This window comes from Promicromonospora xylanilytica (genome assembly GCF_054782895.1).
In genome coordinates this window covers 55,581-111,798 of sequence record NZ_BAAGRP010000012.1, presented here as the reverse complement: position 1 = coordinate 111,798, position 56,218 = coordinate 55,581, and the positions used below count along the sequence as shown (strand labels likewise).

General features: G+C 72.3%; 54 protein-coding genes (2 of these 54 only partly in view). 32 read left to right on the top strand and 22 right to left on the bottom strand.

The features are described from left to right. The 4 genes in view from ACYVK7_RS14075 to ACYVK7_RS14060 are tightly spaced (each overlapping or abutting the next) and all read right to left on the bottom strand, a layout consistent with a single transcriptional unit that may run on beyond the window. A protein-coding gene (locus ACYVK7_RS14075; protein ID WP_460888343.1) for an AAA family ATPase crosses the window boundary here: on the bottom strand, positions 1-859 show its 5' portion. Its footprint begins 128 nt before the window's first position; 859 of the gene's 987 nt are visible here — the first part of the coding sequence; the start codon lies at positions 857-859; the stop codon falls past the left edge of the window. Continuing rightward, entirely contained in the window at positions 852-1,358 is a 507-nt protein-coding gene (locus tag ACYVK7_RS14070) for a hypothetical protein (RefSeq protein ID WP_460888342.1), read from the bottom strand. The genes ACYVK7_RS14075 and ACYVK7_RS14070 overlap by 8 nt, the downstream gene beginning before the upstream one ends. Then, positions 1,355-2,107 (bottom strand): DUF4129 domain-containing protein, encoded by a 753-nt coding sequence (locus tag ACYVK7_RS14065; RefSeq protein ID WP_460888341.1) that lies wholly within the window; start codon positions 2,105-2,107, stop codon positions 1,355-1,357. Before ACYVK7_RS14065 ends, ACYVK7_RS14070 begins: the two co-directional genes overlap by 4 nt. Then, a complete protein-coding gene (locus ACYVK7_RS14060) occupies positions 2,104-3,348 on the bottom strand; it encodes a DUF3866 family protein (RefSeq protein ID WP_460888340.1) in 1,245 nt (414 codons plus the stop codon). The genes ACYVK7_RS14065 and ACYVK7_RS14060 overlap by 4 nt, the downstream gene beginning before the upstream one ends. A gap of 34 nt (positions 3,349-3,382) precedes the next feature. Between ACYVK7_RS14060 and ACYVK7_RS14055 the strand changes: the two genes are divergently transcribed. The 8 genes from ACYVK7_RS14055 to lnt all read left to right on the top strand — a co-directional run bounded on the left by ACYVK7_RS14055 (position 3,383) and on the right by lnt (position 13,775). Beyond that, entirely contained in the window at positions 3,383-4,456 is a 1,074-nt protein-coding gene (locus ACYVK7_RS14055; RefSeq protein WP_460888339.1) for a helix-turn-helix transcriptional regulator, read from the top strand. Then, entirely contained in the window at positions 4,449-5,459 is a 1,011-nt protein-coding gene (locus ACYVK7_RS14050; protein ID WP_460888338.1) for a helix-turn-helix transcriptional regulator, read from the top strand. Before ACYVK7_RS14055 ends, ACYVK7_RS14050 begins: the two co-directional genes overlap by 8 nt. 11 nt (positions 5,460-5,470) lie before the next feature. Beyond that, positions 5,471-5,803, top strand: coding sequence for a hypothetical protein (locus tag ACYVK7_RS14045; protein ID WP_460888337.1), 333 nt, complete (start codon positions 5,471-5,473; stop codon positions 5,801-5,803). A gap of 199 nt (positions 5,804-6,002) precedes the next feature. Next, positions 6,003-6,341, top strand: coding sequence for a Sec-independent protein translocase subunit TatA (gene tatA, locus ACYVK7_RS14040; protein ID WP_460888336.1), 339 nt, complete (start codon positions 6,003-6,005; stop codon positions 6,339-6,341). Positions 6,342-6,378: 37 nt separating this feature from the next. Continuing rightward, positions 6,379-7,119 (top strand): twin-arginine translocase subunit TatC, encoded by a 741-nt coding sequence (gene tatC, locus ACYVK7_RS14035; RefSeq protein ID WP_460888373.1) that lies wholly within the window; start codon positions 6,379-6,381, stop codon positions 7,117-7,119. A 63-nt stretch (positions 7,120-7,182) separates the two neighbouring features. Continuing rightward, positions 7,183-10,125, top strand: coding sequence for a DEAD/DEAH box helicase (locus ACYVK7_RS14030; protein ID WP_460888335.1), 2,943 nt, complete (start codon positions 7,183-7,185; stop codon positions 10,123-10,125). A gap of 49 nt (positions 10,126-10,174) precedes the next feature. Then, a complete protein-coding gene (locus ACYVK7_RS14025) occupies positions 10,175-11,986 on the top strand; it encodes an amidohydrolase (protein ID WP_460888334.1) in 1,812 nt (603 codons plus the stop codon). Between the two features lie 49 nt (positions 11,987-12,035). Further along, positions 12,036-13,775 (top strand): apolipoprotein N-acyltransferase, encoded by a 1,740-nt coding sequence (gene lnt / locus ACYVK7_RS14020; protein ID WP_460888333.1) that lies wholly within the window; start codon positions 12,036-12,038, stop codon positions 13,773-13,775. A gap of 117 nt (positions 13,776-13,892) precedes the next feature. Here lnt and ACYVK7_RS14015 read toward each other — a convergent pair whose 3' ends face one another. Beyond that, complete coding sequence (locus ACYVK7_RS14015) at positions 13,893-14,237, bottom strand: RNA polymerase-binding protein RbpA (RefSeq protein WP_026365682.1); 345 nt, start codon at positions 14,235-14,237, stop codon at positions 13,893-13,895. Positions 14,238-14,555: 318 nt separating this feature from the next. On the opposite strand from ACYVK7_RS14015, the gene ACYVK7_RS14010 reads away from it, so the two are divergent. The 6 genes from ACYVK7_RS14010 (at position 14,556) to ACYVK7_RS13985 (ending at position 20,270) form a co-directional block, all read left to right on the top strand. Then, entirely contained in the window at positions 14,556-15,713 is a 1,158-nt protein-coding gene (locus ACYVK7_RS14010; protein ID WP_460888332.1) for an LLM class flavin-dependent oxidoreductase, read from the top strand. Continuing rightward, positions 15,710-16,411, top strand: a complete 702-nt coding sequence (locus ACYVK7_RS14005; RefSeq protein ID WP_460888331.1) for an FMN reductase — start codon at positions 15,710-15,712, stop codon at positions 16,409-16,411. Before ACYVK7_RS14010 ends, ACYVK7_RS14005 begins: the two co-directional genes overlap by 4 nt. A 106-nt stretch (positions 16,412-16,517) precedes the next feature. Beyond that, the gene (locus ACYVK7_RS14000) at positions 16,518-17,144 is read left to right on the top strand and encodes a hypothetical protein (protein ID WP_460888330.1); all 627 of its coding nucleotides are present in this window, start codon (positions 16,518-16,520) and stop codon (positions 17,142-17,144) included. 238 nt (positions 17,145-17,382) lie between these two features. Further along, entirely contained in the window at positions 17,383-17,940 is a 558-nt protein-coding gene (locus ACYVK7_RS13995; protein ID WP_460888329.1) for a hypothetical protein, read from the top strand. Between the two features lie 54 nt (positions 17,941-17,994). Continuing rightward, on the top strand, positions 17,995-18,792 hold the full coding sequence (locus tag ACYVK7_RS13990) for a ChbG/HpnK family deacetylase (protein ID WP_460888328.1): 798 nt from the start codon (positions 17,995-17,997) through the stop codon (positions 18,790-18,792). A 14-nt stretch (positions 18,793-18,806) separates the two neighbouring features. After that, entirely contained in the window at positions 18,807-20,270 is a 1,464-nt protein-coding gene (locus tag ACYVK7_RS13985) for an MFS transporter (protein WP_460888327.1), read from the top strand. Here the strand turns inward: ACYVK7_RS13985 and ACYVK7_RS13980 are convergent. Both ACYVK7_RS13980 and ACYVK7_RS13975 read right to left on the bottom strand, forming a co-directional pair. Beyond that, the gene (locus ACYVK7_RS13980; RefSeq protein ID WP_460888326.1) at positions 20,260-21,501 is read right to left on the bottom strand and encodes a CehA/McbA family metallohydrolase; all 1,242 of its coding nucleotides are present in this window, start codon (positions 21,499-21,501) and stop codon (positions 20,260-20,262) included. The genes ACYVK7_RS13985 and ACYVK7_RS13980 overlap by 11 nt on opposite strands. Next, positions 21,498-22,442, bottom strand: a complete 945-nt coding sequence (locus ACYVK7_RS13975; RefSeq protein WP_460888325.1) for a DNA-binding protein — start codon at positions 22,440-22,442, stop codon at positions 21,498-21,500. The genes ACYVK7_RS13980 and ACYVK7_RS13975 overlap by 4 nt, the downstream gene beginning before the upstream one ends. A 426-nt stretch (positions 22,443-22,868) precedes the next feature. Here ACYVK7_RS13975 and ACYVK7_RS13970 point away from each other — a divergent pair, with 426 nt between their 5' ends. Further along, a complete protein-coding gene (locus ACYVK7_RS13970) occupies positions 22,869-23,792 on the top strand; it encodes a tyrosine-type recombinase/integrase (RefSeq protein ID WP_460888324.1) in 924 nt (307 codons plus the stop codon). A 110-nt stretch (positions 23,793-23,902) separates the two neighbouring features. Here the strand turns inward: ACYVK7_RS13970 and ACYVK7_RS13965 are convergent, their stop codons facing one another. Together ACYVK7_RS13965 and ACYVK7_RS13960 are read right to left on the bottom strand one after the other, a co-directional pair. Further along, entirely contained in the window at positions 23,903-24,586 is a 684-nt protein-coding gene (locus ACYVK7_RS13965; RefSeq protein ID WP_460888323.1) for a hypothetical protein, read from the bottom strand. Between the two features lie 61 nt (positions 24,587-24,647). Beyond that, complete coding sequence (locus ACYVK7_RS13960) at positions 24,648-26,969, bottom strand: Tn3 family transposase (protein WP_460888372.1); 2,322 nt, start codon at positions 26,967-26,969, stop codon at positions 24,648-24,650. A gap of 4 nt (positions 26,970-26,973) precedes the next feature. Here ACYVK7_RS13960 and ACYVK7_RS13955 point away from each other — a divergent pair, with 4 nt between their 5' ends. Further along, entirely contained in the window at positions 26,974-27,129 is a 156-nt protein-coding gene (locus ACYVK7_RS13955) for a helix-turn-helix domain-containing protein (RefSeq protein WP_460888322.1), read from the top strand. On the opposite strand, the gene ACYVK7_RS13950 is transcribed toward ACYVK7_RS13955, so the two are convergent. Continuing rightward, positions 27,107-28,309, bottom strand: coding sequence for an erythromycin esterase family protein (locus tag ACYVK7_RS13950; RefSeq protein WP_460888321.1), 1,203 nt, complete (start codon positions 28,307-28,309; stop codon positions 27,107-27,109). The genes ACYVK7_RS13955 and ACYVK7_RS13950 overlap by 23 nt on opposite strands. 59 nt (positions 28,310-28,368) lie before the next feature. Between ACYVK7_RS13950 and ACYVK7_RS13945 the strand changes: the two genes are divergently transcribed. Further along, a complete protein-coding gene (locus ACYVK7_RS13945) occupies positions 28,369-29,163 on the top strand; it encodes a MerR family transcriptional regulator (protein ID WP_460888320.1) in 795 nt (264 codons plus the stop codon). On the opposite strand, the gene ACYVK7_RS13940 is transcribed toward ACYVK7_RS13945, so the two are convergent. The 3 genes from ACYVK7_RS13940 to ACYVK7_RS13930 form a co-directional block, all read right to left on the bottom strand. Next, positions 29,126-30,310 carry an RNA polymerase sigma factor gene (locus ACYVK7_RS13940; protein WP_460888319.1) on the bottom strand — a complete coding sequence of 395 codons (1,185 nt, stop codon included), beginning with the start codon at positions 30,308-30,310 and terminating at the stop codon, positions 29,126-29,128. The genes ACYVK7_RS13945 and ACYVK7_RS13940 overlap by 38 nt on opposite strands. A 12-nt stretch (positions 30,311-30,322) precedes the next feature. Continuing rightward, on the bottom strand, positions 30,323-30,739 hold the full coding sequence (locus ACYVK7_RS13935) for a YciI family protein (RefSeq protein ID WP_460888318.1): 417 nt from the start codon (positions 30,737-30,739) through the stop codon (positions 30,323-30,325). 150 nt (positions 30,740-30,889) lie between these two features. Beyond that, complete coding sequence (locus tag ACYVK7_RS13930; RefSeq protein ID WP_460888317.1) at positions 30,890-32,326, bottom strand: tyrosine-type recombinase/integrase; 1,437 nt, start codon at positions 32,324-32,326, stop codon at positions 30,890-30,892. A gap of 47 nt (positions 32,327-32,373) precedes the next feature. On the opposite strand from ACYVK7_RS13930, the gene galE reads away from it, so the two are divergent. After that, the gene (galE, locus tag ACYVK7_RS13925) at positions 32,374-33,396 is read left to right on the top strand and encodes a UDP-glucose 4-epimerase GalE (RefSeq protein WP_460888316.1); all 1,023 of its coding nucleotides are present in this window, start codon (positions 32,374-32,376) and stop codon (positions 33,394-33,396) included. 35 nt (positions 33,397-33,431) lie between these two features. On the opposite strand, the gene ACYVK7_RS13920 is transcribed toward galE, so the two are convergent. Then, on the bottom strand, positions 33,432-34,826 hold the full coding sequence (locus ACYVK7_RS13920) for a hypothetical protein (RefSeq protein WP_460888315.1): 1,395 nt from the start codon (positions 34,824-34,826) through the stop codon (positions 33,432-33,434). A gap of 205 nt (positions 34,827-35,031) precedes the next feature. Here ACYVK7_RS13920 and ACYVK7_RS13915 point away from each other — a divergent pair, with 205 nt between their 5' ends. The 3 genes from ACYVK7_RS13915 to ACYVK7_RS13905 all read left to right on the top strand — a co-directional run bounded on the left by ACYVK7_RS13915 (position 35,032) and on the right by ACYVK7_RS13905 (position 37,257). After that, positions 35,032-35,370, top strand: a complete 339-nt coding sequence (locus ACYVK7_RS13915) for a hypothetical protein (RefSeq protein WP_460888314.1) — start codon at positions 35,032-35,034, stop codon at positions 35,368-35,370. A gap of 80 nt (positions 35,371-35,450) precedes the next feature. Then, on the top strand, positions 35,451-36,407 hold the full coding sequence (locus tag ACYVK7_RS13910) for a ribonuclease Z (protein ID WP_460888313.1): 957 nt from the start codon (positions 35,451-35,453) through the stop codon (positions 36,405-36,407). 85 nt (positions 36,408-36,492) lie between these two features. After that, complete coding sequence (locus ACYVK7_RS13905; protein WP_460888312.1) at positions 36,493-37,257, top strand: tyrosine-protein phosphatase; 765 nt, start codon at positions 36,493-36,495, stop codon at positions 37,255-37,257. Here ACYVK7_RS13905 and ACYVK7_RS13900 read toward each other — a convergent pair. Beyond that, complete coding sequence (locus ACYVK7_RS13900; RefSeq protein ID WP_460888311.1) at positions 37,217-37,771, bottom strand: GNAT family N-acetyltransferase; 555 nt, start codon at positions 37,769-37,771, stop codon at positions 37,217-37,219. The two genes, ACYVK7_RS13905 and ACYVK7_RS13900, sit on opposite strands and share 41 nt — an antisense overlap. A 119-nt stretch (positions 37,772-37,890) precedes the next feature. On the opposite strand from ACYVK7_RS13900, the gene ACYVK7_RS13895 reads away from it, so the two are divergent. Then, positions 37,891-39,267 carry a malic enzyme-like NAD(P)-binding protein gene (locus tag ACYVK7_RS13895; protein ID WP_460888310.1) on the top strand — a complete coding sequence of 459 codons (1,377 nt, stop codon included), beginning with the start codon at positions 37,891-37,893 and terminating at the stop codon, positions 39,265-39,267. A 119-nt stretch (positions 39,268-39,386) separates the two neighbouring features. On the opposite strand, the gene ACYVK7_RS13890 is transcribed toward ACYVK7_RS13895, so the two are convergent. Further along, positions 39,387-39,563, bottom strand: coding sequence for a hypothetical protein (locus ACYVK7_RS13890; protein ID WP_460888309.1), 177 nt, complete (start codon positions 39,561-39,563; stop codon positions 39,387-39,389). A gap of 112 nt (positions 39,564-39,675) precedes the next feature. Here ACYVK7_RS13890 and ACYVK7_RS13885 point away from each other — a divergent pair, with 112 nt between their 5' ends. Together ACYVK7_RS13885 and ACYVK7_RS13880 are read left to right on the top strand one after the other, a co-directional pair. Continuing rightward, positions 39,676-40,698 (top strand): LLM class flavin-dependent oxidoreductase, encoded by a 1,023-nt coding sequence (locus ACYVK7_RS13885; protein ID WP_460888308.1) that lies wholly within the window; start codon positions 39,676-39,678, stop codon positions 40,696-40,698. Between the two features lie 62 nt (positions 40,699-40,760). Continuing rightward, positions 40,761-41,558: a GAF and ANTAR domain-containing protein gene (locus ACYVK7_RS13880; RefSeq protein WP_460888307.1), complete on the top strand. Its 798-nt coding sequence runs from the start codon at positions 40,761-40,763 to the stop codon at positions 41,556-41,558. Positions 41,559-41,616: 58 nt separating this feature from the next. On the opposite strand, the gene ACYVK7_RS13875 is transcribed toward ACYVK7_RS13880, so the two are convergent. After that, positions 41,617-42,204 carry an AAA family ATPase gene (locus ACYVK7_RS13875; RefSeq protein ID WP_460888306.1) on the bottom strand — a complete coding sequence of 196 codons (588 nt, stop codon included), beginning with the start codon at positions 42,202-42,204 and terminating at the stop codon, positions 41,617-41,619. 345 nt (positions 42,205-42,549) lie between these two features. On the opposite strand from ACYVK7_RS13875, the gene ACYVK7_RS13870 reads away from it, so the two are divergent. The 3 genes from ACYVK7_RS13870 to ACYVK7_RS13860 all read left to right on the top strand — a co-directional run bounded on the left by ACYVK7_RS13870 (position 42,550) and on the right by ACYVK7_RS13860 (position 46,076). Beyond that, on the top strand, positions 42,550-43,014 hold the full coding sequence (locus ACYVK7_RS13870) for a helix-turn-helix transcriptional regulator (RefSeq protein WP_460888305.1): 465 nt from the start codon (positions 42,550-42,552) through the stop codon (positions 43,012-43,014). A gap of 5 nt (positions 43,015-43,019) precedes the next feature. Further along, complete coding sequence (locus tag ACYVK7_RS13865; protein WP_460888304.1) at positions 43,020-43,439, top strand: VOC family protein; 420 nt, start codon at positions 43,020-43,022, stop codon at positions 43,437-43,439. Positions 43,440-43,607: 168 nt separating this feature from the next. Further along, a complete protein-coding gene (locus ACYVK7_RS13860) occupies positions 43,608-46,076 on the top strand; it encodes an ATP-binding cassette domain-containing protein (protein ID WP_460888303.1) in 2,469 nt (822 codons plus the stop codon). Positions 46,077-46,097: 21 nt separating this feature from the next. Here the strand turns inward: ACYVK7_RS13860 and ACYVK7_RS13855 are convergent, their stop codons facing one another. Beyond that, positions 46,098-46,787 carry a response regulator gene (locus ACYVK7_RS13855; protein ID WP_460888302.1) on the bottom strand — a complete coding sequence of 230 codons (690 nt, stop codon included), beginning with the start codon at positions 46,785-46,787 and terminating at the stop codon, positions 46,098-46,100. A gap of 92 nt (positions 46,788-46,879) precedes the next feature. On the opposite strand from ACYVK7_RS13855, the gene ACYVK7_RS13850 reads away from it, so the two are divergent. Both ACYVK7_RS13850 and ACYVK7_RS13845 read left to right on the top strand, forming a co-directional pair. Next, positions 46,880-48,184 carry a sensor histidine kinase gene (locus ACYVK7_RS13850; RefSeq protein ID WP_460888301.1) on the top strand — a complete coding sequence of 435 codons (1,305 nt, stop codon included), beginning with the start codon at positions 46,880-46,882 and terminating at the stop codon, positions 48,182-48,184. A gap of 62 nt (positions 48,185-48,246) precedes the next feature. Beyond that, complete coding sequence (locus ACYVK7_RS13845; RefSeq protein ID WP_460888300.1) at positions 48,247-49,359, top strand: fatty acid desaturase family protein; 1,113 nt, start codon at positions 48,247-48,249, stop codon at positions 49,357-49,359. A gap of 29 nt (positions 49,360-49,388) precedes the next feature. Here ACYVK7_RS13845 and ACYVK7_RS13840 read toward each other — a convergent pair whose 3' ends face one another. Further along, the gene (locus ACYVK7_RS13840; protein WP_460888299.1) at positions 49,389-50,483 is read right to left on the bottom strand and encodes a M24 family metallopeptidase; all 1,095 of its coding nucleotides are present in this window, start codon (positions 50,481-50,483) and stop codon (positions 49,389-49,391) included. Between the two features lie 59 nt (positions 50,484-50,542). Further along, the gene (locus ACYVK7_RS13835; protein WP_460888298.1) at positions 50,543-51,523 is read right to left on the bottom strand and encodes an oxidoreductase; all 981 of its coding nucleotides are present in this window, start codon (positions 51,521-51,523) and stop codon (positions 50,543-50,545) included. 95 nt (positions 51,524-51,618) lie between these two features. On the opposite strand from ACYVK7_RS13835, the gene ACYVK7_RS13830 reads away from it, so the two are divergent. Next, positions 51,619-52,278 carry a DNA-binding response regulator gene (locus ACYVK7_RS13830; protein WP_460888297.1) on the top strand — a complete coding sequence of 220 codons (660 nt, stop codon included), beginning with the start codon at positions 51,619-51,621 and terminating at the stop codon, positions 52,276-52,278. Between the two features lie 39 nt (positions 52,279-52,317). Here the strand turns inward: ACYVK7_RS13830 and ACYVK7_RS13825 are convergent, their stop codons facing one another. Then, positions 52,318-54,381, bottom strand: a complete 2,064-nt coding sequence (locus ACYVK7_RS13825; RefSeq protein ID WP_460888296.1) for a CocE/NonD family hydrolase — start codon at positions 54,379-54,381, stop codon at positions 52,318-52,320. Continuing rightward, entirely contained in the window at positions 54,378-55,712 is a 1,335-nt protein-coding gene (locus tag ACYVK7_RS13820) for an ATP-grasp domain-containing protein (RefSeq protein WP_460888295.1), read from the bottom strand. The genes ACYVK7_RS13825 and ACYVK7_RS13820 overlap by 4 nt, the downstream gene beginning before the upstream one ends. 84 nt (positions 55,713-55,796) lie before the next feature. Here ACYVK7_RS13820 and ACYVK7_RS13815 point away from each other — a divergent pair, with 84 nt between their 5' ends. Both ACYVK7_RS13815 and ACYVK7_RS13810 read left to right on the top strand, forming a co-directional pair. After that, entirely contained in the window at positions 55,797-56,183 is a 387-nt protein-coding gene (locus tag ACYVK7_RS13815) for an MmcQ/YjbR family DNA-binding protein (RefSeq protein ID WP_460888294.1), read from the top strand. 9 nt (positions 56,184-56,192) lie between these two features. Beyond that, positions 56,193-56,218: the 5' portion of a nuclear transport factor 2 family protein gene (locus tag ACYVK7_RS13810; RefSeq protein ID WP_460888293.1), read on the top strand. The gene runs 355 nt beyond the window's last position; 26 of the gene's 381 nt are visible here — the first part of the coding sequence; it begins with the start codon at positions 56,193-56,195; its stop codon lies beyond the right edge, outside the window.

The window sequence follows — 56,218 nt, the reverse complement described above, 5'->3', positions numbered from 1 at the left end:
CGACGCGCTTGACGTCCTCCGGCAGCACGTAGTCGCGTCCGTCGAGCACGGCGGCGGCGCGGGCGAGGAGGACGAGGTTCTGGGATCCGCGGGGGGAGGCGCCGACCTCGAGGGCCTGGTGGCCGCGGGTGGCGGCGGTGAGGTCGACGCAGTAGCGCACGACGTCGGGGTCGACGGGGACGGCTTCGGTCCCTGCTTGCATGGCGCGGACGGTCTCGGGGTCGACGACCTGGCGGACGGGGGCGGCCTCCTGCCTGCGGGCGAGGCGGCGGGTGAGCACCTCGGTCTCCTGCGCGCGGTCGGGGTAGCCGACGCCGAGGCGGACCATGAAGCGGTCGAGCTGGGCCTCCGGCAGCGGGTAGGTGCCTTCGTACTCGACGGGGTTGGAGGTGGCCAGCACGTGGAAGGGGTTGGGCAGGGGGCGGCTGGTGCCTTCGATGGAGACCTGTCGTTCGGCCATCGCCTCGAGGAGCGCGGACTGGGTCTTGGGGGCGGTGCGGTTGATCTCGTCGGCGAGGAACAGGCCGGTGAAGACGGGGCCGGGCCGGAACTCGAAGGTGCGCGTGGCGGGGTCGAACACGGAGGAGCCCGTGATGTCGGCGGGCAGCAGGTCGGGCGTGCACTGCAGGCGTGCGAAGTCGAGGCCGAGCGCGGTGGCCAGGGAGCGTGCGGCGAGGGTCTTGCCCAGCCCGGGGACGTCCTCGAAGAGCACGTGCCCGCCGGCGAGGATCGTGGCGAGGGCTACCTGGAGCGCGTCGCGCATGCCGACGACGGCGGTGCCGACCTCGGCGAGGACGCGTTCGCCCAGGGCTGCGACGTCGGCGACGGGCAGGGGTGCTGGGGTGTTCTGGTCAGGCACGGTGCTCCTCGGTGGTGGGGGCGGCTCCGAGACGTTCGATCGCGTCGAGCCAGGTCTTCACGGTGCGGGCGGTGGGCGGCTGGCCGGACTTGAGCTGGCGCAGGACGCGAGCGCCGAGGAGGCGTTCGGCGTGGGGTTGCGCGGCGGGGTCTGCGGGGTCGATGCCGTGGGCGCGGAGGCGGTCGGCGGCGAGGGCGCGGATGCGGCGGACGACGCGGTCGGTGACGTGTCCGTCGCGGCCGAACACGGACCAGCCGAGGTCGGACACGTCGTGGCGTCCGCCGGCGCGGGCTTCGACGGGGGTGCGGGGCCATTCGGGGTCGGTGGTCGATCCGGTGGTGGGCTCGGTGGCGGACCACAGGATGCTGGTCGCGGTGGCCAGGGTGGCGGCTGCTGCTGCGTGTCCGAGGTCGACGATGTGCCAGTGGACGAGTCCGGCGGCTGCGAGGGTGGCCAGGACGGTGACGGTGATGATGCGGCGCCAGTTCCAGGACCTCATGGGTTGTCCTGTGGTGGCGTGCCCGGGTTGACGGATCGGTCGTCGGGCTCGGGCTCGACGTCGTCGACGTCGAGGCTGCTGGCGATGTCCGCGAGCGCCTGTCGGGCCTGGTCGACGGTGGTGTGGTCGATGGGGCGGTCGGTGAAGCGGGCGCGTTGGTAGAGGGTGCGGAGGTGGGCGACGGCGGTGGGTGGTGCGGGGGTGGTGGCGAGGACTGCGCCGGCGAACTCGGTGGGGGTCTGGGCGGGTCGGCGGTGGGCGCCGGCGCGGGCTGCGGCGTCTTCGAGGGCTACCCAGGCGGCGACGACGGCGTCGCGGGGGCGGGCGTGTCCGTCGAGGTGGGAGAGGGCGCGGGTGACGGCGTCCTGGAGCTCGGGCAGGTCGATGTCGTCGGCGAGCGTGCCGGTGGTGGTGGTTCCGCCGTTGAGCTTGTCGGGTGTGGTGGGGGTGCGTGCTCGGTAGATGGCGAGGAGTCGGCGGGCGGTGAGGGTGAGGATGGTGGCGACGAGGAGGGCGAGGAGGATTGCTGCGGTGATGCCTATCCAGGCCAGGTCGGCGGGTGGGGTGTCGGGGGGTGTGGTGAGCGGGGTGGGGCTGGTGGTCTGTGCGGGCAGGAGCTGTTCGGGTGTGTTGGGTTCGGGGGTGGCTGTCCGGGGTGGGTCGAAGCGCCAGGGTGTGGCGGTGGTGACGCCGAGCACGACGACGGTGACCAGCAGGAGGGTGCTGGTCAGGCGGGTGGTGGGTGTCATGCGGGCTGGGTCGTGTCGTCGGGGGTGGTGAGCCGGTGGGCGTGGAGGCCGGCGACGGCTGCGGTGACGAAGGAGGCGGGGTCGCTGTCGAGGTTGCGGCCCATGGTGCGTAGAGCGGCGGGGGAGGTGCGGAGGGTGTCGAGGAGGGTGGTGTCGGCGGGGATGTCGACGAGGGTGTGCCGGTGGTTGCTGGTGGGCCGGGCCGGTTCCCGGGGCGGCTCCTGTGTCGGTTCCTGTGTCGGTTCCTGTGTCAGTGTCCGGGCCTGTTCGCGGATGCGGCGGGTGAGCTGGGCGCCCCAGGCGGGCAGGTTCTCGACGTCGGTGGTGGGTGCCGGGACGGGGACGTCGGCGGGTGCGAGGGCGACCCTGGTGTAGGCGGTCAGGGAGTGGTGGGAGATGCCGAGGTGGCGGTCGCGGGGGTCGGCTCCGGAGACGCGCAGGGAGGCGACGGGGCGTCCGTGCAGGGTGGCTGCGGCGTTGACGGCTTCGCCGGCGGCTACGCCGGAGTAGCCCCAGCGGGTCCCGGTGCCGAGGTTGCCGGGTCCTTGGGCGATGACGGCGATGTCGCACCCGGCGACGTGCCGGGCCGCGAGGAGGCCGGTGTGCACGGTGACGGCTTCGAGGTCTCCGCCGAATGCCTGTCCGACGGTGATGCAGGTGGTGAGCCATTCGGCGTCGCGCAGGGCGGCGATGGTGCGGGAGAACGCGGCGGGCAGTGCGCCGCCGTCGGTCATGATGTAGGCGATCTTGAGGCTGTCGGCGGAGGTGCCGGCGGCGTGCCGCAGGCCGGCGACGACGGCGGGCAGCGCGGAGTGCAGGTCGGCGACGACGACAGGCATGCCGTCGAGGCTGTCGGCGTCGGCGAGGGTCGTGTGGTGCGGCGACTCCTGCTCGTCGACGCCGAGCACCATGGTCTGCAGTGGTGTGTACCGGGCCTTGACGAGGTGGCCGGGTCCTGGGGCGGGGTCGGGGGGCAGGTGGGTGGCGGCCGCGGCGGGCCCGACGACGAGCGCGTATCCCCCGGTGCCGAGCCCGCGGGCGAGGGCGGACACGTTGAGCAGCAGTGCGTCGCCGGGGGTGGGGTCGCCCACCAGGTCGGTGTAGGCGAGGGCCCGCACGGTCACGGGTCCTGCCGCGGCACCGTGCCCTGGGAGGGGTCGGTCGAGGGTCACCTCGAGCTCGCGCGCCCCTCGCCACGACCTGCCTGTGGAAATCACGGTCCCGATCCGCCACGTCATCACAGGGTGGAGGCTACCGAACGCTACCGTTGTCCTGATGCCCATCGATCCGCCCTCCACGCAGCAGTCCGCCTCGTCACCCGGCCTGAATCCCGCCGAGCGGCTCCTGAACCTTGTCATCGCGCTCGTGAACACGAACGCGGCGATGACGAAGCAGCAGGTTCGTTCCGCGGTGGCGGGGTACGCGGACGCGCCCAGCGACGAGGCGTTCGAGCGGATGTTCGAGCGGGACAAGGACATGCTGCGCGCCCTGGGCATCCCGGTGGTGACGGTCGGGACGGGTGGGCACACCGACGAGCTGGGCTACCGGATCGATCAGGACGCCTACGCGCTGCCGTCGATCGACCTCACACCCGCCGAGCTCGGTGTGCTGTCCCTGGCCGCCCAGTTCTGGCAGGACAAGACCCTGCAGACCGACATCAACCGCGCGATGGTCAAGCTCCGCGCCGCGGGTGCCGGCGACCCGTCCGCGGACGCCCTGGCGGGCCTCGCGCCGTCCGTGCGTGCCGTCGGGGACGCCTACGGGCCGCTCATGGAGGCGATCGAGGCACGCAGGGTGGTGACGTTCAGCTACCGGGCGGCGTACAACGGTGCGGTGCTGACGCGGCACGTCGAGCCGTGGCGGATCGCGGCACGTGACGGCGGCTGGTACCTGATGTGCTTCGACCGGGACCGGCAGGCGCCGCGGGTGTTCCGGATGTCGCGGATCGAGTCGCGGGTGCGGGTGACGGGCCCGGCCGGGGCGTACGACATCCCGGAGTTCGAGACCGACGTGATGCTCGGCAAGACGCACGGCGAGATCCGGCAGGCGGTGGTCGCCGTGCGGCCCGAGCGGGCCGGGGCGTTGCGCGCGCGGGCCAAACCGGTGCCCGACGGTGAGCGGGAGACGTACGGCGAGCGCCTGCCGGACCCGGCGGGGGCGTTCGCGGGGGACCGGGCAGGCTGGGACATCCTGCGGGTGCCGTACCGGTCGATGAGCGGTATGGCGTCGGAGGCCGCCGGGTACGGTGCGGCACTGGTCGTGCTGGAGCCGGAGTCCGTGCGGCAGGAGACGGTCCGGCGGCTGGCGGCCGCGGCGGCGCTGGGTGCGGGGGAGGTCTCTCGTGGCTGAGCGTGCTGACGACCGGCTGCTGCGGCTGCTGGGCATCGTCGCGTACCTGGACGGTGCCGGGCCGGTGCCCGTGGCGGACCTCGCCAGGAGGTTCGGGACGACGCCCGCGCAGATCCAGAAGGACGTCGACGCCCTGTGGGTGTCCGGCACCCCCGGGTACTGGCCGGACGACCTGATCGACTTCGACGCGGCGTCCATCGACCGGGGCGTGGTGCACCTGACCGAGGCGCGGGGCATGACCCGGCCGTTGCGGCTCGGGACGCGGGAGGCGGTGGCGCTGGTCGCCGCGCTGCGGGCCATGCGGGCCACGGGTGCCGTCCAGGCCGACCCGGCACGGTCCGCGGTCGTGGAGTCCGCGCTGCGCAAGCTCACCGACGCGACCGGTGAGGCCGCGAACGCGGTCGACGTGCGGCTGGCGCCGGGCGGTGACCGGCAGGTCGTCGCGGCGATCACGTCCGCCCTCACCGCCCGGCACCGGCTGCGGATCCGGTACGTCACGTCGTCGGACGTCGTCAGCGAACGGGACGTGGACCCCGTGCGGCTGCACACGCAGGACGAGTTCGCCTACCTCGCCGCGTGGTGCTACCGCGCCGACGCACCACGCACGTTCCGGGTGGACCGCATCCTCGAGGCCACCGAGACGGACGTCCCCGTGCAGTCCCACCCGGGCGAGCCGGCGGCCGAGATCGACTTCGCCGCCCTGTTCGCCGGCGGGTCGGCACCGCTCGCGACCATCCGGTTCGCGCCACGGGCACGCTGGTTCGCGGAGGAGGTCCCCGTCGAGTCGGTGCGCAACCTGCCCGACGGCGACTTCGAGGTCACGCTCCGGGTGACGAACCCCGGCTGGCTGCGCAGCACCCTGATCAAGCTGGCACCCTACGTGCGGTCCGTCTCCCCGAAGGGCCTCGCCGAGGACGTCGCGGGCGCCGCGACCGACGCCCTCGCCCTGTACGGCACGAACCCGGCGGCCGCGGACGCAGCCACATCGGCGAATCAGCACTAGGCTAGGCGACCATGTGGTTCTGGGTATGGACCCTGCTGATCGTCGGCAGCCTCGTCGGAGCGTTCTTTCTGGCCCGCTCGCTGTGGCGGTCGGCCATGGGCCTGATGGACGAGCTGGGCCGGGCGTCACGCCGCATCGGTGAGGCGAGCGACAGGCTGCAGGAGCTGGCCGACCAAGCACGCGAGGCCGCGGTCTCGCAGCACGCCGGACCGAGCCTGTTCGACGACGTGACCATTCACTACCAGCGCGTCAACGCGCAACGGGCCGCCCGGGCGGTGCGCAAGGACGCGCGCCGCGCGAGACACGTGGTGACGTGGCAGAGGTGGAAGCACTTCAACGACTGACTTCAACGACTGACTTCAACGACTGGCGAGGAGCGCCACCGACCCCGCTCAGGCCCGGTTCCGCGCGGTTCTCACGGCGCCACACGGCCCGCCGCCACCTTCCGTCCACCGGAGGGCTACCTTTGTGCCCCGCTGGTCCGCGTAAGATCGGTCATATCCGCACCACACGCGTATCAGCACCGCACCGTAAGGAGTCACCATGGGCGCAATGCAGCCGTGGCACTGGATCGTCCTGCTCGTCGTCGTCCTGCTGCTCTTCGGGTCCACCCGACTGCCAGGGCTGGCCAAGAGCGTCGGGCAGTCGATGAAGATCTTCAAGAAGGAGATCAAGGACCTGCGCGACGACGGTTCCGAGAACAACGACGGCCGGAACACCGACGGACGCGACAACCGGGCCGACAACAGGGCCGCCGACAACGCCCCGGGCGGTTCGACCACGTCCACCACGGGCTCGACGACCGGCGCGGGTGCGAGCACGGGAGCGGACCCGGTACCCGGCCTGATCGAGAACAGGGACCGCGACATCCCCAAGGCCTGACCCGGTGGCACGTTCGAGGCGGCCGTCCGACGGCCGCATGCCCTTGCTCGAGCACCTGCTCGAGCTCCGTAAACGTTTCGTCCTCATCGCGGCAGGACTCCTGCTCGGCGGTATCGCCGGCTGGGTCCTGTACGAGCCGCTGCTCGTCGCGCTCCAGCAACCCCTGGAGCGGGCGTCGGAGCTCACGGGCAACGACGTGACCCTGAACTTCACCGGACCGGCATCGGCGCTGGACCTGAAGATCAAGGCGGCCCTGTTCCTCGCCGTGTTCGTGTCCTGCCCGTGGTGGCTGTACCAGGTGTGGGCGTTCATCACGCCAGGGCTCAACAAGCGCGAGAAGCACTACGCGTACGGGTTCGTCGGCGCCTCGGTGCCGCTGTTCCTCGGTGGCGCCTACATGGCCTGGGTCGTCATCCCGCACGCCGTGCAGATCCTGACCGGGTTCCTGCCCGACGACGCCACCAACTTCACCGACGCCCAGATGTACCTGAGCCTGGTGATGCGGCTGCTGCTCGCCTTCGGTATCGCGTTCGTGTCCCCGGTCCTGCTGGTGGGCCTCAACTTCGCGGGACTGATGTCCGCCAAGGCGCTGCTCGCCGGCTGGCGGTGGGCCATCCTCGTCGCGTTCACGTTCGCCGCGATCATGACGCCCACACCGGACGCGCTCACGATGATCCTCGTGGCGCTGCCGATCTGCGTCCTGTACTTCGGGGCCGTCGGCGTGTCCGTGCTGCACGACAAGCGGGTCGCGAAGCGGCTCGAGCAGGTCGAGGTCTGACCGACAGCCCGGGCGCTGGCCTGTCGCGCCCGGGCTGTCGGACAGTGACCGTAGGCTGTGCCCATGAGCGACCTGAGCCCCGCCGAGCGGTACACGGCCTTCCGGTCACAGAGCCGTTCAGCGGCCGAGCACCCCGAGCTGACGCAGTTCCGGGAGGTCATCGGGTTCGACCTCGACGACTTCCAGGTGCAGGCGTGCGAAGCCCTGGAACAGGGCCGCGCCGTCCTCGTGGCAGCCCCCACCGGGGCAGGCAAGACCGTCGTGGGCGAGTTCGCCGTCCACCTGGCCCTGGCCTCCGGCCGCAAGGCGTTCTACACCACGCCCATCAAGGCCCTGTCCAACCAGAAGTACGCCGACCTCGTGCGCCGCTACGGCCCCGACAGCGTCGGCCTGCTCACCGGAGACACCACCATCAACGGTGAGGCACCCGTCGTGGTCATGACCACCGAGGTGCTGCGCAACATGCTCTACGCCGGCTCCTCGACCCTGGACGGCCTCGCCTACGTCGTCATGGACGAGGTGCACTACCTCGCCGACCGGTTCCGCGGCCCCGTCTGGGAAGAGGTCATCATCCACCTCTCCGACGACGTACAGCTCGTCTCCCTCAGCGCCACCGTGTCCAACGCCGAGGAGTTCGGCGACTGGCTCGAGATGGTCCGCGGCGACACCGCCGTCGTCGTGTCCGAGCGCCGGCCCGTGCCCCTGTGGCAGCACGTCCTCATGTCCTCCCCGGAACCACGCGGCACACCGCGCCTCCTGGACCTGTACGCCGGACACGTCGACCCGACCGACCCGGGCACCAGCCCGCCCATCAACCCCGACCTGTCCGCGGCCTTCCGGTCCGGGCGCGGCGGCAACCGGCCCGGCGACTACCGCGGCGGCCCCGGCGCACGGCGCGGCAGGGGCCGCGGCGACCGCGGGTACCGCGGCTCTGGCGGGCGCCGCACCGGCGAGAACGGCGGCACCATCGGCACCGGCCGGCGCACCCCGCCACGGTTCATCGTCATCGACGCCCTGAACGCCGACGCCCTGCTGCCCGCCATCTACTTCGTGTTCTCCCGCGCCGGCTGCGAGGCCGCCGTCGACCAGTGCCTCAAGGCCGGGCTACGGCTGACCAGCCCCCAGGAGGAAGCGACCATCCGGTCCGTCGTCGAGGAGCGCACCGCCGCCATCCCGCCGGAGGACCTCGAGGTGCTCGGCTACTGGTCCTGGTCACAGGCCCTCGCCCGCGGCATCGCCGCCCACCACGCCGGCATGCTGCCCGTGTTCAAGGAGACCGTCGAGGACCTGTTCTCCCGCGGCCTGGTCAAGGTCGTGTTCGCCACCGAGACCCTCGCGCTCGGCATCAACATGCCCGCCCGGTCCGTCGTCCTGGACAAGCTCGTCAAGTGGGACGGCACCAGCCACGTGCCCGTCACCCCCGGCGAGTTCACCCAGCTCACCGGCCGTGCCGGCCGCCGCGGCATCGATGTCGAGGGCCACGCCGTCGTCGTCGACCACCCCGCGCTGGACCCCGTCGCGCTGGCCGGTCTCGCGTCCAAGCGCCTGTACCCGCTCAAGTCCAGCTTCCGGCCCACGTACAACATGGCCGTCAACCTCGTCGCGCAGGTCGGCCGCGACCGCGCCCGCGAGGTCCTGGAGACGTCGTTCGCGCAGTTCCAGGCCGACCGCGGCGTCGTCGGCCTCGCGAAGCAGGCCCAGTCGCACGCCGAGGCCCTCGACGGGTACGCCAAGGCCATGTCCTGCACCGAAGGCGACTTCGGCGAGTACATGGACCTGCGCCGCGCCATCAAGGACCGCGAGAAGGAGCTCTCCCGCGCCGCCTCCGGCGCCCAGCGCGCCGAGATCGTCGCCTCCCTGGAACGGCTGCGCCGCGGCGACGTCGTCGAGGTCCCCACCGGACGCAGGCGCGGGTACGTCCTCGTGCTCGACCCCGGCGAGCCCGGCGGGTTCGACGGCCCTCGCCCCACCGTCCTGACCCAGGAACGCCAGGTCAAGAAGCTGACCCTCGCCGACGCGCCCGCCGGCCTGGAGACCGTCACCACCGTCAAGATCCCCAAGGCGTTCAACCCCCGCAAGCCCGACGCCCGACGCGACCTCGTCTCCACCATGCGCAACGCCCTGGGCGCCCTCGCCGACGACGTGCCCGCCGCACACTCCACCAGCACCCCTGTCGGCCGTGCCGCACGCGGCGGCAAGGCGTCGGTCGGCCGCCGCTCCGACGCATCGACCGACGCGGAGCTCGCGCGCCTGCGCAAGACCCTCAAGGCGCACCCCTGCCACGCCTGCCCCGAGCGTGACGACCACGCCCGCTGGGCCGAACGGTGGAACAAGCTCAAGCGGGAGCACGACCAGCTCGTGCGCCGCGTCGAGGGCCGCACCGGCTCCATCGCGCGCACCTTCGACCGCACGCTCGACGTGCTGCTCACCCTCGGCTACCTCCAGCGCACCGGCGCGGGCGACGGCCAGCGCGACGCGGGCCCCGGCCGCATCCGGGTCACCGACGACGGCCGCTGGCTGCGCCGCCTCTACGCCGAGAACGACCTGCTGCTCGCCGAGTGCCTGCGCCGCGGCGTCTGGGACGGCCTCGACCCCGCCGGCCTGGCCGCCGTCGTCTCCACCGTCGTCTACCAGAGCCGACGCGACGACGCCCCCGACCCCTACATCCCCGGCGGCCCCACCGGCCGCCTCGCCGCCGTCCTCGACGACACCCAGCGTGTCTGGTCCGAGGTCGACGACCTCGAGGAGGCGCACGGCATCGAGGCGACCGGGGCGCTCGACCTCGGGCTCGTCGGCGCGATGCACCGCTGGGCGTCCGGCAAGGGCCTCGACACCGTGCTGCGCGGCTCCGACCTCGCCGCCGGCGACTTCGTGCGCTGGTGCAAGCAGGTCGTCGACGTGCTCGACCAGCTCGGCGGCGCCGCACCGTCGGACAAGCTGCGGACCACCGCACGCCGGGCACAGGACGCCGTGCTGCGGGGAGTGGTCGCGTACTCCAGCCTCTGAAACCCCCTGATATCGGCACCACGGCGACCGATCGCATACAGTTCCCATCGTGAGCCAGACCGTCCGATCCAGCACCGCTCGATCGATCCTGTACCGCAACGGAGTCATCCACTCCCCGGCAGACCCCTTCGCCCAGGCGATCCTGGTCGACGACGGCGTCGTCGCGTGGATCGGCGCCGACGACACCGCGGCGGGTCTCGCCGCGCGCGCCGACCGGGTCATCGACCTGGACGGCGCCCTGGTGACCCCCGGGTTCGTCGACGCGCACGCCCACGTGCTGGAGACCGGCCTGTCGAGCGATGCGGTGGACCTCACGCCCTCCGGCGGCGTGCACAGCCTCGCCGACGCCCTCGCCGCCCTGCACGACGGCGCCCGCCGGCTCGCGTCCGCCGACCCGTCCGGCCAGCAGGTGCTGCTCGCCTTCGGCTGGGACGAGCAGGCCTGGCCCGAGCAGCGCACCTTCACACGGCAGGAGCTCGACGACGCCTGCGGCGGCCGCCCCGTGTACGCCGCCCGCGTCGACGTGCACTCCGCCGTGGTCTCCACGTCCATGGCCGCCCGCGCCGGCATCGACCACAACCCCGCCTGGACCGGCACCGGCCTGTCCGGCTCCGGCTGGTCCGACGCACCCGCCGATACGGGCCTGGTCACCGCGGACCTGCACCACACCGTGCGCGACGTCGCCCACACGCTCTCACCCGAACGACGAACCCGCCTCTACCGCGACACCCTCGCGGCGTGGGCCGCACGCGGCATCGTGTCCGTGCACGAGATGAGCGGCGAGCACCTCGACACCCGTGCGGGCCTGGCCGAGCTGCACGCCATGACCGCCGGCGTCACGACCCCGGATGCCGTGCTGGACGACGGCGTACCCGCCCTGCCGCACCTGGCCGCCTACCGCGGCGAGCTGTGCCGCACCACCGACGACGCCAGGGCCCTGTTCGCCGAGCTGCCGTTCCTCACCGGCATCGGCGGAGACCTCAACGTGGACGGCTCGATCGGCTCCCGCACCGCCGCGCTGCGCAGCCCGTACGCCGACCTGCCCGTCGACCCGTCGTCCGGCTCCTTCACCGGCGCCCTGACCAACCCCGACGGCACCCCGTGGACCGGCAACCTGTACCTGTCCGCCGAGCAGATCGCCCACCACCTGGCCGCGGTCCAGGGCGCCCGCGGCCAGGGCGCCGGCCTGCAGGCCGCGTTCCACGTCATCGGGGACCGGGCCATGGACACCATGATGCTCGGCCTCCAGATCGCCGCCCAGCTGACCGGCGAGAGCGCCGTCCGCGCCGGGCACCACCGCATCGAGCACGCCCTGTTCGTGGACGCGACCACCCTCGCCGCCCTGCTCGTCCAGGGCGTCGGCCTGTCGGTGCAGCCGGCGTTCGACACGGCGTTCGGCGGCAGCAAGGGCGTCTACGCCTCCCGCCTCGGGGCCATGCGCGCCGGCTCCCTCATGCCGTTCGCCGACCTCGCACAGGCCGGCGTGCCGCTCGCGTTCGGATCCGACACCCCGGTCACACCCGTCGACCCCTGGCAGGGCGTGCGTGCGGCGACCAGCCACGAGGACCCCGACCAGCGCATCTCCGCCGGCGCCGCGTTCCGCGCCCACACCCGAGGCGGCTGGCGCCTCGCCGGGCTCGACCACACCGGTGCAGGGCAGCTGCGGGTCGGAGCGCCCGCGCACCTCGCCGTCTGGCGGGCCGAACGGCTCGGGGTGCAGGCGGCTCCCGGCCGGCTCAGCTCCTGGAGCGAGGAGGCCAGGGCAGGTACGCCCCTGCTCCCGGACCTCTCCCCGGACGCCGCCGAGCCGGAGTGCCTGCACACGCTCCGCGACGGCGTGGTCCTCCACGACACCTTCTGACGACCGACAGGCCGACGACCGGCGCGGTCGCCGCGGGTAGGCTGCTGGCGTGCGCCTGCCCGAGCCGTCCCGGCTCCTGTCCCTGTTCCTCGCGGTGACCGGCGGCCTCGTCCTGTGGTCCGCGTTCCCCGACGCCGGCGTCTGGCCGGCGGCGTTCGTCGCCGTGGCCGTCCTGTACTGGGCGCTCGGCCGGGACGACGCGTGGTGGAACACCCTGATGGGCCTCCTGTTCGGCCTCGCCTTCTTTCTGCCGCACCTCTGGTGGGCGCACGAGTCCACGGAGACGGCGCCCTGGATCGCCATCGCGTCCGTGGAAGCCCTGTTCCTCGCCGCGTTCGGCGGCCTGTGGACCTGGGTGCGCCGCGCGAGGTTCCTGCGGCGGCGCGGCTGGCGCCTCGCCGCGGCCTTCTCCGTGCTGTTCGTCGCCGTGGAGCAGTGGCGGGCCGAGATCCCGTTCGGCGGGTTCCCCTGGGGCCGCCTCGCGTGGGCCATGGCGGACGCCCCGACCGGGCGCGCCGCCTGGCTCGGCGGCACCGTCGCGGTGACCTTCCTGGTCGCCTTCGCCGGCGTGCTCCTCGCCCTGGCCGTCGCCGGCCTGGTCCGCGCCGTCCGCCGCCGCCCGGCACCCGCGGGCCCGGCACCCGCGGGCCCGGCACCCGCGGGTGCGGCACCTGGACGCGTGCCGCGCGGTCGCGCACCGGTGCGCGAGCTGGGCCGCGCCGTCGGCATCCTCACGCTGGGTGCGGCGGTCGTCGCCGTGCCGCTGGTGCTGCCGCTGCCCACATCCGCGAGCGCCGGTGCGGTCGAGACGCCGGAGGGTGGTGAGGTGTATGACGCGGGGAGTGATCTGGCCGAGGAGGGTGTCCTGTGGGCGGGTGCGGTGCAGGGGGACGTGGGGGAGCCGGGGCTGGGAGCGTTCGCGAACCGGGCGGAGGTGTTGAACAACCACCTGGAGGGTACGTACGCGCTGGCGGAGGACTATGCGGGTGAGCTGGACGTGGTGCTGTGGCCGGAGAACGGCAGCGACCTGGATCCGCAGACGACTCCGGAGGTCGCGCGGGGGCTGGACGAGGCTGCGGCGGCGGTGGGTGCGCCGATCCTGGTGGGGGCGCAGGAGTTCCCTGAGGCCGGTGGGCGGTACAACGTGTCGTTGTTGTGGCAGGCGGGCAGCGGGGTGATCGGGCGGTATGCGAAGCAGCATCCGGCGCCGTTCGGTGAGTACATCCCGTTGCGGCCGTTCGTGTCGTTGCTGTCGGACCAGGTGGACCGGGTGACGACGGACATGATCGCGGCGGTGAACCCGCCGTACGTCGACGTGCCGAGCCGGTTGGGTCAGGGGGACTACCGGTTGGGTGTCGCGATCTGTTTCGAGGTGGCGTACGACGAGATCGTGCGGGACGCGGTGCTGGAGGGGGCGGGGGTGCTGGTGGTCCCGACGAACAACGCGTCGTTCGGTTTCACGGCGGAGTCGACGCAGCAGCTGGCGATGTCGCGGGTGCAGGCGGTCACGACGGGTCGGGCGACGGTGCAGATCTCGACGGTGGGGGTGTCGGGGGTGATCACGCCGGACGGCACGGTGGTGCGGCGTACGGGGTTGTTCACGGCTGACGAGTTCGTGGCGAGCCTGCCGTTGCGGTCGTCGATCACGCCTGCGGTGGCGGCGGGGTACTGGCCGGGCTGGGTGGCAGGTGGTCTCGCGGTGGTGCTGCTGATGGCGGGTGTGGTGGGTGGTGCGGGTGCGCGGCGTCGCCAGGCCGGGGCACGGGCGGCTGTGGGTTCGCAGGGGTAGAGCTCGCAGGGTCTCGCAGGGTAGAGAACGACCGTCGGGTCCAGGCCTGGTGGCCTGGACCCGACGGTCGTTCTGCGGTCGTTCAGTTGTCGCAGTGGGCTGCGAGCCGTTCTGCGGTCAGGCGGAGCGGCGGAGCTTGCCGGCGCGCAGCAGCTCGAGGCGCTCGTCGAGCAGGTCCTCGAGCTCCTTGACGGTGCGGCGCTCCAGCAGCATGTCCCAGTGGGTGCGCTGGGGCTTGGTCGCCTTGGGCTCCGGCTTCTCGGCGTCGCGCAGCAGTGCCTCCTCGCCGCAGCGGCACTCCCAGATCGGGGGGACGTCCGCGTCGGTGGCGAAGGGCAGGATGATGGTGTGGCCGTTGGGGCAGTCGTAGTAGGCCTGGAACCGAGGGGCGAAGTCCACGCCCTCGTCGGACTCCATGCTCTTACTACCGATGCTCATACCGCGCAGGGACCGGTCGGGCACGATGTCCTCCAGAGGGTTGTCGGGATAGGTGGCGGAAAAAGGTCCGTAGTGCCAACGCGGGGACCCTCTGTGATGTTCCAGCCGTTCCGGCCGTCATCTTCCAGCCGTCTGATCAGGCTACGCGTCGGATGTGCGCACGCAAGCGCACTCCGGGCAAAATGGGCGCGTATGTGCCCGATCTCACGTGCGTCGCGCCTGGTAGGAGTAGTCCAGGTGGGAACAATCGACAGTAGCAGCCGGTTGACGGGAGTGTTCATGCATCTGCATGGATAGCTCGTTCAGAGCATCATCAGCACCACGATCAGGGAGCGCGGCATCATGCAGTTCGGGATCTTCAGTGTCAGCGACGTGACGACGGACCCGACCACGGGGCACACCCCGGACGACACCGAACGGGTCCGGGCGATGCTCACCATCGCGAAGCACGCGGACGAGGCGGGCCTCGACGTCTTCGCCACCGGTGAGCACCACAACCCGCCGTTCGTGGCCTCCAGCCCGACGACGATGCTCGGCTACCTGGCCGGCGTCACCAAGAACATCACCCTGTCCACCGCGACGACGCTGATCACGACCAACGACCCGGTCCGCATCGCCGAGGAGTACGCGATGCTCCAGGTGATCTCGGACGGCCGCATGGACCTCATGATGGGCCGCGGGAACACCGGCCCGGTCTACCCGTGGTTCGGGCAGGACATCCGCCAGGGCATCCCGCTCGCGATCGAGAACTACGCGCTCGTGCGCCGCCTGTGGACCGAGGACGTCGTGGACTGGGAGGGCAAGTTCCGCACCCCGCTGCAGGGCTTCACCTCCACGCCGCGGCCGCTGGACGGCGTGCCGCCCTTCGTGTGGCACGGCTCGATCCGCAGCCCGGAGATCGCCGAGCAGGCCGCCTACTACGGTGACGGATTCCTGCACAACAACATCTTCTGGCCCATGACGCACACCAAGCAGATGGTGCAGTTCTACCGGCAGCGCTTCGAGCACTACGGCCACGGCCGCGCCGACCAGGCGATCGTGGGTCTGGGCGGCCAGGCGTTCATGCGCAAGAACAGCCAGGCCGCGTGGGACGAGTTCCGCCCCTACTTCGACAACGCCCCCGTCTACGGCCACGGCCCCTCCATGGAGGACTTCACGCGGGAGACGCCGCTGACCGTCGGGTCGCCGCAGCAGGTCGTCGACCGGTACGGCTCGTTCATCGACGACGTCGGCTACTACCAGCGTCAGCTGTTCCTCATGGACCACGCGGGCCTCCCGCTCAAGACGGTCCTCGAACAGATCGACCTGCTCGCCTCCGACGTCGTGCCCGAGCTGCGCAAGATCGCCGACGCCAAGCGCCCCGCCGACGTACCGGCGAACCCGCCCACGCACGCGGAGCGCGTCGCCGCCGCCCGGGCGAAGGGCGAGACGGGCGCCACCCACGTCGGCGACGGCGGGGACGAGTACACCGGCAAGCGAGCAGAGGAGGTCCTGTCATGACGGGCACCACCACCGGCAGCAGCACCGAGGACGGCATCCAGACCGGCATCCAGACCGTCGAGGACCGCGACCGGCGCACCATCGCCGTCGTGCACGCGGGGCTGGGGCAGCCGTCGTCCACGCGGCTGCTCGCCGACCGCCTGGCCGGCGCCACGGCGACCGAGCTCACGGCCCTCGGGCACGACGTCGACGTCGAGATGATCGAGCTGCGCGACCACGGTCACGCGATCGTCGACGCCATGCTCACCGGGTTCCCCACGGGTGACCTGGCCACCGCCATCGAGACCGTCGTGCACGCCGACGCCCTCGTCGCCGTCACACCCCTGTTCACCACCACCTACTCGGGGCTGTTCAAGTCATTCGTCGACATCCTCGACAAGGAGGCCCTGACCGGGATGCCCGTGCTGCTCGGCGCCACCGGTGGCACGCCACGCCACTCCCTCGCGCTCGAGTACTCCCTGCGTCCCCTGTTCACCTACCTGCGGGCCGACGTCGTCACCACGTCCGTCTTCGCCGCCACCGACGACTGGGCGCAGTCCTCGAGCGGGCAGGACGGCACCGGCAGCTCCCTCGCGCAGCGCATCGAGCGCGCGGGCCGGTCCCTCGCCGACCTCGTGTTCGCGCGAGGCGAGCGCGACAAGCCGGCCGACCCGTTCTCGAGCACCCCGAGCTTCCTGGACATGCTCGGCGGCGAATGACGCCCCGCCCCCGGTCAGGGGCTTGCCTGCCCAGGTCAGGGCAGGGAACATAGGGGACAGCGGTCGCCGCCGGTCGCGGCCGGATCGACGGTGAGGGAGCGCGCTCATGGGGGACGGTACGAAGAGCCAGGTCTCGGACCCGGACGGTTCGGGAGCGGACCACCCCGCCGGGCACACGCACCCGAACCTCGACCCCGGGCGCGTCGCCCGCATCGTGACCGCGCTGCGGGCAGCGCACGCGGAACAAGCAGCACACACCGGACAGCCGGCGAGCGCCGCGTCCACGGACACCGCAGAGCTGCCCGACCCTCCGGCGCCGCGCCGCGCGCCCACCGGTGTCCAGCCGGTCAAGCCGCCCGTGCCGACGCTGCGGTGGGACCCGGGGTCCCGCTACCGTGCGTCGCTCCTCGCGAACGTCCCGGCGCCGCCGCCTCCCGCGCACGCTCCTGTCCCTGCGCCGCCGGACGCCGCGCCCGTGCCGCCGCCAGGGCCGGTCCCAGGGCCGGTCCCAGGGCCGGTTCCAGGGCCGCCGCCGCTGGCCGGCCGACTCTTCCGGGGGCCGGCTCGGCGCACCGGTGTGTTCGAGCGGGAGATCTGGCACCCGTCGGCCCGGTCCTCGCGGGTGCCGCGCGACGTGGGTGAGGCACTGGTCGCCGCGGTGGAGCGGTACCGCAAGGGGTCGCTCTCCACCTCGGGTCTGGTGCGCGCGATCGGCAGGGCGCACGCCGCCTGACGAATCCCCAGGTCAGCCGGGAGATCCCGGGGCGCTCCGGTGGTCGGCCGCCGGGTTTTCACATCGTGGTAAATCGTCTGCCCGCCGGGGCGTGGTTCGTCCGCGTGGGCTCTTGTCCTGGTCGTGTGCGGCGGAGGAGCATTCGGTTGCACCACGCGCTACGTCCTGTCCCTCCCTCTGCACAGGGGGAGGTGCCGAACGAGGCACCTGCGACGAGGACGAGGGAGGCGGAACGGCGATGCGACGTCGGGTGACGGTGGCCCTTGGTGTGCTCGGCCTGGTCGGGCTCCTGTGCGGCTGCACGTCCGGCACGGACGCCGCGGACGTCACCGTGCCGGAGGAGTACGGCACGGTCGAGCAGCTCGTGGCCGACGCCGACGTCGTCGCCGTGGTGCAGGCGGGGGACGCGGCCGTGGACGTCGTCGACGAGGTGCCGTACACCCGCACCGAGCTCCAGCTGCGCAAGGTGCTGCTCGGTGCCGTCGCGAAGAATGCCAGCCTCGCCGTCACCCAGGTCGGGTCGGCATCGTCGCCGCCGGGTGCCGGCCTGTCGGCCGTGCTGCTGGAGGGGCAGGAGTACGTGGTCGTCCTGCACCGTACGGAGGCGGGGGAGTTCGAGGTGGTCGGTCCCGGGGTGTGGCGGTCGGACACGCTGGGGGCGAGCCTGACGCTGCACACGGCGATGCTGACCTGTGTGCCCGCGGCGATCCCGCACGTCACGACGCCGTGGGAGCTCGAGGTGCTGCTGGGCGAGGCGGGCGACGTCCTGGGCACCAGTGTGATCGGCCGGACCTGACCCGGACGGCGGGTGCGGCCGAGGGGCCGGGGCCCGCTGCGCCAGACTGGGCGCATGACGCGCAGTCTCGTTCTCACCGCTGACGACGCCGGCACGGACCCTGACGCCGACCGTGAGATCGCCGCGCTGCTGGGCGGCTCCCCGCTGACGGCGGTCAGCGTGATCACGGCGTGCCCCGACGGGTCGGAGAACCCCGGTGCGGCGCGCGCCGTGAAGCTCGTCGCCCGGTCGGCCCCCGACGTCGCGCCCGGTGTCCACGTGGTGCTGCCCACGCCCGCACCGCCGGGCGGCTTCGACGACGTCGCGGACCGGGTCGGCGCACAGGTCGACGCCCTGGCGCGGGTCACCACCGCCGTCGGCGCGCGCCCACCCGACCGCCTGGACTCCCACGAGGGCACGCTCTACGGGCTGCGGGACCGTTCCTACCTGGCCGAGGCGATCGACGTGTGCGCACGCAGAGGCCTGGCGTTCCGGCTGCCGCGAGGGCTGGAGCTGTACGGCGACGACGACCCGGTGCTGGCGACGGCCGGCGTGCGGGCCCGGCACGCGAGCGCCGTCGCGTCCGCCGACGCGACCGGGGTGCGTCTGCCGCGGGTCATCGCCACGCACCGTGACGGGGACGCGGAGACAGCTCACTACGGCGCCCTGCGCGACCACTACCTGCGGCTGCTGGGCCGGCTGCCCGAGGGGGCGAGCGAGATCTTCCTGCACCCGGCGCCGGACACGGCGCACCTGCGTGCGGGCTCGGCCCGGTGGTGGCGCAAGCGGACGTGGGAGCTGCGGCTGCTGGGCGACCCGGTCTTCGCCCGGGAGATCGAGCGGCAGGGCATCGACCTCGTCGCCAGGTGGTGAGTAGGCTCACCGACGTGGACGCCGAGTCAGCGGCACCGGGTAGTAGATCGGGTACGGCACCGGGTAGTACATCAGGTGGGGCACCGGGCACGCGCCCGGCGGGGACGTCGCCGCTGCGCTACGGCGCGGGGATGTTCGGCACGTCGCTGCCCATCAACCTCGTCAAGGGCTCGATGCTCTACGTGTACGTGGAGCTGCTCGGCCTGGACGCCGTCGTCTACGCGACGGTGTACGCGGTGTACGGGGTACTCGACGCGCTGGACAACCCGGTGTTCGGGTACCTGTCCGACCGGACGAGGTCACGCTGGGGGCGGCGCCGGCCGTACCTGGTCACGGGGGCGCTGGTGCTGGCGGTCACGACGATCGCCCTGTTCTCCGTGCCGGGACCGGTGGCGGACTCCGCGGTGGGGCTCGCCGTGTGGTTCGCCCTCTTCGCGATCACCACGGAGATGGCCGACTCGCTCATCAACGCGAGCTACGGCGCGCTGCTTCCGGAGCTGTTCTCGCACGAGCGGCGCCGGGCGACGGCGAACGCGGTGCGGCAGGGCGCGCAGCTGATCGCGCTCGTGATCGCCCTCGCGCTGACACCGGTCCTGGCCCGGAACGTGCTGGGTACCGAGGGGTCGACGGTCGGCTACGGGCGTCTCGCGGTGATCTTCGGCGTCGTGTCGGCGGTGGTGATCCTCTGGACGGCGTTCGGGGTGCGGGAGGACCCGGCTCTCGACGCGGAGCCCAAGCCGTTGTTCTTCCGGTCGGTGGGGCAGATTCTGTCGACGTCGCACTTCTGGACGGTCGGGCTCGTCAACGCCTGCTACGGCGCTGCGATGGCGCTCGTCCTCGGCGGCTTGCAGCTGTACGTGCACCACACGCTCGGCGGCTCCGCGCTGGACGCGAGCATCCTCCAGCTGGTCGTGATCGCCGTGTCCATCGGGATGCTCGGGGTGTGGGCCGCCGTGGTGCGCCGCAAGGGAGCGGCCTGGACGTGGCGGCTCGCGCTGCCGGTCGCGGCCGTCGGGTTCGTGCCCCTGTACTTCGCGACCGACCTCGTCACGGGGATCCTCGGTGGGCTGTCGGTCGCGGTCGGGTACTCGGGGCTGCTGGCGACGAACGACGTGGTCATCGCCAGGGTGCTCGACGCGGACGCCGCACGCCACGGCACGCACCGCAGCGGCCTGTTCCTGGCGGCGTTCGGGGTGCTCGGCCGGCTCAACGGCCTGGTGACCGCCGGGGCGCTCGCGTCGCTGGCCATGTGGTTCGGCTACCGCTCGGGTGCCGACCCCGGCCCGGACCCCGGGCAGGCGTTCCGGGTGTACCTGTCCCTGTACCCGTTCGCGCTGCTCGTGATCGGCACCACCGTCTCGCGGTTCATCCACCTGCCGCCCGCGCCGCAGGAGGCTCAGGAGGCGGGTTCGCCGCACGGACCGCCGCACGGACCGGCGCAGGGCCCTGCTCAAGGCCCTGCGCCGGTCACGCGCTGATCGCGAGCAGCGTCCGGTCGGCGGCCTCCAGGCGGTACGGGCCGTGCTCGCCCGGGGCCGGGAACGTGGCCCGGGCGCCGCGCACCCGACGGCGCCGGCCCGCGACGTCCACCAGGACCGTGCCGTCGGCGTCGACCGCGACCAGGTCGTCGCCCGACCGGACCAGCACGGGCTCTCCCGTGCCGGGGAACCGGCTGATCGCGGTGCGTCCGAGGCGCACGGCGTCGAGGATCGCCTCCGGTGTGCGCTCCTCGGCAGCGACCCACGTGGTGGGTGTGCCCGGCGGGTAGCCCTGATCCGGTGTGTGGAAGTCGCTGCCGCCCAGCAGCACCGGGTGCGCCCCTTCGCTCGACGCCAGCAGGTAGGCCCACGGGCCCGTGGCCGTCAGGTCGAGGAACCACGAGATGTGCCACAGCTCGAGAAACCCGGTCCGTACCGGGTACAGCCAGCCGCAGTCGTCCTGCACCGGATGGTTCACGGAGAGCAGCCCGCCGCGCACCTCGACGTCGGACAGCCACTGCGCGGCCGGACGCCGGAAGTCGACCCAGCCGATGTCGCCGAACGCGTTGGCGTGACCCGCGTGCGTGGTCACCTCCTGACCCGGCACGAGACACAGGTCGTACGCCGCGCCGACGCCCGGCAGGTGTCGGTGGTGCGAGACGGTGTTGTGGTCCGTGACGGCGAGGAAGTCCAGGCCGCGGTCCGCCGCGGCCGCCGTGAGCCGGGCGATGCTCAGCGTCCCGTCCGAGTGCGTGGTGTGCGCGTGCAGGTCACCCGCGTACCAGGTCAGCCCGTCGGGTGCGGGCAGGTCCCGGCCGAGCCGGGTCCGGCCCCGGGTGCCCGACGGCGGCGGGGGAGCGGGCGGCTCGTCCTCGACCGCGCCGGCGTCGACCCCCGTGGCGATCGTGACCGTGACGTCGACGGGCTCGGCGGGCATCCCGTGCAGGCCGAGGACCACCGCCCACCGGCCCGGGACCAGCTCGCCGGGCTCGTACCCCGGGGTCGCGGCGGCCGGCGTGATCGCGAAGCGGGACCGCGCGCCGCCCGACCACCCGCGCCAGCGTTCCGGGTCACGGCAGCCCAGGTCGATGACGGCGGCGTCACGGTCGTACGCGAGAGTCACCTCCAGGGCCGGTGCCCCGGCGGGCGGCAGCTCGAACGGCACCTCCAGGTACCGGTTCTCGATCTGGTCCTCGAGCGACAGGCGCAGGCGGCGCTGCTGGCGGGTCACTCGGTGCGTCCCTGAGCCTCGGGTTCCGACCGGCCGGACGCCGACACCGCGGCCGCAAGCGCCTCCCGCAGCCCGGCCGCCGTGCCCTCGGCCTGCGCCTGCGCGGCCAGCGCAGCCACGCGCGCCCGGTCGGCCTCGGTCGCCTGCGCCCGGGCCGACTCCAGGCCGTCACGCAGTGCCTGCAGCTCGCCCTCGAACCGGGCGACCGACGCTTGTGCGGCCGACCGGGCCGCCTCGGCGTCGGCGCGATCCCGGTGAGCCTGAGCGGCGTCGTCCCGCGCGGCCTCGAGCGCCCCGCGCACGTCTGCCAGCGACTCCCGCAGCCCGAGGGCGGCGCCCTCCGCCTGCGCGCGGGCCGCCTCCGCGTCGGCCCGGGCGCGCTCGGCCGCCGCCGTGGCGGCCCGCTCCTGGGCGAGCTCGTCCCGTACGGTCTCCAGGGCCTGCCGTGCCGCGGTGAGCTCGCTCTCCAGCCGGCTCGCGACCGCCGTCGCCTCCGCACGTTCCTTCTCCGTCGCCGCCCGCTCCTCCTCCGCGGACCGGGCGTGCTCGCGAGCCTGTTCCAGCACCGCGCGGAACTGGGCCAGCTCGGCGTCCGCCTCGTCCACCCGTGCCGCCAGGGCGTCCGCCTCGCCGACGACGGCGGTGAGCGCCTCGTCCTGTGCCGCGGCAGCGGCCTCGTGCTCGGACCGGGCGACCTGGACGGCCGCACCCCACAGGGCGTCCACGCCGCGGTCCACGAGCGCGGTGACCGCGGGCGGGAGGTCGGGCAACGACTGCCGGGCCTCGTCCTCCGCCGCCTTCGCGTCACGCCACTCCCGCAGGTACCTGGTGGCCGCTGCGTTGGAGCAGCCTGCCCGCTCGCGCACGTTCGTCACCGTCACGGGCGTGCCCTCGGCCGTCAGGTCCTCGGCCGCCTGGAAGACCCGTTCCTTGTCCCGCACGTCGTTCCCCGATCAGTTCGTCGTCCAGTTCCGTCACCACGCGTAGTAGTACGAGTAGTGCCACGATCCTACTCCTACTCTGGTCTCCACACACTACGCACCCGCTTTCCTGAAGCGGGTGCGCACTATGACAAGAAATGGCGTACTTGCAGCGTTCAGGGGTCGTCGGAGACGCCTGTGAATCGCTCCGGAGAGCACATGGTGAGCAGCGCAGACCTCAGTACACCGAGGTTGAGTAACCCCCGCGCGATGGTTGGCGCTAAGCCTGGTCAGGGGGTTCGGGTGGCGGGCGGTGACGCCCGTGCGGGCATTGACCGCAGATGAGCAGGGATTATCTGCGGTCAGGTCGGCGGCGACCTGCATGGACGTCCCTGCGCGACGCGGGTTACTCGACATGGTTATCTGCGATAGCGGTGGGAGGCGTCTGTGGGCACTGTTCACCGGCTCGACGTCGGGGTGCCCGCCCCGGACATCACACGTGCGGCAGAGGCGTTCCTCGCCGAGGTCGACAACCCGAACACGACCCGCGCCTACCGCACCGTGCTGGACGCGCTGGCTCGCCGGTTCGGTCCCCGCAGGCCGCTGACGGTCCTCGAGGGCGAGGAAGCCGCGGACCGAGTCAGTGAGTGGTTTACCGGCTCGTGGGGCACGGCGTTGCCGGCGACGTTCAACGCGCGGCTCAGCGGGCTGTCGGCGGCGATGGCCTGGTGGCGCGATCAGGGGTGGCTGACCGGCGACCCCCTGCGCCGTATCCGGCACCGGCCCCGCACGCCCGACCGCACCCGGGCGTTGGACCGCGCAGAGGTAGAGCGGCTGCTCTCCGCCGATGGCCTGAACCTGCGCGAGCGGACGTTGTGGCGGCTGCTGCACGAGTCGGCCGCCCGCGCGAACGAGGTGCTCGCGCTGGACGTCGAGGAGCTCGACCTGCGCAACCGGCGGGCACGGGTACGACGCAAGGGCGGCGCCGCCGACGTCATCACCTGGCGCACCGCCACCGCCCGCCTGCTGCCCCGGCTGCTGTCCGGACGTACCACGGGCCCGGTGTTCACCACCGGCCGGCGCGCGAGGGTCGAGCTGGCGGCGGCCGATGTCGACGCCCACACCGGGCGTGCGCGGTTGTCCTACCGGCGCGCCGCGGAGCTGTTCAGCGAGCACGCCGGCGGGGCCACGCTGCACCAGTTGCGGCACTCGGCGCTGACCCACGCCGCCGAGGACGGCGCGAACACCTCGACCCTGCTGGCCTACTCCGGACACACCTCGGTGGCGTCCCTGGCCCGGTACACCCGTGTCTCACCCGAGAGCCTTGCGCGCTGGCAGACAGCCCGCGACCCTGCCGCGCAGCGACGCTGAGTCCTGGCCAGAGCCCCCCGGGATCGGGGTGACTACGGCCTCCAGCACGCGACACGGCCCCTTCCTCCGCGTGGGAGGAAGGGGCCGGTGGGCGGTGCTCTCGGGTGTCGCTACGGGGTGCGCAGCTCGACCCGGATGACCGTCTGCGGGACGGAGCTGTAGGTCACCACGGTGTTGCGACCCACCCAGCCTCCGGTCACCCCATTGCTGGGCGTGGTACGGCCCTCCCAGCTGTTGGTGTCGAAGCCGAGCCTGTTGGCCCACGATCCGTTGTTGATCCCGGCGTTGTAGAAGCCGTAGTTGGCGTAGGGCGTCGAGATGGGCAGCAGGCAAAGGTCGCTGGCCTGGCAGGGAGAGCGCACCGCCTGGGTGCCGGCGCCGTCCTCGTACCCCTGGCGCACCTCGGTGAACTTTCCCGTGTCGACGTCCTGGACGAGCGCCTTGGGGGCGTCGGACAGGATGAACGCCTCCATTTCGGCCGACGACGTCACCGGAGCATCGGTGACTACGCCGTCCACCACATGGGTTCCGTCGTTGGGCTCGGCCGCCAAGACCTGGCCGGTCGCGGCGTCCATCAGGACCTGCGCGTTGCCCGCGCCTGCCAGAGCCTGCGCGTCCTCACGGGGCTGGATCGTGGACAGCTCGTCCAGGACCAGTCGCTGCGGGTCGGCGGCGTTGGACGACGGGGCGGTGAACACTCCTGGTACGGGGTCGCTGGTTGCGTGAGCCGTGGCTGGTGCCGCGACGAGCGCGGCGGCCAGGACGACGGATCCGATTCGTTGCCGAAGGTGCACTGGGTTTCCTCCAAGCAGAACTATCCCCGGCCAGGGTGTGCGGGGGACTAGTGGCCTCAGGCTATGGTCTCGGCTCGCTGATGCGCCGGGACGACACTCCAAGTCCAGAACGGGGTTTTTCGCCATGCGGTGCAGCCCCTGTCTCGCGAGCACCTCGTTCGCCCTCGCCGTCGTCGCCGACGTGGCGCAGGGGGCGCAGGCCGGCCGGGGTGGGGTCGGTGAAGCTGTAGCGGCCCTGGAAGTTCAGGTGGGCGTACCCGAGCGGGGTGAGGCGGGCGACGTCGGCGGCCTCGACGGCGTGGCCGTCGGCGCGCAGCTGGTCCAGGGCGGCGTCGATGTAGCGGGTGTTCCACAGCACGACGGCGTTCAGGACCAGGCCGAGTGCGCCGAGCTGGTCCTCGTGGCCCTCGCGGTAGGTCTTGCGCATCTCCCCGCGCTGTCCGTGGTAGATCCGGCGGGCCAGGGCGTGGCGGGACTCGCTCATGTTCTGCTGGCGGCGGATGCCCCGCCGGTAGCCGGTCTCGACGGGGTCGACCAGGGCCAGCACGCGCAGCAGGTCGTAGGCGCGCACGCCGCCGTCGACGAGGGTCGCAGCCACGCGCACCATGTCTGGCCAGTGCTCGGTGATCCGGGCCAGGTTCACGCGGTGGCGGGCGATCGGGTTCAGCGCGCCGTAGTCGCCGGTGGCCTCGCCGGGCCCGGTTGCGCGCCACAGCCGCTGGTCTCCGATCCCGGCGATGTTCGGGGTGAACCGGTAGCCCAGGATGCGGAAGAGGCCGAAGACGATGTCGGAGTAGGAAGCGGTGTCGGTGATGACGTGCTCGATCTTGGGTCCGCCGTCGACACCGAGCACGGTGTCCAGGATGTAGAGGCTGTCGCGCACGGTGCCGGGCACAGTGACAGCGCCGATCCCGGCGAACTGGTCGTTGATCGCGTTCAGCCAGGTCAGGCCCTTCTTCATGCCGAAGTATTTCGGGTTCGGCGCGGCGTTCAGGGTCACCACGGGCACGGTGAACCGCATCCCGTCGACCGAGGCGACCAGACCCCCGCCCCAAGCCGTGGCGACCTGGCTGCCGGCCTGGGCGTCAATGAGGCGCCCGGCGGCGGCCGTGAACGTCTCGGCACGCAGGTAGTTCTGTGCGACGTGGGAGAGCCGGTCGTACGTCAGGGCGGGCACCGACCCGCTGGCCACGGGCCGGAAACCGACGTTGCAGGACTCCGCGACCAGGACCGCGGTGAGGGACACGGCCAGGTCCGCCAGGCGGGTGGCCCGGCCCGCAGTGTGGGTGAACTCCTCCAGGAACCCGGTCCAGGAGTGGACCTCCAGCAGCACGTCGGGCAGGTCCACGTGCGGCAGCATCCCTGCCACGGTCGCGCGCAGGTCCTTCAGGGAGTCGGGCTCGGGCTCGCGTTCGAGCCGGTCCACGTCCAGGCGCATGCGCCCCCGGTTGTCGGCCTCGAGCCGCCCCCCCCCGGCGTCCGGGCCGGCCGCCGCGATGCGGTCGGCGAGCTGGCGCCAGGCCGCGTCCAGCGTGCCGACGAGCTCGGCCAGGTGCGCCTGCACGGGTCCGTCGAGCTGGAGAGAAGCGGTGATCTCGCTCTTACGGGCCGCCCACCGGTCGCCGTCGAGCAGCTGCGCGCGCGGGTCGGCCCACCGGACCGAGCAGGTCGCGAACACGTCGCGCCGGCGCAGCGCCCGGTGGAAGTGCTCCAGCACGCACAGCACGTACGCGTCCCGGTCGGCCGCGCCGTCGGGCAGGTCCGGGTTCGCGAACACCGCGCGCTGCCAGGCCGGGTTCACCAGGCCCGCCGCGACGTCGTCGGCCGACAGCGGCCTGATCGCCGGGCGACGGCGGGCCAGGTCCGGCAGCCGGCGCACCTCGGCCAGGAGCCCCTCGGCGGCCGGGGTCGCGTCCAGCGGCAGCACCTCGGACAGCAGCTCCAGGAACGGGCGAACCACCCGGTACTTGTCGGTCAGGAGCCGGCGCAGCTGGGACTCGCCGACGTTGTCGTCCGGGACCATGTCGGAAACGGCGTCGGCCGCGCCGATGACCTCCTGACGGGGCGCGACCTGCTCGATCGCGGCCCACGCCTGGTCCACGTCCACGCTCCCGGCCTCCTGCGCGGCCGTCAGGACCGCGACGAATGCCTTGGTCACCCCGGCGAGCGTCGCCGAGGCCCGCTCCAGGTGCGGCATCGACTCCAGCCGGTGTGCCTCCGCTTCCCGGCGGGCCCGGGCGATCAGCCGGGTCGCCATCAGCGCGTGGAACAGGTCCAGCGCGTCGTCGACCGCGACGGCCTCCAGGTGCCGGGCCGCGGCCACCAGCGTGGCGGTGCGGTGCGGCTCGCCCATCTTCGCGATGTCGGCGGCCTTGGCCTTGATCCCGATGACCGAGCGCGACGCCGCGACCGTCGCCGAGATCGCGCACGCCGTCGGCTACTCGGACCCGTTCGCGTTCAGTGCCGCGTTCAAGCGGACCCGGGGTGTCAGCCCGAGCTCCTGGGCCGTGCGCCGGGCCCTCATGCCTGCCGGACGTCCCTGACGAACACCAGGCCGTCGTGGTCGGCCAGGTGCGCCGGGTCGAGCGGGGCGTACCCGAACCACGGCGACACACGAGCAGCGGGTAGCGCGTCCGCGAGCGCTGCGGCGAGGCGACGCGGGTCGACGACGCGGTCGTCGCCCAGTGCGTACAGGAGTCCCTCGACCGTGTCCGACGGCGGGGCGCCCACGCCGTGCTGCTCGATGGTGCCGAGGGCGGTGGCCAGGACGGCGTAGTCCTGACCCAGGTGCGAGCTCACGAGCGCTCCCGCGCCCCACCACTCGAGGCGGGGGTGGCCCCACATGCTCATGGTGCTGCGGCCACGCTGCAGATGGCCGTTGTGGGCGTACGCGAGCGTGGGGCCGCGCCGGGTGACGGCGAGGAGGTTGGCGGCGATCATCGCGTCGCGCACGCCGAGCAGCCAGGTCATGCGTGCGGGCGAGGTGTCGGCCAGCCAGAAGTGGTAGCGCAGCAGGCCGGTCGCGGTGCGCCCGTACAGGCGGGCGCGGTCCCAGTCCTCGGGTGAGGACGTGGCGACGAGGTGGGGCGCCTGGGTGCTGAGCAGCGTCTCCAGGTCGTCGGCGACGAGGCGAAGCTCGCGTGCCTCGGCCGACTGTCCCGTGGCGCCGGCGGGGTCCATCATCGCGGCCGGCTCGGTCCAGGGGGCGTCAGGTCCGATCAGGGTGTCGAGCACGTCGGCGGTGACGGGCAGCAGGCCGGCGTCGACCCGGTCCGCGAGATAGCCGTGCAGGGCGGTCAGGACCTGCCGTGGGCTCGCCGCACCGGAGATCTCCAGCGGGCCGTCGACTCCGGCGAAGCGGACCTGGTCGGTCGCGGGCCGGCCCTCGTTGTGCGCGCGCATCCAGCGGACGAGCTCCCTGTTGCCCTCGAGGGCGCCCCACTCGTGGCTGAACCCGCGGTCCATGACGTCGTCGAGGTCGCCCTCGCCGGTGGTGACGTGGTCGTCGACGAGCAGGCCCCTCAGGCAGTCGCTCTCGAGGGCGATCGTGCGGTAGCCCTCCTGTTCGACGAGGTGGCGGAAGAGCTCGTTGCGCCGGGCCAGGAGTGTGTTCTCCCCGTGGGTGGGCTCGCCGAGCGCGAGGAGCCGTGGCCGGGCCGGGAGCAGGCGCAGGACGGCGGCCGGGTCGAAGGGTGCGGTGGTCTCCTTGAGGTCTGTCGTCATTCCTTCAACGGTATCGTTGAAGAAACGGTTGAGACCTTGGTGGCGATCGTGGTGGGAGCATGCGGCTGAACCCTCAAAGCACGGTGCGGCTGCGGCCGGTGGATCTGGCGCGGGAGCACGGCTTGTCCACCCAGGCGGTCCGGAACTACGAGGATGCCGGCATCCTGCCCGCGGCCGAGCGCACGGCGCACGGGTACCGCGTCTACGGTGCCCTGCACGCGCTGGCGCTGCGCGCGTTCGTCGCCCTGGTGCCCGGTCACGGTCACCGGACGGCCGCGGCGATCCTGCGGGCCGCCAACGAGGCCGGCGCCGCCGACGGTGCGCGGGCGTACGGCGAGGTGTTCCGGCTCCTCGACGAGAGCCATGCGGAGCTGCTCGAGGACCGCAGCACGCTCGAGGCGGTTCGGGCGGCCCTGGGCGGCCTGGTGCCCGAGGCGGACGCCGCTGGGCCCGCAGCACCCGCGGGACAGCACGGACGGCCAGTACCGAACGAGACGTTCATCGGACCGTTGGCGGCGCAGCTCCGCCTTCGCCCGGCGACCCTGCGTGCCTGGGAGCACGCGGGGCTGGTGCGTCCGCGCCGGGACCCGCTGACCGGCTACCGCCGCTACGACGCGGCCGACGTGCGGGACGCCAAGCTGGTCCATCAGCTCCGGCGGGGCGGCTTTCTGCTGGAGCAGATAGCGCCGTTGATCGCTCAGGTGCGGGCGGCGGGCGGGCTGGAGCCGCTGGAGTCCCTGCTGAGCGCCTGGGACGAGCGGCTGTCCGACCGGGGGCTGGCGATGCTGGCCGGGGCCGCGGCCCTGGACGCCTATCTCAAGGCTGCGCGGACCGCAGCCGCGCCGCCTGCTTGATCAGGTGGGTGCGTTCCGCCGAGCTCGTGGCCCGGTCGGCGGCGGCCGTGTAGTGCCGGACGGCCCGGTCGACGTCGTCGGCGCGCTCGTACAGGTGAGCGGCCACGGCGTCCCACCGGGTCAGGCCGGGGTCGATCTCGCCGAGCACGGCGAGCCCTGCCCGGGGCCCGTCGACCTGTCCCACCGCGACCGCGCGGTTGAGCGCGACGACGGGGCTGTCCGTGAGCCGGGCCAGCTCGTCGTACCACTGGAGGATCTGGGGCCAGTCCGTCTCGCCGGCCACGGGGGCGTCGTCGTGCAGGGCGGCGATCGCCGCCTGTGCCTGGTACTGGCCGAGCCGGTCCTGTGCCAGGGCGGCCTGCAGCACGTCGACGCCCTCGGTGATCATCGCGGTGTCCCACCGTGACCGGTCCTGCTGGTCGAGGGGCACGAGCTCGCCCGAGGCCGTGTACCGGGCATCCCTGCGAGCGTGGTGCAGCAGCATCAGGGCAAGCAGGCCGGCGATCTCCGGGTCGGCCGGTGCCTGGCCGTTCGCCGCGTCCGCGGCGGTGGCGGCCGCGAGCTGGCGGGTCAGCCGGATGGCCTCCGCCGCGAGGGAGATCTCGCCGGTGAAGCCCTCGTTGAAGATCAGGTACAGCACGTGCAGGACCGCGCGCACGTCGCCGGGCGTGTCGAACCGCCGGCCCGCGATCGTGCGCTTGGCCCGGGAGATCCGCTGGGCCATGGTGGCCTCGGGAACCAGGAACGCGCGCGCGATCTGCGCGGTGGTGAGCCCGCCGACGGCGCGCAGCGTCAGGGCGACGGCCGACGCGGGGCTCAGCGCGGGGTGGCAGCAGCGGCTCAGCAGGAGCAGCGTGTCGTCCGACTGCTCGACGGGCCCGGGCGCGGGCTCGTCGTGCACCCGTTCCTCCCGCCGTCGCCGGGCGGCCTCGGCGCGCTGCGCGTCGATCAGCTTGCGGCCGGCGACGCGCAGGAGCCACCCCTTCGGGTCGTCCGGCGGGTCGTCGGGCCAGTGCCGCACGGCCTCGACGAGGGCCTCCTGCACGGCGTCCTCGGCCGTCGCGAAGTCTGCTCCGCGACGGACGAGGACGCCCAGGGCCTGCGGCGCGATCGTCCGCATCAGGTTCTCCACCCGGTCCCGGTCCATGCCGTCTCCCGACTACTCCGCCGTGGCCTGGAGCTCGGCGAAGAACGGGCGCACCTCGAGCCACTCGTAGATCGGGCGCCCGCCCTGGCCCGGTGCCGCGGAGAGCTCGGCGGCGGCCTCGTACGCTCGCTCCTGGGAGTCGACGTCGATGATCATGAAACCCGCGATGAGGTCCTTCGTCTCCGCGAACGGCCCGTCCGTGACCGGTGGCCGGCCCTCGCCGTCGTACCGCACGAACGTGCCCTCCGGCAGGAGCGCACCCTCGCTGACGAACTCACCGCTCTCCGTCAGCTTCTCGGCGAACCGGCGCATGTAGTCGATGTGCGCCGTGATCTCGTCGGGCGTCCACTGGTCCATCATCGCCTCGGTGCCGGGCACCGGCTTGGGGCCGCTGTGGCGGTAGTGCTTCAGCAGCAGGTACTTCGCCATGGTTGTCTCCCTGGGTCAGGGGCCCGAACAAGGCCCCGGGTCATGGACGCGGTGCGCGCCCTCGACCCTAGGACGGAGCCGGTCCCACCTTCTCGACATCAGGATCGACGATCCGCCGAAGAAATATCGGACGAGGGGCGCGACGGCCGGTCAGCCCGCCGCGGTCCGTGCGGCGCCGATCGGGACGACCTGCCCTTGCGCGCCCGCCGGCACGACGGCAGACGCCTGGAACGCGGCACTCATCGTGTCGCCCAGGGCATCGAGATCGTCCTCGAACAGACCCGCGTACGTCGCCAGGGTGAGTACCGGCGACTCGTGCCCCAGCATGCGCTGCACCGCCTTGACCGTGGCCCCGCCCGAGATCGCGAGCGACGCGGCCGTGTGCCGCAGGTCGTGCAGGGTGAGCGTGGCGAAGTCCTCGGCGCCCGGGCCGAGGGTGGTCCCCGACAGCGCGGTGAGCAGGCGTGTGCGGCTGACCTTCTCGCCCCGCGTCAGCGACTCCCTGCGCGCACGGTCCGCCTCGGTCACCAGCGACCAGGTCGCCGGGTCGCAGACACCCGTCGGGTCGAGGCCGCCGTCGTCCTGGACGCGGCGGACCGCGGCGACCACACCGTCGTCGTACAGCCCGGAGGGGCGCAGGCCCAGCGCCTCGCACAGCGTGCGGACGGCGCGGCCGGCCGCGAGGACCGCCGGCCGGAACGCCGACCGGTCGAAGCTCTCCCGGCGCAGGGGGCCGCCGCGGGTACCGGTGAACAGCAGGTCGGCGGCCGCCCGGCCGGCAGCCTGGTCGGCCACCGCCGCCACGAGGGTCCCCGGCAGGGGGACCTCGCGCCGGGCATGGGTCTTGGTGTCGCCGAGCAGCAGCGTGCCGTCGTCGAGCCGCGTGTACGCCTTGGTGACGCGCACCCGGCGGCGCAGGGGGTCGACGTCGGCGACGGTCAGCGCGCTGACCTCCCCCCAGCGCAGCCCGGTCAGCGCCGTCAGCAGGACGAGCGTGCGCGCCTGCGCGGACGCGGTCGCGTCCGCGACACGACGCAGCTGCTCGTGGGACAGGTAGCGGTGCGGCTTCGTCTTCGGCGCCCGCGGCAGCGCCGGTACCTTGCCCGACGGCGTCCGCGCCGGGTTGGTGCGCAGGCGCCGCGCGTCGACCGCGGCGTCGAGCAGCGCGACCAGGAGACGTGCCGCGTCCCTGCGCCGCGCGGGGGAGGCGGTCGCACCGGTCGTGGGGGACGCCATGGTCGCCGCCCAGCGGGCCACGTCCTCGTGGGTGACCTGCCGCAGCGGCCGGTCGCCGAACGTCGGTGCGACCAGGGAACGGAACCGCTCGTGCTCCGCCTCGATGGTGCGCGGCGCGCGGTCGACGCGTGCCTCCTGCCAGATCGCGAACCACTCGGCGACGGTGACCCTGCCCGAGGCCGGATCGACCCACTCGGCGTGCTTGCCCGCCTCCTCCTGACGCCGGGCCTCCGCGAGCGCCTCCCGCCGGGCGGTGAAGCGGCGGGTGCTGCGCAGGCGTCCGTCGACACGGAACCGCCCGATGTAGCCGGTGCGGCCGTCGGAGTCGGTGCGCTGCTCTGTGTACGCCACGTGGTGAGGGTATCGGGCCTGATGGCGGCACCCGGTAGTTTGGAACCATGCGCGTACTCGTCTCCGGTGGTACCGGTTATATCGGTTCACACACCGTCCTCGCCCTGGTAGCCGCTGGTCACGATGTCGTGGTGGTCGACGACTTCTCCAACTCGAAGCCCTCGGTGCAGGGCCGCCTGGAGGCGCTCGCCGGCCGGGCGGTCCCGATCCACGCGTTCGACCTGACCGATGTCGACAAGACGGAGGCGCTGTTCGCGCACGAGCAGATCGACGCGGTGATCCACTTCGCGGGGTTCAAGGCGGTGGGGGAGTCGGTGACGAAGCCGCTGGAGTACTACCGGAACAACCTGGACTCCACGTTCGCGCTCGCCACGTCGATGCAGAAGTACGGGGTGACGAGGCTGGTGTTCTCGTCGTCGGCCACCGTGTACGGCGAGAAGGCTCCGGTGCCGTACCGGGAGGACTACGAGCACCTGTCCTCGTCGTCGCCGTACGGACAGACCAAGGTGATGATCGAGCGGGTCCTGTCGGACATCGCGCAGATCTCCGAGGGCTGGAAGGTCGCGCTGCTGCGGTACTTCAACCCGGTGGGCGCGCACGAGAGCGGCGACATCGGCGAGGACCCGCAGGGCATCCCGAACAACCTGATGCCGTTCATCGCGCAGGTCGCGGTGGGGCGCCGCGACAAGCTGACGGTGTTCGGGAACGACTACCCGACGGCGGACGGCACGGCCGAGCGGGACTACCTGCACGTCTCGGACCTCGCTGCGGGGCACGTGGCGGCGCTGGAGCACCTGGACGACATGGCCGAGCCCGCGCGGGCGTTCAACCTGGGCACGGGTACGGGCACGTCGGTGCTCGAGCTGCTGAAGGCGTTCGAGCGGGCGGTGGGCCGTGAGCTGCCGTACGAGTTCGGGCCGCGCCGGGCCGGGGACCTGCCCGCGTTCTGGGCCGACCCGACCCGTGCGAACACGGAGCTGGGCTGGCGGGCGACCCGGACGATCGACGACATGTGCGCCGACACGTGGCGGTGGCAGTCCAAGAACCCGGAGGGGTTCCCGGACGCCTGACGCCGCGGCGCCGGCCGTGCGGTCCGCGCCGCCCGTCAGACGACGGGGTTGCCGATGGGCGGGGTCTCCAGCCGGTCGAACTCGAGCTGGGGGACCCCGTCGTCGGGGTCCTGCTCGGGGTCCCTGCGGTGCGCGGGACGGTGCTGCCGCAGGACGGGCTGGGTACCCGCGCCGCGCGGGCGGGGGTCGGAGCGGGGGGCGGGCTGCTGGGCCGGCCGGGGTGCCTCGGGCACGCTCTGGTCGTGCAGTGCCCCGCCGGGTGTCGGCTGGTCCCGCTCGGCCGGCCGAGGGGTGCGGTCGACGGGTGCGGCGTGCGCCTCCTCGAAGGCCCGCACGATCGACCAGGGCAGCCGGATGTAGCCCTCGACGTCGAAGCCGTTGGCGATGGCCCAGGCGCGCATCTGCGCGGGGGTGGCGGCATTGCGGCCGTCGGTCGGCTTCTTGGTCCCGGTCTCGTCGTCGAGCTTGGGGAACTCGACGGGCGTCGCCTCGACGATCGGCTCGATCACCGCGTCCCGAGGGCAGCCGAGCGTGTCGGCGACGCGCCACAGCTCCTGGCGGGCCTCCAGGTGATAGCGGTCGGCCTCGATCGCCTGGTGCACGAGCGCGTCGAAGAACCGTCGACGGACGTCGGACGCCCCCTCGGGCGTGAGCCGGTAGAGCGGCTCGGCGTCGGCGAGCCCGCCTGCCGTGTCGGGCGTCAGCCGCCCGTCGTGCAGCGTCTCCGCGATGAGCGCGAGGTATCCGTGGGTGTGCACGTCCGCGACGACGGCGATGGCGTCGGCGAGCGGCTGTCCCGCGAGGGTCGTGAGGATGCCGGGGCCGCGGCGACCTGGCCAGGGGCGGGGTGGGTCGGCCGCCCGGCTGGGCGCCTCGGGCCAGGGGTAGACCCACGCCCGCAGGGTGACCTGCAGGAGCTCGGGCAGGTCCGGCACCCCGCCGCCGCTCTGCACGAACCGGGACAGCAGGCCGGCGACGGCGCGCGCCTCGTTGACCGGGCTGGAGTTCGGGGGGATGCCTCCGCCCTCGAACGGGACCCCTGCGGCGGTGCAGCAGTCCGACAACCGGCGGTGGACCAGGTTGGGCAGGTAGTGGTAGCTCGCGTCGATGGTCGTCAGCTGGGCGAACGCGGGCAGCTGCCATCCGAGGTGGGCCAGCTCCGCCCGCAGCACCTCGATACCGAGGCGGCCGTTGTGCGTCACGATCGCCATCTGCGACAGCCGCTGGCGGAGGGTCGCGGCGACGTCGGCGAGCGCTATCCACGCGCCGTCCGGGTGCAGCACCGCCGACCACTCGTCGACGATCCCGCCCCGCTCGTCGACCCGCACCACCGCGATCTCCCGCAGGCGCGTCCTCGCCACCTGGATGCCGGTGATACGCGTCGACACCGCTGCGTACGCGGGCTTGCCTACGCGTTCGTCCCTCGCCATGCGCGTCCTTTCTCGACAGCCGTGCCGCCGGTGGCGCTACGACGCGCCACAGGGTGCCATCAGCGCGGGAGTCCTGAAAGTGGAGATAGTACGAATATGTCGGATTCTGTGAAAATCACTACCGGGGATAGCGGACCGCCCCCCGATTATTAACACTTGTCGTGGGTGTTTGGCCACCGTCTGAGGCAGGTCAAAAGGGGAGGTCATGGTGCTGTCGAAGCTCTCGGTCATGGACTGGCGCGCGGTCGCGGCGCTCGGGTTCGGTCTGCCGTACGTGGCGCTGGTGCTCTGGGGGGACCGGTTCGGATGGCTCGCTCCATCCGCTTCCGGTGCCCTGACCAGCCCGATCACCCTGGTGACACTGGGTTGTCTGCTGGCAGGAGCAGGCCTTGCACTAGCGCCGGTGCTACAGGACGGAACCTACCCGGTCCTGAACATCCTTGTCGCCGCGGCGATGCTCCTGGCCTTCGGCTGGGCGGTCCTGTCACTGGCCCAGGCAAAGTACGGCTGCGATCCGCTGAACGTGCTGCCGGGCTGCGGGTGATCTTTTGAGAATGTGGCGGTGTGCCCTCCGCGGCGGATTTTCTCCTGCCGGTTCCGGCGCCTTCGGGACACAATGCGAGCGTGTTCCGACGCCCCGCCAACCACCGTGTCTCGAGCCGTGAGCTCGTCGCCCTCGGCACCGCCAGCCAGGTCCCCACGCGCACCCGCAACCACAACGGCTACGCGTTGTTCTGGGACGACGAGGTCATCCTGTTCGACCCTGGCGAGGGAACCCAGCGCCAGATGCTGCACGCCGGCATCTCCGCGACGGCCCTGACCCGCATCGCGATCACGCACCTGCACGGCGACCACAGCCTCGGCCTGGCGGGCGTCGTGCAGCGGATCAGCCTCGACGGCGTGCCGCAGACGGTCCCGATCACGTTCCCCGCCTCGGGCCGCCGGTGGGTCGAGGCGCTGTGCGACTCGACCGCGTACTACCACCAGGAACACCTCGCGCTGCAGGGCCTCTCGCACGACGGCGTCATACCGCGCGTCCCCGGCGAGCTGCACGGACCCACGACGCTGCGGGCAGCCCGGCTCGACCACTCCCTCGAGGCGTACGGGTACCGGCTCGACGAGCCGGACGGGAGGCGCATGGACCCCGACCGGCTGACGGCGGCGGGCATCAGCGGCCCCGACGTCGGCCGGCTGGTCCGGGACGGCGTGCTACGGACCCCGCACGGCACGGTCCAGGTGGAGGAGGTCAGTGACCCCCGCCCCGGGCAGTCGTTCGCGTTCGTCATGGACACCCGGATGTGCGACGCGGTATGGAGCCTCGCCGACGGCGTCGACCTGCTCGTCATCGAGTCCACGTTCCTGGACCGCGACCGGGACCTCGCACACGCCCACGGCCACCTCACCGCCCTGCAGGCGGCCACGGTGGCCGCCCGCAGCGGTGTGCGCAGCCTGGTGCTGACCCACTTCTCCCAGCGGTACACCGACCCGGCGGAGTTCGAGCAGGAGGCACGCACGGTGTTCGACGGCGACCTCACCGTGGCGGCCGACCTGGACCGGGTGCCGGTGCCGCGGAGGCGGTAGCGCAGCGGCTGCCAGCGCCTTCGCACGTGTCCAGGGGCAGTTCTCCCCGTTGACCAGGCACGGAGGCCGAACCACGATGCCGTCCATGAGCAATCCGGTGAACCTCCGGGCCTGGGACGGAGCCATCAACCTCCACGACCTGGGCGGCCTCCCGCTCGACGACGGAGGCAGCACGGTGCCCGGACGCGTCTGGCGCTCCGGCGCACCCGAGACCATGACGCCCACCGGCTGGGCGGAGGCCCTCGAAGCGGGGCTCACCACCGTCGTCGACCTGCGCAACCCCGCGGAGATCAAGCAGGCCCGGGACCGCATGCCCGACGGCGCACGGCCCGGCGACGTCGTCACCCGCAACAGGCCCACCGAGGATCCCGGCGACCCGCACTTCCTGGAGACCTGCGGGCCGTGGCTCGACCACCCACGCTCCTACGCACCCAACGCCGCGATGTACCCGCACCTGATCGGCGGGGTCTTCCGGGCGCTCGCCGACGCAGACGGCCCCGTGCTGGTGCACTGTGCCGCCGGACGGGACCGGACCGGGATGGTCATCGCGATGCTGCTGTCCGTGGCCGGGGTCGAGCACGAGGCGATCGCCGAGGACTACGTGCGGGCCTTCCGGGGCACGAGCCACCGCGGGGGTGGTGTCGCGTACGACGTCGAGCAGGGCGCCTGGGTGCAGCACCCGGGGGAGACGTGGACGGCCCAGCAGCTGGACGACCGCGTCCGCGAGCGCCGCGCGGCACTCCTGGGGTGGCTGGCGGACCTGGACGCGGTCGCCTACCTGCGGTACGCGGGGCTGGACGAGGCGCGCGTCAGGAGGGTGCGGGGGCTTCTGCGACAGCCGGGTGCGTGAGCCGCGGGCCGGGGAGCTCCAGGGTCATGAAGACGCTGTGCGGGTCAAGGGTGTAGCTCCCGAAGGGGCCGCACTCGGTGAATCCGTGCCGGGCGTACAGGCGGCGTGCGGGGGCGAAGAAGCCCTGGGTGCCGGTCTCCAGGCTCAGCCGGGTGTACTCGCGGCGCCGCGCCTCGGCCAGGATCGTCTCCAGCAGTGCCGAGGCGACGCCTCGTCCGCGGGCGTGCGCGGCGGTGCGCATGGACTTGATCTCACCGTGGCGCTGCTGGGGACCGCCCGGGTCTGCCGGGTCGTCAGGGGCGCCGAGCCGGCTCAGCGCGCCGCAGCCGAGCAGCGCGCCGTCGTGGTCCCTCGCGGTCCAGAAGGTGAGCGTGGGGGCGAGCAGGGCGTCGTGGTCCAGGGCGTGCACGCTCTCGGCCGGCGAGGTGGCGTACATGTCGGTGAGGTGCTCGTCGAGGAGGCGGCGGACGTCGTCGCGCGCGGGGGAGTCGATGGCGATGTGCACGGCAGACATCTTTCCGTCGCGGGCCGGCCGCCACGTCCGCATCGCGGGCCCGTGTGGCGCACGTCACCCTGTGCCGGTAGGAATCTCTTCGTGCGCGGACTCCCGCGCGCGTGACCGAGGAGACCACGATGTCGTTGCCCAGCCCGAGCTACACGATCACCCTGCGCGTGGAGGTGGCCGCGTCACAGCGCGCCACGAGCTCGGTGGTAGCGGCGGTAGCCGACGCCGGCGGTGAGGTGATGGGGGTCGACATCGCGCACTCGACGTCGCACGGCCTGGTCGTCGACGTCACGTGCGACACGGTCGACGCCGAGCACGGCGAGCGCGTCAAGGCGGCGGTGAACGCGATCGAGGGCGCTGAGGTGCTCAAGTCGAGCGACTCGACGTTCCTGATGCACCTGGGCGGCAAGATCGAGGTCACGAACAAGGTGCCGCTCAAGACGCGCCGCGACCTGTCGCGCGCCTACACGCCAGGGGTGGCGCGGGTGTGCCTGGCCATCGCCGACAACCCGGCCGACGCGCGCCGGCTGACGATCAAGCGCAACACGGTCGCGGTGGTCACGGACGGCACGGCGGTGCTGGGGCTGGGGAACATCGGCCCGGCCGCCGCGCTGCCGGTCATGGAGGGTAAGGCGGCCCTGTTCAAGGAGTTCGGCGGGGTGGACGCGTGGCCGGTGTGCCTCGACACGACCGACACGGACGAGATCGTGCGGATCGTGAAGGCCATGGCGCCCGTGTACGGGGGCGTGAACCTGGAGGACATCGCGGCGCCGCGCTGCTTCGAGATCGAGGCGCGGCTGCGGGAGGAGCTCGACATCCCCGTGTTCCACGACGACCAGCACGGCACGGCGATCGTCGTGCTGGCGGCGCTGATCAACGCGCTCAAGGTCGTGGACAAGGCGCTCGCGGACGTGCGGATCGTGGTGTCCGGCGTGGGTGCGGCGGGTAACGCCATCATCCGGCTGCTGAGGGCGCAGGGGGCGCGGCACATCGTCGCGTTCGGGCGGGACGGGGCACTGCACCCGGGGGTGGTGACCGACGACCCGCACCGGCGCTGGATCGTGGACAACACGAACGTCGACGGGTTCTCCGGCACGCTGCGCGAGGGGCTCAAGGGGGCCGACGTGTTCATCGGGGTCTCGGCGGCGGGCATCCTGTCGGGCGCGGACGTGGCGCAGATGGCCGAGCGGGCCGTCGTGTTCGCGCTGGCCAACCCGACGCCCGAGGTGGATCCGCTGGAGGCGGCGCAGACGGCCGCCGTGGTGGCGACGGGGCGCAGCGACTACCCGAACCAGATCAACAACGTGCTGGCGTTCCCGGGTCTGTTCAGGGGGCTGCTGGACACGGGGGCCACGGATATCACCACGGAGCTGCTGCGGGTCTCCGCTGTCGCGATCGCGGACGTCGTGGGGCCGGACGAGCTGAACAGCGCGTACATCATCCCGGGGGTGTTCGACCACCGGGTCGCCGACGCCGTGGCGGACGCGGTGCGCAGGCAGGTGTGAGGTCTGGCTGGTGGCCCGGTGGCGGCGTGTGCGCCGTTGCGCACGCTGCCCACCGAGCTGGTCGTCAGGTTCGGCGCCCGTGGGGTGCCGGTGCCCTGACCGTCAGTGGTTCAGCGGTCTCAGCCGATGCCGCTGATGGTCGAGTTGACCAGGTTGCTGACCACTGCGGCGGTGCCGAGGACCAGGACGAGCAGGGCGCCGGTGGAGGCCACGAGGGGGATCCACCACCGGACGGGTTCCTGCTGGGTGTAGCTGTCGGGACGGAAGGCGTTCTTGGTGTTCACACTGTTGCTCACACTGATAGAGACGCACGAAGCGCCGGAAACGATGCCCCGGTACGGGTAACGTTTCGGGAACATTCCCGCGGTCGCGGGACGGGGCGCGTATCCCGGGAGGGTTGAGGCCAGCATGAAGAGCATCGGGTTCCTGTCGTTCGGTCACTGGACGCCGCACCCGCAGTCGGGCACGCGCTCGGCGTCGGACGCGTTGCTGCAGTCGATCGACCTGGCCGTGGCGGCGGAGGAGCTGGGCGCCGACGGCGCCTACTTCCGCGTGCACCACTTCGCGCGTCAGCTCGCCTCGCCGTTCCCTCTGCTCGCGGCGATCGGCGCCCGCACGAGCCGCATCGAGATCGGCACCGGCGTGATCGACATGCGGTACGAGAACCCGCTGTACATGGCGGAGGACGCCGGGGCGGCGGACCTGATCTCCGGCGGGCGGCTGCAGCTCGGCATCAGCCGTGGGTCACCGGAGCAGGTCATCGAGGGCTACCGCCACTTCGGTCACGAGCCGGCGGCCACGGACGCGGGCGGGGCCGACCTGGCCCGCGAGCACACGGCCCGCTTCCTGGAGGTGCTCGGCGGGGAGGGGTTCGCCGAGCCGAACCCGCGCCCCATGTTCCCCAACCCGCCGGGGCTGCTGCGCGTCGAGCCGCACTCCGAGGGGCTGCGCCGACGGATCTGGTGGGGCGCGGGCTCGCGGGCCACGGCTGAGTGGACCGCGGCCCAGGGGATGAACCTGATGTCGTCGACGCTGCTGACCGAGGACACCGGCGTGCCGTTCCACCGGTTGCAGGCCGAGCAGATCCAGCGGTTCCGGGACGCCTGGGCCGGTGCGGGGCACGACTTCGAGCCGCGCGTGTCCGTGAGCCGCAGCATCTTCCCGATCACCGACGAGCGCGACCGGCAGTACTTCGGCATGGAGGTCTACAGCGAGGACCAGGTGGGCCGCCTCGACACCGGCCCCGCCCGGTTCGGCAAGACGTACGCGGGCGAGCCCGACGCGCTCGTCGAGGACCTGCGGGCGGACGAGGCCGTGCAGGCCGCCGACACGCTCCTGCTGACCGTGCCCAACCAGCTCGGCGTGGACTACAACGCGCACGTCATCGAGAACATCCTGCGGCACGTCGCGCCGGCCCTCGGCTGGCGGTGAACATCTGGGCGACGGGCGGCCGCCGGGTGACAGACTTGCGGGCAAGGAGGACACCGACGCTCATGGACAGTGCCGAGATCCTGGCGCTGCTCGCGCGCACGCTGGCGCGGGGGCAGGCGGCAGGCCAGGAAGCCGGGCCCCTGGCGGCCCGGCTGTGCGACGCGTGCACGGAGATCCTCGGAGCACAGGCGGGCATGCTGAGCCTGACGTCGGCCGCCGAGCGCATGACAGCCCGTAGCGCCGAGTTCGCCGGGACGGCGGTCGCCCAGATCGAGGACCTCCAGGTCGTGCTGGGGGAGGGCCCCGCGCAGCTCGCCTTCGCCGAGGGGCGCACCGTCGTCGTCCACCTCGACGGGAACGACGCGGACTCGGCGGCCTTCCCCGTGTTCGCGACCATGGCCGCCGCCATCGAGGGGCCCCTGACCGTGTACGCCGTGCCGATGCGGCCCAGCGGCCGCGTCGTCGGCGTCCTGACCCTCTATCTCAGCGGCGGCGACCTGGCCCGCCCCCTCGAGGAAGCGGAGTTCCTCGCCGACGCCGCGGGCGCGGCCCTGCTCGGCGACCCCGGCACGATCGACGTCAGCTCCCAGCCGTCATGGCCCCAGCGAGCACGCACGCACCAGGCCACCGGGGTCGTCGTCGCACAGCTCGGCATCGCGCCCGCCGACGCCATGGCCGTCCTGCGCGCGCACGCCTTCGCTCGGGCCTCGACCCTCGACTCCGTCGTGGACGACGTCCTCTCCCGCAGGCTGTCCTTCACCGCCGACGACTCCCGCGCCGACGACTCCGACGGGGACGACCGGGCGGCAGGCTCCGACGGCCTCACCTCGAACCAGCCCCCACGAACCGAGGAGCCATGACACCGCACACCCCCGCCGACGCCCATCGCCGCTGACCCGCGAGCGCCGCCGCGGTGGCCTACGCGGGCACCGCCACCCGGCGCCGCGCCAGGTCCCGCACCTGCCGGAACGCGTCGCACCTCGCCATCAGGTACACACCCGACCACGGGCCACGCGAGCCACCGTCGGCCGCCGCGAACGCGGGCCGCTGCGCCGTCCACCGCGACCAGTGCCGCACGAACTGCTCCGGCCGCACCACCCGGCCGCGGTCCAGCTGACCGTCGAGCGCCTCGGCCAGCGACACGTCGACCGCCACCAGCACCGGGTCCCACCCCCGCGACCGTGCCAGCAGACCGAAGGCCTCCCGACGTCGCCCACGAGTCGCCGTGTCGTGGACCAGCAGCGGCCCACGGGCCCGCGGCCCGCGCAGGACCCACAGCATCGTCACGACCGCGTGCAGCGTGTGCACCGCCCAGCGGTAGGTCCCGTACGGCACCCAGGACGGCACCAGCCGCGCGATCCGACGCCGGTACCGGTCCGGGTCCAGCACCACGCCACCGGGCACGTCGTCGGCGACCCGCGCCAGGAGCGTGCTCTTGCCCGCCCCCGGCACACCACCCACCACGATCAGCATCGGGCCGGGAGCCTCGTCAGGGCGGTCAGGCACAGAAGCGGGCTCGGACGCGGGCACAAGGGCTCCGACGACGGAACGTGGCCGGAACGGTACAGCGGGTGTCGTCACATGGTCCTCCATTCGTAGGGGGCCGGATGAGCAGCATCGCGCGAGCCGCTCCACGGACACCGGGAACACCCTGAGAAGGCGCTGGACCCAGAACGCGGACCGGAACGAACCACGACGACAGGCACACGGGCCGCGGCTCGACGCCGCGGCTCATGGCGTCGGACAGATGCTCACTCCACCGTGCTGAACGGATGAAACGGTGACATTTGTTCCCGTTTCTTCCTGTTTCTTCCCGTGCCCGACCCCGCCCACCGTGGCACCATCACCAACGTGACCAGCAGAGCCGCCGACCCCGACCGCCTCCGCGACCTGACCCTCCTGCGCCGCGTCCGCGACCGCATGGACCGCGAGTACACCCAGCCGCTCGACGTCCCGGCGCTCGCGGCGGGCGTGCACATGTCGGCCGGGCACCTGTCGCGTCAGTTCAAGGCGGCCTACGGTGAGTCGCCGTACAGCTACCTGATGACGCGGCGCATCGAGCGGGCCATGATGCTGCTGCGGCGGGGCGACCTGAGCGTCACGGAGGTCTGTTTCGCCGTCGGGTGCTCGTCGCTGGGTACGTTCAGCACACGCTTCACGGAGCTGGTCGGTGTTCCGCCGAGCGTGTACCGGGAGGACCCGCTGGTGGCGGCCGAGGCGATCGACACGGCAGGGCTGCCCGCGTGCATCGCGAAGCAGGTCACCCGGCCGGTCAGGAATCGAGAAGCGCGCACCCGCGGGCGGGATCTAGCGTGACTGTCATGAGCACAGAGACCGGTATCACCATCCACCAGACCTTCCTCCCGCACACCGACCCGGAGGCCTCGCTCGCGTTCTACCGGGACGCGCTGGGCTTCGAGGTGCTCCTGGACGTGGGCCAGGGCACGATGCGCTGGATCACCGTGGGCCCGGCCGGGCAGGCGGGCACCTCGATCGTCCTGACGCCGCCCGCGGCCGACCCGGGTGTCACGGACGCGGAGCGGCAGACGATCGCGGAGATGATGGCCAAGGGCACCTTCTCGGCGATCATCCTCGGGAGCGAGGACCTGGACGCCACGTTCGAGCGGGTGCAGGCCAGCGGCGCCGAGGTCATGCAGGAGCCTGTCGACCAGCCCTACGGGTTCCGCGACTGCGCGTTCCGTGACCCCGCGGGCAACACCGTCCGTATCAAGCAGCTCTGATCCGGCCGTGTGCATCCCCGGTCTGGACGTGAGCGTACGGGCCGCCGCACGGCCGGCGGCCGGCGCGGTACCGGACGATGTCGCCGTACCGGACGATGTCGTCGTACCGGACGATCCTGAGCCCGTCACATGGTCCGCGCCTCGCGTGGCCGTCATGGAAGGTCGAGCATGAGCACAGTCACGACGAGCACCCCGGCGGGGCAGGACGCGGGCGCGGCGCACCCTGCGGACAGCCACGACCTGATCCGTGTCCAGGGGGCGCGGGAGAACAACCTGAAGGACATCAGTCTCGAGATCCCGAAGCGCCGGCTGACGGTGTTCACGGGGGTCTCCGGGTCGGGCAAGAGCTCGCTGGTGTTCGCGACGGTCGCCGCCGAGTCGCAGCGGATGATCAACGAGACGTACAGCGCGTTCGTGCAGGGCTTCATGCCGTCGCTGGACCGGCCGGAGGTGGACCGGCTGGACGGGCTGACGACGGCGATCGTCGTGGACCAGGAGCGGCTGGGCGCCAACCCACGTTCCACCCTCGGCACCGTGACGGACACCAACGCGCTGCTGCGCATCTTGTTCAGCCGGCTCGCGCAGCCGCAGATCGGGCCGCCGATCGCGTTCTCGTTCAACGTGCCCGCGCGCAAGGCGAGCGGCGTGATGACGTCGGCAACGGGCGAGAAGACGATCGTGCGCGAGCAGGTCTACCACGGTGGCATGTGCCCGCGGTGCGAAGGACGCGGCCAGGTCTCCGACCTCGACCTGAGCCAGTTCTTCGACGACTCGCTGTCGCTCAACGACGGTGCGATCAAGATTCCCGGGTACACCCCCGGCGGCTGGATGGTGGGCAGCTACAGCGAGTCCGGGTTCCTGGACCCGGACAAGCCGATCCGTCAGTACACCGACAGGGAGCGGGAGGACTTCCTCTACAAGGAGCCCACCAAGATCAAGGCCAAGGGCATCAACATCACCTACGAGGGCCTGGTGCCCAAGGTGCGCAAGTCGATGCTCAGCAAGGACGTGGAATCGCTCCAGCCGCACATCCGGGCCTTCGTCGAACAGGCGGTCACCTTCGTGACGTGCCCCGACTGCGGGGGCACGCGGCTCGCGGAGGCCGCGCGGTCGGCCAGGATCGGCGGCGTCAGCATCGCGGACGCGTGCGCCATGGAGATCCGGGACCTGGCTGACTGGGTCGCCGACCTGGCGGGCTCCGACGCCGGGGCGTCGGCGGGGCCGCTGCTGGCCAACCTGCGCCACCAGCTCGACAAGTTCGTGGAGATCGGCCTGGGCTACCTGTCCCTGGACCGGCCGTCGGGCACGCTGTCCGGGGGAGAGGCGCAGCGCACCAAGCTGATCCGGCACCTCGGCTCGGCGCTGACGGACGTCACCTACGTGTTCGACGAGCCGACCATCGGCCTGCACCCCCACGACATCCAGCGGATGAACAACCTGCTGGTCGAGCTACGGGACAAGGGCAACACGGTGCTGGTCGTCGAGCACAAGCCGGAGGCGATCGCGATCGCCGACCACGTGGTCGACCTGGGTCCCGGCGCCGGGTCCGCGGGCGGATCCGTGCAGTTCGAGGGCACCGTCGAGGAGCTGCGCTCCAGCGACACCCTCACGGGACGCCACCTGGGTTACCGGGCGCGGCTGAAGGACACGGTGCGCACGGCCACCGGCGCGCTGGAGATCCGCGGTGCGAGCACGCACAACCTGCGTGACGTCGACGTCGACCTGCCGCTCGGCGTGCTGACCGTCGTCACGGGGGTGGCCGGATCGGGCAAGAGCTCGCTGGTGCACGGTTCGCTGCCGGACGGCGCGGGCGTGGTGACCGTGGACCAGGGCGCCATCAAGGGGTCCCGGCGGTCCAACCCCGCCACGTACACGGGCCTGCTCGACCCGATCCGCAAGGCGTTCGCCAAGGCGAACGGCGTCAAGCCGGCCCTGTTCAGCGCGAACTCCGAGGGGGCGTGCCCCACCTGCAAGGGCGCCGGCGTGATCTACACGGAGCTGGGGTTCATGGACACCGTGTCGACCACCTGCGAGGACTGCGGCGGCAAGCGGTTCGACGCCTCGGCGCTCGTGTACACGCTGGGTGACAAGGGTCCCGGCGAGGGCGGCACGGGCTCGGGCAGCACGGGCTCGGGCAAGGACATCAGCGAGGTGCTCGCGATGCCCGTCGCGGAGGCGGAGGCCTTCTTCGCCAAGGACGGTCCCGCCCCGGTACCCGCCGCGCACAAGATCCTGCGGCGGTTGGCCGACGTCGGGCTCGGCTACCTCGGCATCGGGCAGCCGCTGACCACCCTGTCGGGCGGCGAGCGGCAGCGGCTCAAGCTGGCCGTGGAGATGGCGCGCGACGGCGGCGTCTACGTGCTGGACGAGCCGACCACCGGCCTGCACCTCGCCGACGTCGAGAACCTGCTCGGGCTCCTGGACCGGCTCGTCGACTCCGGCAAGTCGGTCATCGTGATCGAGCACCACCAGGCGGTCATGGCCCACGCGGACTGGATCGTCGACCTCGGTCCCGGGGCGGGCAACGACGGCGGCACCATCGTCTTCGAGGGCACCCCTGCCGACCTCGTGGCCCAGGCGCACGCCGGACGGTCGACGCTGACGGGCGAGCACCTCGCCCAGTACGTCGGGCAGTAGCCGCGGCCGCGGGCCGGGCGGTCAGCGCCCGGCCCGCACCAGGCCCGACTCGTAGGCGCAGACCACCAGCTGCGTCCGGTCACGCAGGTCCAGCTTGTTCAGGATGCGCGACACGTGCGTCTTGACGGTCTGCTCGGCCAGGTGCAGCTCGGCGGCGATCTCGGCGTTCGAACGCCCCGCCGCGACGGCCTTCATGACGTCGAGCTCACGGTCCGTCAGCACGGACAGCGTGGCGTCCGGCGAGACGGGCACGCTCGGCCGCGTCGCGTAGTCCGCGATGAGGGCCCGCGTGATCTTCGGCGACAGCAGGGCCTCGCCCGCCGCGACCACCCGCACCGCCTGCGTCAGCTCCTCGGCGGGCGAGTCCTTCAGCAGGAACCCGCTCGCACCCACCCGCAGGGCCGTGAACACGTACTCGTCGGCGTCGAACGTGGTCAGCATGATGACCTTCGGTGGCGTACCGGGCATCGCGATGATCGTGCGGGCCGCGTCCAGACCGTTGACCTTCGGCATGCGGATGTCCATCAGCACGACGTCCGGCCGGGTACGACGCACCACCTCGGAAATTCCCGCGCCGTCGTCGGCCGTGCCGACTACGGTGATTCCTTCGTGCGCATCCAGGAGCGCCGCGAAGCCGGCACGGATCATCGACTGGTCGTCGACGATGAGCACCCGGATCGCGTCCCTTGCGACATCGGGGGCTGGTGACATGGGGCCAAACTATCGGACGAAACCCAGGTATCACGCCGGTTAGCCCTCAAGGGTGACGCGCAGCACGTGCCGAAACGCATAACCTGCAGAGAATGGACCACCCTCATGACGCTCCGCCGGCACCGGCCGACCCGGCCACGCCCGACCGCGGCGAGCGCCACCGGCGAAGGCTGCCCCGGGTGCTGCGCTCCCTGACCCGGCTGGACGTCCCCACCGTCTCGATCGCCCGGCGCGAGGTCGTCTGGATGTGGAGCGTGGTCTCCATCGCCGCGGTCGCGCTCGTCGCCGTCGGGTGGCCGGTGACCGCGTCCGGGTACGGCACCCACCCCGCCGCCGCGATGGCCTGGACCCTCGTGCACTGCGCCGCGGCGATCCTCGCCGTCCGCTGGCCCTGGGCCGGCCTGCCCGCCTCGGTCGCCGCCGCCCTCGGCCTGATGGTCGTCACCTCCGACGCCGCCCCCGACTGGCCCTGGCCCTGGCCCGTCACCGTGCTCCTCGCGCACTGCCTGACCGTGTTCGTCCTCGCCCTGCGCCACTCCTGGTACTGGGCGGCGTCCCTCTGGTCCGCCGGCGCCATGCTCACCGTCCTCGTGCCAGCGATGCTCCTCGACGGCCCACGCGAGACCGCCTTCGCCAACGGCGTCGTCCTCGTCTCCCTCAGCGGTGGCGTCGCCCTCGTCGGCGTCATCGGCCGGCTCTGGATCCTCAGCGTCGTCCGCATGGAACAGGCCGAACGCCTCACCGCCGCCGAAGCCGCACGCCGCCGCGAGCTCGAGGAACGCAACAGGATCGCCAGAGAGCTCCACGACGTCGTCGCGCACAGCATGTCCGTCATCACCGTCCAGGCCTCCACCGCCCGCTACCGCCAGCCCGGCCTCGACGAGGCGATCCAGCAGGAGTTCGAGGAGATCGCCGCCTCCTCCCGCCGCGCACTGGGGGAGATGCGGGGCCTGCTCGGCATCCTGCGCGGCCACGACACCGCCCCCACAGCGCCCCTGCCCGGCCTGTCCGACGTCGCGGAGCTCATCGAGTCCACCCGCGCGTCCGGCGTCGAGATCGTCTACGCAGGCACCGACGCCGAGGTCTCCGACGCCGTCGGCCTGACCGGCTTCCGCGTCGTCCAGGAAGCACTGAGCAACGCCCTGCGGCACGCCCCCGGCTCCGCCATCACCGTCACCATCACCGACGACGACCACGACCTGCGCGTCAGCGTCACCAACTCACCCCCCGAACGCACCGACGAACCCACACCGGGCGCCCGGCTCGGCCTCGCCGGCATCAGGGAACGCGTCGCCGCCGTCGGCGGAACCGTCACCGCCGGCCGCACCCGCGACGGCGGCTTCGAGCTCGCCGCCACCCTGCCGCTGGACGACGCCGACCACCCGCTACTCACGTAGGGGGTGAGATTGGCTCCAGCGGGGGACGCGCGCACCACCACCTGGTTCCTAGGTTGACGCCTATGACGACGACCGACGCACCGCCGCTCCCGGCCCCGCCGGCCCGCTCGGCCCGCCCCGCCCGCTCGGCCCGCTCCGCCCGCAACAAGCAGACGAACGACTACTTCGACCTCGTCGAACGCGCCAACGCCGCAGGCCTCATGGGCCGCCGCGTCGGCTGGTACGTCCGCCGCACCGTCGTCCTCGCCGCGAGCCTCGCGCTCGCGTTCGTGCTGCTGTTCACCCTCGGGAACACCTGGTGGCAGCTCGCGGTCGCCGCACTGTTCGGCGTCGTCCTGACCCAGTGCGCCTTCCTCGCCCACGACGGCGGCCACATGCAGGTCTTCCAGTCCAGCAAGCACAACGAATGGTTCGCCCGCATCGTCGGCAACCTCGTCGTCGGACTCAGCATCGGCTGGTGGAACCGCAAGCACAACAGGCACCACGGCAACCCCAACGTGATCGGCAAGGACGGCGACATCGCCACCGGGGCCCTCGTGTTCGTCCCGGGCGAGGAAGCAGGACGCACCGGGTTCATGGGCTGGGTCACCCGACGCCAGGGCTGGCTGTTCTTCCCCATGCTGGCCCTGTTCGGCCCGGTGCTGCACTACAACTCCGTCCAGACCCTCGCCACCACGCCAGAGGTCAAGCACCGCACGGCGGAGAGCACGCTCCTGGCCGTCCGGCTCATCGGCTTCCCCACCCTCGTCGTCCTCACGCTCGGCCCCGGCCTCGGCGCCGCGTTCCTGGCCGTACAGCTCATCGTGTTCGGCGTCTACATGGGCGCCACCTTCGCACCCAACCACAAGGGCATGCCGCTGCTCCCCAAGGACACCTCCATCGACTTCCTGCGCCGACAGGTCCTCACCTCCCGCAACATCCGCGGCGGACGGTTCATCGAATGGGCCATGGGCGGCCTCAACTACCAGGTCGAGCACCACGTCTTCCCGCGGATGCCCAGCGTGAACCTGCGCCACGCCCGCCCGATCGTGCAGGCCTTCTGCGCCGAGCGCGACATCCCGTACACCGAGACCGGACTCATCGAGTCCTACGGCATCATCGTCGACTACCTCAACCGCGTCGGCCTCGGGCACGCAAACCCCATGGACTGCCCGGTGGCCGCGCAGTACCGGTAGGCACCGCGCGGCCACCGGCCCGCCGCCAGTCAGCGGCGGGCCACCAGGGCGCCGTTCATGGTGGGATGGGCGGTCTCCGGCGGGTAGGCCTGTGCGCCGGCCACCTGCCGGCCGGCGTCGGCGGGGAACCCGCTCAGCGCGATCGGCGGGTTCAGGGCATGGATCGACGGGCCGAACTCCCAGCCGTCGGCCGCATCGAGGACGACCCGGACCGCATCGACGACGTCCCCGAACGTACGGCCCGGACGCAGCGCCCCGAGGCCCGCCTCGTAGGCCGCCCGGGCCACGTCGCCCGCACGCAGCAGGTCCTCGTGCGGCTCGCCGACGGCGATGGTGACCTGGTGCTGGGTATGGCGTCCACCGAAGGAGGCGAACACCTCCGCGGAGACGATGTCGCCGTCCCGCAGGATGCGTGCCGGCTGCGGGCGGTAGCTCCACGGCGGCAGGCCCCTGGCGAGCGGGTCGGGGCCGGACCAGAGGTGCATCGCCGCCGGCGTCGTACCGCGTGCGTACGCCGCCGCCATCCCCGCCGCGTACACGTCGCTCTCGCTGACCCCGACGGTCGTGGCGTCGACCATCGCACGGGCCATCGCGTCGCCGATGCCCGCCGAATGACGCACCACCGCGACCTCCTCGGGCCCCAGCGGCATCATCAGCCGTGCGAGGGCCCCGGTCACCGGCCTGAACTCTGCGTCGGGGAAACGTTCCAGGACGTTCTTCCAGAGGTGGTACGGCAGGATCCCCTCCGGGTGCCACGGTGGAGCGCCCTCGAGCCCGAGGACGCCGATGCTCGCGCTACCCAGCCCCAGCTCGTCGAGCACCCGGACGACGGCACGCGAGTCCCGCGACGCGCGGAGGCCACGCGGCGGGATCCACAGGGTGTCGCCCCTGCGGGCCGCCTCGAGGTGCCCCTTCGCGAACATCTCCATCGGGAGCAGCGAGACCGGCTCGCCACGCCTCGGGAAGATGACCGTGGTCCCCGCCCGGTCGTTCGTGAACCACGTGTCGTAGGCGAACGGCGCCGCCCCGGCGTCCTCCTGCTCGCCGTGGACGAGCAGCGCGTCGAGGCGCTCGCGCTCCATGAACGCCCGCGCGAGGTCCCACCGGCGGTCCCGTTCGGCCATCGAGTACGTCGGTATCGGCGTGGTCGGTGCTGGTGTGGTCGGTGCTTCTGTCGTGTCGGTCAACGCGTCCCCGCGATCCCGTCGAGCAGCGCGATCTCGTCGTCGGTCAGCCGAAGGGCGCCTGCGGCGACGTTCTCCTCCAGGTGCACCGTGCTGCCCGTCCCGGGGATCGCGAGGACGTGCGCACCGCGGTGCAGGGTCCAGGCCAGCCGCACCTGTGCGGGGGAGGCGCCGTGGGCGGCGGCGACGGCGGCGACCTGCTCCTGCCCGGTCTCGTCCGCGCCGCCGCGCGGTGAGGCGCCCGGTACGGCGGCCCCGACCGCGAAGAACGGCACGAAAGCGATCCCGTGCTCACCGCACAGCGTCACCAGGGCGTCGTCCTCGCGGCTGGTCAGCCCGTACTGGTTCTGCACGCACACCACCGGTGCGATCGACATCGCCTCGGTGAGCTGCTCCGGGAGGATGTTGGAGATGCCGAGGTTGCGGACCAGGCCTGCCTCGCGCAGGTCCGCGAGCGCCCCGAAGTGCTCCGCCACCGAGTCGGCCTCGCGTCCTTCGCCAGCCATGCGGGTGCCCCAGCGCAGGTTCACCACGTCGAGGTGGTCCCGGCCGAGCTGGCGGAGGTTCTCCTCGACCTGGCCGCGGAGCGCGTCGGGCCGGGCCATCTCCTCGAAGTCACCGTTGCGCGACCGGGCGGGCCCGACCTTGGTCGTGATGGTCAGGTCGTCACCGTAGGGCTGCAGCGCGGTGCTGATCAGCTCGTTCGCCGAGCGGACCGGCGTGAAGTAGAAGGCGGCGGTGTCGATGTGGTTCACGCCGAGCTCGACGGCGCGGCGCAGCACGGCGATCGAGCCGTCGCGGTCACGGGGCGTCGGGTCCCAGGGCATCCCCATGAGCCGCACGGCGCCGAGGCCGATGCGGTTGACGGTGCGGTCGCCGAGCTGCCAGGTGCCGGCGTCTGCGGCATCCGGGGTGAGGTTCGACGTGGTGGTCGTGGTGGTGCTCGTGGTGGTGCTCGTGGTGGTGGTGTTCGTCGTCATGCGTCCAGCGTCGTGCCGGGCGGCGCCGATCCGGCCACGATGGCAGGTTGTTGCCGAGCCTGGCGTGGCGGCGCGGTGCCGGGCAGACTCGAACCATGCAGACCGGGGAGGCCGTCACGATCGTGCACGGCGAGCAGGAGCTGTTCGAGCGGACGATGCACCTGTTCGCGTCCGCCACCGATGTCGCGTGCGCCGCCAACGACCTCTTCACGTGGGCGGGCGCTCGGATCGCGGAGGGGCACGCGGAGGCGTACCGGCAGCACCTGCGGGGTGGCGCCCGGATCCGCAAGGTCTACCGGTCCGCCCTCCTGCTCGACCCGGTCGCGGCGCAGACGCTGGCCAGGGCCCGCGACCAGCACGGCGCGCAGATCCGGATCACCACCGACGAGATCAACGAGACGATCTTGCTCGACCGCCGGATCGTGATCCTGGCCGGCGACCTGAGCGCCGGCCGCCGCAGCTTCAGCATCATCACGCAGCCCGAGGCGGTCCAGGGCGTCACGTCCCTGTTCGAGGCGGCCTGGCGCTCAGCCACCGATCTGGCCGTGTACGACACCCAGATCGCCGAGATCCGGCAGCTCGCGCCCCAGGTCCTCGACCTGCTCGGTCAGGGTGTCAAGGACGAGGCCGCGGCCCGCACGCTCGGCCTGGGCGTGCGCACGTACCGCCGTCGGGTCGCGGAGCTCATGGACGCCCTCGGTGCCGCGTCCCGGTTCCAGGCCGGTGCGCGGGCCCGCGAGCTCGGTCTCGTCTAGGCCGGCTCGGGCTGGAGCCGTGCTTCTGGAGCCGTGCTTCTAGACCAGGTCCCTGGCGATCCGTCGTTGCCAGTTCTGCGAGTAGACGCGTGGGTCGCCCTGTTCGTCGTCGAGCTCGTACGCGTCGAGCTGTGCGTTGACGAGGAATTCGGTCGCCGTGCAGGTCAGGACGGTGCGGGTGACGACCTCGACGCGCCAGTCGTCACCGTTGTCCAGGCGGCGGACGGTGCGGGTCTCGCCGCGCGCGGAGGTGACGTCGTTCCACCGGAAGCTGTACCACTCGCGGGTGTCGCGGTGGATCACCGTGCCGGTGTCCTCGATGCGGAACGTGCCCTGGTCGTTGACGATCTCCAGCGTGGAGACGTCGGTCGCGAGGTCTCTCGTGACGCGCCACGAGTGCTGCCCGGTGGCGAGCACGGTCGTCGGGTCCTCCTCGGCGGCCTCCGGTTCGCCGAAGGGCCGCAGGTGCTCGTCCTCGGGGCGGGGGCGGCGGACCGGCAGGTGCAGGGTGCTGCTGCCGGTCGTGATCGTCACGGTCGCGGGTTCGGGCGCGGGCCAGATCAGGGGCCAGTACGACGTGGAGATCGACACCCGTAGCCGGTGCCCGGCGGGCAGGGCCTGGGCGATGCCGTTGAGCTGGACCGTCACCGGGTAGGTGCGGCCCGGCTCGAGCGCCCGGGGGGCCTCGCTGCCGTCGCGGTGCGTCAGGTTCAGCACCCCGTAGGTCACGCGGGTCGCCTCCCCGTCCGGGGCGACGTCGGACAGCCGCACGGCGAGCTGGGCGACGGGACGGTCGCAGGAGACCTCGAGGGCGACGCGGGGGAGTCCGAGGAGCTCGAGCGGCTCGTCGAGCGGTTCGGTCTCGAACACGAGGGCGCCGCCGTCCTCCTCGCGCTGGTCGTAGGGCAGGTCGGGCACCGCGGAGTAGGACGCCCACTTGCCGGCGAACATCCCGACGCTGAGCGGGGAGCGCAGGCTCAGCCGCCGCTCGTCGGCGTCGCCCTGCTCCGCCGTCACCTGGCCGCCGCCCACCGGTGACAGATGGTGCGGCGTGAACCGGTATACCCGGTCCTCGACCCCGGGAGCCGGCCAGCGCGGCTCGGCGACCCAGTGTCCGGGCCGGTCCTCGTAGGAGGCGCTGGGTGGCACGCTGTCCTGCATCCACGCGCGCAGCATCGGCTCGTCCTCGAGGCCCGTGTCGACGCCCTTGAGCCAGTGGTCCCACCAGCGCACCACCTCCTGGAGGAAGCCGACGGCCGGGCCCGGCACACCGACGTGCGGGTAGCGGTGTCCCCACGGCCCGATCAGACCCTTGCGGGGGACGTCGAGGTGCTCCAGGAGCCGGAAGATGGCGTTGGTGTAACCGTCGGCCCAGCCGCCCACGGCCATCACCGGGCACCGCACCCGGGAGTAGTCCTCGCACACGGACGCCGGTTTCCAGTAGTCGTCCCGGCGCTGGTGCCGCAACCAGGTCTCCAGCCACAGCCCGCTGCCCTCGAGACGTTCACGCCACATCGCGCGCCACCGGTCGCCGACGACGGCGGGATCGGGCGGCAGGCTGTTGAACGCGAACATCACCGTCGCCTCCGACAGGTTGTCCGCGAGCAGACAACCGCCCATGTAGTGCATGTTGTCGACGTACAGGTCGTCGGTGGCCGACGCGCTGACGACCGCCTTGAGCGCCGGTGGCGCGCCGGCGGCCACCTGGAGGCTGTTGAAGCCGCCCCAGGAGATGCCCATCATGCCGACGTTGCCGTCGCACCACGGCTGCTCGGCGAGCCAGGCGATCACGTCCTCGGCGTCATGGAGCTCCTGGGCCCGGTACTCGTCCACCAGCACGCCGTCGGAGTCGCCGCTGCCGCGCAGGTCCACCCGCACGCACACGTACCCGTGCCCGGCGATGTACGGGTGGTTGTACGCGTCCCGGCCCCGGGTGGCGTCCCGCTTGCGATACGGGATGTACTCCACGACGGCGGGCACGGGCCGCGTCCCGGCGTCCACAGGAGCCCACATCCGTGCGGCCACCTGCTGACCGTCGCGCACCGGGATGAACACGTTCTCGAAGGTCTCGACCTCGTGCGGCAGGTCCGTCACCGTCCTCATCCAGCGGCCTCCTCACCAGGGCCCTCCGCGGGGACCGGGTCGAACGAGAACGGCAACAGGTCCACCACCTGGCGGAACCTGGCAGCGAGCTGCTCATGGTCGTCCGCCCCCAGGTAGACGCTGCCCACCTTGAACCGGTAGCTGTCCTGGTGCGGCAGATCGGACAGCCGGTCACCGGGCGACACCTGCAACGTGACCTTCGTGTCCGGCAGGGCACGTTCCACGGCCGCCAGGTCCTCCGCCCCGGGCACCCCACGCACCACCGCGTCCGCGTCATGGAAGATGTGCCACTGGCCCGCCACCGCGAACCGCCCCTGCCTACGCGGCATCTCAAGGGCCTCACCCAACGCCACACCGATGGCCACCTCATGGTTGGACGTACCGTCGACCTTCAGGAACAGCTCGGTGTGGGACTGGGAGATACGCGTGTTCACCTCGATGAGCCGCAACACGTCCTTCTCGCGGTCCCACATGTACTCGATGTTGAAGGCCCCGTCGTCATAACCGATGTGCCGCATGAACCGCTCAGCGGTGTCCACCATCCGCCGCTGCACGTCGGCCGGAACGGTCACCGCCGGGTAGTCGAGGTGGTCGATGCTGTGCCCCGACGGGTCACGATGCATGTCGACGATGCCGTGCACGCTGAACCGCCCCCGTGCGACCACCCCCTCGGGGGCGGCCTGGATGCCGGTGATGACCTCCTCCGCCAGGCACGTGTTCCCGCCCGCCCCGCGCAAGCTCTCCGGCAGATCCACACGCTCCAGCACCTGGTTGAACGCGTCACCGACATCGGTGATCTCAGCCCGGATCTCCTCCAGCGCCGCCTCGAACTCCCGCTCGTCGTGGATCTCGAACCCCAGGTTCGACGAGTGGGACTTGACCGGCTTCACCCAGAACGGAAACGGCAGGTCCACCTGGTCCAGGGCGTCGTCCGCGAACGGGTCGAACGCCGCGAACCCCGGAACCACCTCGGGCACAGACTGCCGCTGCTCCAGCCGGCTCCAGTACTTGTGCTCACACTTGAGCATGCTCGTCACCGACGGAGCGGGAATACCGTGCTCATGGGACAGGATCGGCGCCAGGAGCGAGCTCGGGAAGTCCCAGTGACACACGATCGCGTCCACCGGCCCCGGGAAGTCAGCAAGCTGAGCACGCGCCTCGTCGAGCAACGCATCGAAGTCGTGCTCCGTGTCCCGCACGAGCGTCTCGTAGTCCAGCAACGAACGGAACCGGAACCGCGAAGCATGCCGCATCCGCTCGAGCTCCTCCCGCTGCAGATCCGTCATGCCCAGCACGAACACGTTCCGCGGCCGACCGCCAGATTCGCTCATCCCACGACGTAACCACGGGCCCCACCGACCCGCAACGACGCACCCCACCGACCCCATGTCAGTGGCAGGTGCCACACTCCACACGTGAGCGAACGAGCACCCGTCCCCACCGAGACCGTCCACCGGATCGCCGCCATCCTCGAACGACTCCCCGAATGCACCGAGCACGACGCCTGGACCGGCGTCGCCTGGAAGACCCGCGACGCGACCGTCGCCCACGTCTTCGGGGGAGAGGACGGCCTTGTCCGCATCACCTTCCGCGCCGAACCCGACGAGGTCCAAGCCTTCCCACACCTCGGCCCCCACTACTTCAAGGCCAGCTGGGGCACCAACGTCGTCGGCCTCGTCCTCGACGACCACACCGACTGGGACGAGCTCACCGAACTCCTCACCGACTCCTACTGCATCCAGGCACCACAGAACCTCGCCGCACAGGTCACCCGCCCCGGCACACCGCACCCCGCCGAGTAACCTCACCCCATGACCGACCACGCCACCGTCCGCAC

Coding starts and splice junctions, on each gene's coding strand:
- ACYVK7_RS13905 (WP_460888312.1), top strand. CDS start 36,493: ATGAGCAATCCGGTGAACCTCCGGGCCTGGGACGGAGCCATCAACCTC.
- tatC (WP_460888373.1), top strand. CDS start 6,379: ATGCCCTTGCTCGAGCACCTGCTCGAGCTCCGTAAACGTTTCGTCCTC.
- ACYVK7_RS13955 (WP_460888322.1), top strand. CDS start 26,974: ATGACCGAGCGCGACGCCGCGACCGTCGCCGAGATCGCGCACGCCGTC.
- ACYVK7_RS13830 (WP_460888297.1), top strand. CDS start 51,619: ATGCAGACCGGGGAGGCCGTCACGATCGTGCACGGCGAGCAGGAGCTG.
- ACYVK7_RS13825 (WP_460888296.1), bottom strand. CDS start 54,381: ATGAGGACGGTGACGGACCTGCCGCACGAGGTCGAGACCTTCGAGAAC.
- galE (WP_460888316.1), top strand. CDS start 32,374: ATGCGCGTACTCGTCTCCGGTGGTACCGGTTATATCGGTTCACACACC.
- ACYVK7_RS13885 (WP_460888308.1), top strand. CDS start 39,676: ATGAAGAGCATCGGGTTCCTGTCGTTCGGTCACTGGACGCCGCACCCG.
- ACYVK7_RS13860 (WP_460888303.1), top strand. CDS start 43,608: ATGAGCACAGTCACGACGAGCACCCCGGCGGGGCAGGACGCGGGCGCG.
- ACYVK7_RS14055 (WP_460888339.1), top strand. CDS start 3,383: ATGCCCATCGATCCGCCCTCCACGCAGCAGTCCGCCTCGTCACCCGGC.
- ACYVK7_RS13820 (WP_460888295.1), bottom strand. CDS start 55,712: ATGAGCGAATCTGGCGGTCGGCCGCGGAACGTGTTCGTGCTGGGCATG.
- ACYVK7_RS13895 (WP_460888310.1), top strand. CDS start 37,891: ATGTCGTTGCCCAGCCCGAGCTACACGATCACCCTGCGCGTGGAGGTG.
- ACYVK7_RS13855 (WP_460888302.1), bottom strand. CDS start 46,787: ATGTCACCAGCCCCCGATGTCGCAAGGGACGCGATCCGGGTGCTCATC.
- ACYVK7_RS14010 (WP_460888332.1), top strand. CDS start 14,556: ATGCAGTTCGGGATCTTCAGTGTCAGCGACGTGACGACGGACCCGACC.
- ACYVK7_RS13940 (WP_460888319.1), bottom strand. CDS start 30,310: ATGGACCGGGACCGGGTGGAGAACCTGATGCGGACGATCGCGCCGCAG.
- ACYVK7_RS13950 (WP_460888321.1), bottom strand. CDS start 28,309: ATGACGACAGACCTCAAGGAGACCACCGCACCCTTCGACCCGGCCGCC.
- ACYVK7_RS13935 (WP_460888318.1), bottom strand. CDS start 30,739: ATGGCGAAGTACCTGCTGCTGAAGCACTACCGCCACAGCGGCCCCAAG.
- ACYVK7_RS13840 (WP_460888299.1), bottom strand. CDS start 50,483: ATGGCCGAACGGGACCGCCGGTGGGACCTCGCGCGGGCGTTCATGGAG.
- tatA (WP_460888336.1), top strand. CDS start 6,003: ATGGGCGCAATGCAGCCGTGGCACTGGATCGTCCTGCTCGTCGTCGTC.
- ACYVK7_RS14005 (WP_460888331.1), top strand. CDS start 15,710: ATGACGGGCACCACCACCGGCAGCAGCACCGAGGACGGCATCCAGACC.
- ACYVK7_RS14070 (WP_460888342.1), bottom strand. CDS start 1,358: ATGAGGTCCTGGAACTGGCGCCGCATCATCACCGTCACCGTCCTGGCC.
- ACYVK7_RS13880 (WP_460888307.1), top strand. CDS start 40,761: ATGGACAGTGCCGAGATCCTGGCGCTGCTCGCGCGCACGCTGGCGCGG.
- ACYVK7_RS13945 (WP_460888320.1), top strand. CDS start 28,369: ATGCGGCTGAACCCTCAAAGCACGGTGCGGCTGCGGCCGGTGGATCTG.
- ACYVK7_RS13835 (WP_460888298.1), bottom strand. CDS start 51,523: ATGACGACGAACACCACCACCACGAGCACCACCACGAGCACCACCACG.
- ACYVK7_RS13850 (WP_460888301.1), top strand. CDS start 46,880: ATGGACCACCCTCATGACGCTCCGCCGGCACCGGCCGACCCGGCCACG.
- ACYVK7_RS13920 (WP_460888315.1), bottom strand. CDS start 34,826: ATGGCGAGGGACGAACGCGTAGGCAAGCCCGCGTACGCAGCGGTGTCG.
- ACYVK7_RS14065 (WP_460888341.1), bottom strand. CDS start 2,107: ATGACACCCACCACCCGCCTGACCAGCACCCTCCTGCTGGTCACCGTC.
- ACYVK7_RS13995 (WP_460888329.1), top strand. CDS start 17,383: ATGCGACGTCGGGTGACGGTGGCCCTTGGTGTGCTCGGCCTGGTCGGG.
- ACYVK7_RS14030 (WP_460888335.1), top strand. CDS start 7,183: ATGAGCGACCTGAGCCCCGCCGAGCGGTACACGGCCTTCCGGTCACAG.
- ACYVK7_RS13845 (WP_460888300.1), top strand. CDS start 48,247: ATGACGACGACCGACGCACCGCCGCTCCCGGCCCCGCCGGCCCGCTCG.
- ACYVK7_RS13900 (WP_460888311.1), bottom strand. CDS start 37,771: ATGTCTGCCGTGCACATCGCCATCGACTCCCCCGCGCGCGACGACGTC.
- ACYVK7_RS13865 (WP_460888304.1), top strand. CDS start 43,020: ATGAGCACAGAGACCGGTATCACCATCCACCAGACCTTCCTCCCGCAC.
- ACYVK7_RS14000 (WP_460888330.1), top strand. CDS start 16,518: ATGGGGGACGGTACGAAGAGCCAGGTCTCGGACCCGGACGGTTCGGGA.
- ACYVK7_RS14045 (WP_460888337.1), top strand. CDS start 5,471: ATGTGGTTCTGGGTATGGACCCTGCTGATCGTCGGCAGCCTCGTCGGA.
- ACYVK7_RS13915 (WP_460888314.1), top strand. CDS start 35,032: ATGGTGCTGTCGAAGCTCTCGGTCATGGACTGGCGCGCGGTCGCGGCG.
- ACYVK7_RS13990 (WP_460888328.1), top strand. CDS start 17,995: ATGACGCGCAGTCTCGTTCTCACCGCTGACGACGCCGGCACGGACCCT.